This is a genomic window from Alistipes sp. DJF_B185 (assembly GCF_964250025.1).
Taxonomy (GTDB): domain Bacteria; phylum Bacteroidota; class Bacteroidia; order Bacteroidales; family Rikenellaceae; genus Alistipes; species Alistipes finegoldii.
Genome location: NZ_CAXUDY010000007.1, coordinates 114,083 through 171,372, shown reverse-complemented (window position 1 = coordinate 171,372; position 57,290 = coordinate 114,083). Strand labels below are relative to the sequence as shown.

The window sequence follows — 57,290 nt, the reverse complement described above, 5'->3', positions numbered from 1 at the left end:
TCTCCTTATCTTTGCCCTGACCGAATACAAACGTATCAGCAAACCAAACGTACAGCAAAGATGAAAAAAGTCGAAAAAACAGCCGGCGGCGCGAATTTCGCTGCCGTGACAGTAGGAAAGATGGACGAGTTGAACCAGCACACGCTGATCTTGGCTCCGGGCGTCGAGATCCCCGGAAAAGTATTTGCGGGCAGCGCCCTCGGCGCCACGGGCGCGGAGTTGTCGTTCCAGCGCATCGAGCCGGGCGCAGGCGTCGGGTTCCTCCACACCCACAAGACGCACGAGGAGCTCTACATCATCATCCGGGGCGACGGAGAGTTTCAGGTGGACGGCAAAATCTTCGCCGTCGGCGAGGGCAGCGTAATCCGGGTCTCCCCCGACGGCCGACGCGCGCTGCGCAACACCGGCGCGGAGCCGATGATTATGATCTGCGTCCAGTACAAAGCCGATTCGTTCGCATCGTCCGACGCCGACGACGGGGTGATTCTCGACGTCGGGGTCGTGTGGTAGCCGCCCGCGAAAACGAAGAGGGCCGGAGTTGAATGACTCCGGCCCTCTTGTTTACTGAATGATCCGCTACTCCTGAACCTCTTCGGGATCGGTCACGAGAATACGTCCGCAGTACTCGCAGATAATGATCTTCTTGCCCTGACGGATTTCCACCTGACGCTGCGGGGGAATGCGGTTGAAGCAGCCGCCGCAGGCGTCGCGCTTGACGGTCACCACGGCCAGTCCGTTGCGGACGTTCTGGCGGATACGGCTGTAGGCCGCCAGCAGGCGCTCGTCGATCTTGGCTTTGGCGCGGTCGGCCTGCACTTCGAACTCGGCGACCAGCGGTGCGGTCTCGGCCTCGATGCCCTCCAGCTCGCTCTTCTTGGCGGCAAGGTCTGCGGCGCGTCCGTCGGCTACGGCTTCGGCCTCCTCCAGCTGGAGCTTCTTGGCCTTCACGCCGGCGCTGTACTCCTTGAGACGCTTCTCGGCCAGCTCGATCTCCAGCTCCTGATACTCGATCTCCTTGGTGATGGCGTCGAACTCGCGGTTGTTGCGCACGTTGTTCTGTTGTTCCTTGTAGTTTCCGATAAGAATCTTGGCCTGATCCACCTCGCGCTTGCGCTGTTTGGTGAGCGTATTCAGCTCCTCGATTTCGGCATTGATGTTGTCGATACGGGTTCTCAGGCCGGTCATCTCATCTTCGAGGTCCTGTACCTCAAGAGGCAGTTCACCTTTTACCTTGTTGATTTCATCGATTTTGCTGTCGATCTTCTGCAGCTCGTAAAGCGCCATGATCTTCTCCTGCATCGAATAATCAACTTCGGCAGTTTTCTTTTGTGTTGCCATATAATGTCTTCTATAGTTTAGACTTAAACCAAATAGTTCACCGGATTGCGCGAGTCCTCACTCTTGCGAACCGCAAAGGTAATCAAATTTTTCGATAAAATATCAAATAAAATCTGAATTGCGCAATATTCGCTTTCAAAATGGCCTATATCTGCTACGGTGAGGGCTTTATCGGGCGTCATGAAGTCGTTGTACTTCATGTCCGCCGTGATGTAGATGTCGGCCCCTGCGCGGCGGGCTTCGCCGATCATCGAAGCCCCGGCCCCCGTGCAGACCGCCACGCGGCGCACCTCCGGCGAAGCGATGTCGCTATGACGCACGACGCGCACGCCGAGCGTTCGCTGGATATGGCGCATGAACTCCACGGTCGCCACGGCTCCCGGCAGTTCGCCCACCACGCCGAACCCGACCTTCGCGTCGGCCGCGGAGGGCTGCAGCACACGCAGGTCCGCCACGCCCAGCATCTCGGCCAGCCGCCAGCTCATCCCCTCCGGCGCGCTGTCGAGATTGGTGTGACAGGCATAGAGCGCAATGCCGCTGCGGATGGCCCGCTCGACGCAGCGCTGCACCTGATCGGCCGAATTGAACCGCTTGAGGGCATGGAAAACGATCGGATGGTGCGTGATGATCAGATCGCACCCCTCGCGCTCGGCTTCGGCCATCACCTCGTCGGTGACGTCCACGGCCAACAGCGCCTTGCGCACCTCGTCGTCGGGCCGGCCCACGATCAGCCCGGCGTTGTCGTACGACTCCTGCCACGCCAGCGGCGCAAAACGCTCGATGACGTCGGTTATTTCCCGGATAAGCATAATTTATATCGTTAACTGTATTAATAGAGGCCCCGCCTAAAACAGCGACTGCTCGTAAAAGGCGAACAGCTCCTTGTTTTCGACCTCCTCCTTCTTGCGGCGGGGTTTGCGGATACGCTTCGCCACCGAGTGTCCCGCATCGGCGGCTTCCTCACCTTCCGCAGCGATCTTCACCACGGGTTTGCCCCTGCGGCGGGGTGCGGCGGCTTCGGCGTCCGGCGCATCCGGCACGGCACCGGCGTCAGTATCGGCGTCGGCGTCAGCGTCGGCAAGGATTTCCCCCTCGCCGGCCTTCAGGTCCTCACGCACCTCGACCAGCAGCGCGCGGATACGCTGCAGACGCTCCATCAGCTCCGCATCGCGTTCCATTCCGCCCTCGGCAGGCTGCTGCCGGAGTGCTTTCTTCGCCCCTTCGAGGGTCATTCCCCGCTCCTTGACCAGATGATAGATCAGTTTGAGATTCTCGACATCCCGCGGCGAGAAGAGACGGTTTCCTTTCTTGTTGCGCTTGGGGCGGATGACGCTGAACTGCGACTCCCAGTGACGGATCAGCGACGCATTGACATCGAACATCTCGGCCACTTCGCCCATCGAATAAAAAAGTTTCTCGGCCATATCTATTGTTTAATAATTCGCAATGAATTGGGGTACATGTTGTTTACCCGGTTTCCTATGCGCTTCGCGAATCCGAGCGCACGGCCCCGCGCGCACACCAGATTGATCCCTTCGGCAAAAGGTCCGGCCCCGATCTCCTGCCTGCGCAGGAAGCGGAGCGTCTGCTCTTCGTCCAGCTCCGCGGCGGGAACCGCATCCCGGTTCAGTCCGCAGAAGAACGCCAGCGCGGGATCGGGACGCAGACGCCCCTTGAAGAGCTGCCCCATCGCCACGCCCGAATATATCACCGGAAGCGCTTCGGCCAAAACCTTCACGGCTTCCGCCTGCGCGACGTAATAGCCGTAACAGGTGTCGGCGACCGTCGCGAAGCACATCCGTTCGGGGCTGTTCACCCAGCGGCGCAACTCGGCTGCCGCAGCTCTGTCCACCGAAGCGAAGACCGTGCGCCGCGCCTTGGGCGTGCGGCAGCGGCCGCCCGCATCGAAAGCCTTGCGGACCACGGCGGCAAAAAATCCCTCGCCGCGCGCCCGGTGGGGATAAAACCGGAAGGTCCGGAACGCGCCCACGCGTCCGCAGACAATCCCCCACGACGCATCGACGGCGACCTCCCCGGCCTGCGCCGCTTCGTCCTCCGCCCAGCCGAGCATCCGTTCGAGCGCGCCTTCGTCCTCGTCGCGGTTAAACGTACAGGTGCTGTATATCAGCACTCCGCCGGGTTTGAGCGCACGCCACGCTTCACGCAACAACTCGTCCTGCCTTGCGGCACAAAGCTTTACATTGCCTTCGCTCCATTCGCCGCGGGCGTCGCGGTCCTTGCGGAACATCCCCTCGCCGGAGCAGGGAGCATCCACCGCCACCACGTCGAACCACGCTTCGAAACCGCCCAATTGCCGGGCTTCGCACGTCGTCACCGCAACGTTGCCCGTGCCCCACTTGCGGACGTTGTCCGCCAGCACCTGAGCGCGGCGGCGGTCGATCTCGTTGGCGACGACCAGCCCGTCAGGCCCCGCGAGCGACGCATAGAGCGTCGTCTTGCCGCCCGGAGCGGCGCAAAGGTCGAGAATCCGCCTGCCGGCGACTTCGACACCCTGCAACAAATGTCCCACGAACTGCGACGCGGCCTCCTGCACATAGTAGGCCCCCGCATGAAAATCGCTGTCGAAGGTGAACTGCGGCCGCGCCGCGAGGTAATATCCGTCGCCGCACCACGGCACCCGGCCGTCGGCGTCGGCCAGCACGGCAGGCTGCACTCCGTCCGAACGGCCGGCCGCCTTGTCCGCGTCCTCCTCCCGCCCGGCTCCGCCGTTCTCCGGACCGCCGCACTTGGCCGGGTTCAGGCGCACCGACACGGGCGGCTCGGTGTCGAGCGCCGCGCAGAGCGCCGCGCCCTCGCTATCGCCCAGATCGCGCAAAACGCGCTCGGCAAACTTCGCAGGCAGCGTCATGCGTTACTTCCGGGTATTAAGCGCATCCAGCCGCGCGCAGATTTTATCCAGCACGGCAGGGTCCGAAATGAAATCCTCATGGTCCTTGTCCACCACGAGCACGTCGCCTTCGTATATGTTGTCTATCCAGTTGTTGTACTTGTCGTTCAGCCGCTTGAGGTACAGCTCGTCGATATTCATCTCGTACTCGCGGCCGCGCTTGCGGATCTGCGAAATCAGCGTCGGAACGCTCGCCTTGAGATAAATCAGCAGGTCGGGCTTGGGAATCAGCTCGGTCACCAGCCTGAAAATCTTCATGTAGGTTTCGATGTCGCGCGTAGGCATCAGCCCCATTTCATGGAGGTTGCCGGCAAAGATATGCGCATCCTCGTAAACCGTGCGGTCCTGAAAAATCACGCCCGAACCGCCGTCGGAAAGCATGTCCATCGTCTGCTGGATGCGGCTTCCCAGAAAGTACATCTGCAGATTGAACGACCAGCGGTTCATATCTTCATAGAAGTCGCCGATATAGGGGTTGTTGCACTCTTCGAGATACGACTTGGCATTGTAGCGCTTGGTCAGAATCTGGGTCAGCGTCGTCTTTCCGCTTCCGATGTTGCCTGCAATTGCTATATACATATTATACGATATTTGTTTTACATTTTTGTCCTGCCGGAGCATTCCGGCGCCCTGTCATCATGGCGTCGCGCCGCAAAAACGTCCGCCGTCACTTCTTCTCCCCGCCGAACGCCAGTATCTCCTCGGCCACATGGCGGTCGTTGACCAGCCGCGGCACCTTGTTCTTGCCGCGGGCGCGCAGCCATGCGAGGAAAAGCCCGCGGTCCACGACCGTCAGCCGCTGCCGTTCGAGCGTGGTCCGGCGCTTGGCGTCGTAATCCGAATTCACGGCCCGCAGCTCCCGGTCGAGCGCCTCGGCGAAATGCTCGCGGCTGTCGGGCTCACGCTCGAACTCCACGATCCACTCGTGGGCGCCCCGCTCCCGGAGCGACATGTAGCACGGCGCCACGGTATACTCCCCGACGACGGCCCCGGTCTCGTTGCTGGCGGCGATCAGGGCACGGTCGGCGTTATCGACGATCAGCTCCTCGCCGAAGACGTTGATATACTGCCGCGTGCGGCCCGCGAACCGGATCCGGTAGGGATTCGTCGAGGTGAACTCCACCGTATCGCCGATTTCGTAACGCCACAAACCGTTGTTCGAGGTGATCAGCATGGCGTACACACGGCCGCACTCCACGCCCTCCAGCGGGACGATCGTCCCGCCGCTGCGGAACTCGAAGAAGTTGCCGTAATCGAGCATCAGCAGCATGTCGTCGCGCGACGGATCGTCGGCCAGCGCGAAGAAGCCCTCCGAAGCGTTGTAGGTCTCCATGTACTGCATCCGCTCCGAGGGTATCAGCGCCTCGAACGAGCGGCGGTAAGGGCCGAATTCCACGCCCCCGTGGGCGAACATGCAGAGGTTGGGCCACACTTCGAGCAGGTTCTGCCGCCCCGTATATTCCAGCACGCGACGCATCATCGCCAAATTCCACGACGGCACGCCCGCAAAGGCCGTGATGTTTTCGCCGACGCACTCGCGGCAGATCGCCTCGACCTTGCGGTCGAAGTCGGGAATGAGCGCCGTGGCCATACGCGGCGCACGGAACCAGCCGCTCCAGAACGTCGTCTCGTGTATCAGTATGGCCGACAGGTCGCCCACCAGATTGCGCCCTTCGCGGCTGCACGACCCGCCCAGCGTCAGCGTCTTGCCTTCGAAAACCCCGGTCTTCGGATTGTTGCCCGAAAAGACCGTCGCCACGTCGCGCATGCCCAGCGTATGGTTCCACCAGAGCGACTCCTCCGTGACCGGGATGTATTTGCTCCGGTCCGACGTGGTGCCCGACGAACGGGCGAAGAGCTTCACGCGGCCCGGCGAGGCGACGTTTTTCTCGCCGGCCAGCATCTTCTCGATGTAGGGCTTGAACGTCTCGTAATCGAACGTTTCGACCATCGTCTGGAACTGTTCGACCGTGCGGACATGCCCCAAGTCGTAACGCCAGCCGAATTCGGTCCGCCGTCCGCGGCGCAGCAGCTGCCTGAAGACGCGTTCCTGCGTCTCGGCCGGCCGGCGCCGGAAACGGTCGATGGCCCGCTCGCGCTGCGAAAACCATGCTTTGAGTAATATGCTTCTGAATGACACGTGTCTGTTCGGTTTCGTTGCCGGCAGCGCGGCACGCGCCGTCAGTTAAAAAAGTATCCTACTTTGCCCACGGACGCAGGCATGGCGAAGACCACCACGCGGTCGTAGGGGTTGATTTCCATATTGTCCACGGCGATGAACACCTTGTCGCCGCGCACGATGCCGCCGATGATCGTATCTTCGGGAAGTCCCATGTCCTTGATCCGGGTCTTGACGGCCGGAGCGTTGGGCTTGACGATGAACTCCAGCACCTCGGCGTCGCTGCCCGTCAGGCACTTGATGGCCTGCACGTCGGTGGACATCGTGAAGCGGAATATGTTCGACGCCGTCACCAGTTTCTTGTTGATGATCGTGTCGATGCCGATCGACTCGGCGAGGTTGATGTAATTGAGGTTCTCGACCTCGGCGATCACCTTCTTGACCCCCATGCGCTTGGCGAGCATCGCCGCGAGGATGTTGGTCTCGCTGCGGCCCGTCACGGCCACGAAGGCGTCCATATTGGAAAGCCCCTCCTCCATCATGGCCTCGGTGTTGCGGCCGTCCTCGTTGATTATCAGCGTCTTATCCAGCAACTCCGCCAGCCGATAGGCCTTCTCTGCGTTGTAATCGACCAGCTTGATATTCACCTCCTCCTGCAATTCGGTGGCGATGCGGATGCCGATGCGCGAACCGCCGAGGATCATCATGTTCTTGATCTCGATATTGGACTGCCCGGAGAACTCCATGACCTGCTTCACGGCGTCCTGACGCGCGATGACGTAGATCACGTCGCCCTCGGTGAAGATCTCGCCCTGCCGGGGGATGATCGTCTCGCCGCCCCGCGTGATGGCCACCGTGCGGTAGCTCAGCGGCGTCTCGTCGTCGTCGAAGCCCTCGATCTGCCGTCCCACCAGCGGCGAGGCCGGTTCCAGACGGAACACCACCAGCGAGAGTTTGCCGCTCGAAAAATCGACATACTCCGTAGTCGAGGTGTGCCCCAGCAGGTTGATGACCTCGCGGGCCGCCACCTTTTCGGGATAGAACAGGTAGTCGATGCCCATGTCGATGAACATCTCCTTGTTGTTGGGTTCGAGGTACTCGTTGTTGTCGATGCGGGCGATGGACTTCCGGGCGCCCAGCTTCTTAGCCAGCATCGCCGCCACGACGTTGTCGTTCTCCTCGTGGTTCACGGCGATGAAAAGGTCGCACTTGCGCACCGAAGCCTTGCGGAGCACGGCGAAGGTCGTCGAATCCCCCTCGACGGTAATCACGTCGGCCAGACTCCCCACGTCGGAAAGCAGTTTCTGGTCGCTGTCGATAATGGTGATGTCGTGGCCGTTGCCGCTCAGCATCTTCGCCAGATGGCTCCCCATCTCTCCCGCTCCCGCTATTACGATTTTCATAGTATTGCGTCGTTGTCTTTTTGCATCCGCCGCCGAAGAGAGGGCAGCGTTTTTGCAATTTATCTTACAAATGTATACATTTGTGACCGAAAGCCAAAATTTCGGGACGTAAAAATACCTTATTGATATGCCGACATGGTTAATCGTTTTTCTGTTCGCGCTGGGGGCCGTGGCCCTTTTCGTCGTGGGCATGTCGCTGACGCTGATGATCAAGGGACATAACATCGACTCCGAGATCTCGACCAACAAGAACATGCAGCGGCTGGGCATCAAGTGCGCCGTACACGAAACGCGCGAAGCGGACGGCAGCGCCGGCTGCTCCGACACGCATACGGCCGCGGGGTGTTCGGGCAACTGCTCGGCCTGCGACATCGAAGAGGCCGGGCACAAGAAATAGTCCCGGAGCGAACGGACTGAAACCCCTGCAAACCCGCCGAACATGATCCGACAACCCGAATCCCCGAAGACATTCGTCTGGCGCATATGCTCGGCGCATGTGATCGCCTACTTCACCGCCGGCGTTTTCGCCCTGCTCTTCCTCGATTACAGAACCCACTTCTCGTCCGAGTCGCTGGCTCTGCTGATGCGGCCCGTAAGCTCACCGTGGGTCGCGCTCGGCCCCGGACTGCAGATTTTCCGCGGAGTGCTGATCGCGCTGGCGCTGCTGCCCGTACGCGGATTCCTGTACGGCAAAAACGGATTCCTCAAGCTGGCGTGGCTGGTTCTGGGCCTGAGTTTCATCTCGACCATAGGTCCCACGCCCGGCTCGTTCGACGGCTACATCTACACGATCCTGCCCGTGCAGTATCATCTGGGCGGAATCCCCGAAGCCGTTTTATACACCGCGCTCTTCGCGGGCATCCTCGCCTTCTGGCACAAATCCGGAAAAAGATACGTCACAACGCTCTCCATCGTACTGGTGGCCGTAATCGTGCTGTTCAGCGTCATGGGATTCCTCGGCGCGGCGCAGGTGGAGTAATTCGGTCGCAACAGGCAGGCTAGCAGGTTGACGCCCGGCCGGGATCGGCTGATGCCGACCGGAGCTGGCCGGAGGATGCCGACCGGAGCTGGCCGGAGGATGCCGAGCTGGCGAGGGCAGGCCGAAATTGGGCGGTGCAGGCTGGTGCAGGCCGAGACTGACCGAGACTGACCGGAATTGGCCGGGGTCGGACCGAGACTAACCGGGGCTGACCGAGACTAATCGGGGCGGCCCGCAACTGACTGACCAATAAAAAAGTCGTCCGTGCATCGGACGACTTTCTCTTCGTATATCTCGGAAACGGTTCGGAACCGCTTCCGTCAAATCTTGCAGTGTTTCGACCGGCAGACGAACCACGGATTGCGCAGGTCCTCCTCGTTGTAGAGCAGTTCCCGGTCATCGGGCAGCGTGCGGGTGCGGCCGCCCGCTTCGGCGAGGATCAGCTCGCCCGCGGCAGTGTCCCACTCGTACGTATGCGTCGTGCGGACATAATAATCGACCTTTCCCTCGGCCAGCAGGCAGAATTTGTAGGAACTCCCCTGCTCGATGATCTCCAGATCGGGATGCGCTTCGCGCAGGCGGGCGATATGCTCCGCCGTTTCGGGCGTCTGGTGCGACCGCGACACGGCCACCCGCAGGCGGGGGTGCTCCGCCCCCTCTTCGAGCGGCAGCTGCCGCCAGCCCGTGACGATCTGGTCGTAGGTGTATTCGGCGGCGGCATCCGGCGCAATATGCTCCTTGACGTAGGAACCCGAATCCCGCCCGGCGACGTACATCTTTTCGAAATAGGGGACATAAATGACCGCCCCCATGCAGACGTTGTTCTCCATCAGGGCGATATTCACGGTAAATTCGTTGTTTCCCTTGATGAACTCGACCGTTCCGTCGAGCGGATCGACCAGCCAGTACAACTCCCAGTTGCGGCGTTCGTCGTAGCGCATCTCGCGGCCCTCCTCACTCAGGATCGGGATGCGCGTGCGGCCCAGATATTCGCGGATGGTTTTGTGTGCTAGGCGGTCGGCGAGGGTGATCGGCGTCTTGTCGTCTTTGAGGCTTATATCGTAATCGTCTAAATTCTTGTAAATATTCATTATCGAGGCTCCGGCCCTGACTGCCGCATTGAACAGCGGCGGCAGCAGATACATCCTCACCTTGTCGTTTATCATCGTAGCTCGTTTTTTGAGTTCGGTAATTTCGATTGCCATGGTAAAGGTAACAAGAATTTATGATATGGTAAAATTTTTCACTCCTATTTTACAGCGGCGCAGCAGCCCCTTCTCGTCGCCGCCCGTACGCCCGCAGGCAATATCGCTAAGGGCCAACGAAACACATCCGGCGACGCACCACACGAGGGCTGCGGTGAGCAGCACGGCAGCCGCCGGCCACCGGCCCGTCCATACGGCGGCGACGATCGCAGCGGCCAGCGCCGCAGCCGGCACGACACGCAGAACTGCCTGCAAACCAATACGCTGCCTGCGCGCAGACTGGGGCGTATAGAAAACCGGCTCCCAAAGGCTCCGCCGCCGGCGCCACGGAACGGCTTTGCCCGGACGGCGCGCAAAACCGCCGGCCGCAACGACGGCTTCGCGGCTCAGCAACACGGCCGGCTCTCCGATCCGCGCACGCACGCAATCGCACCCTCCGACGCCCCGCGCCCCCACTTCAGCCACCAGCCGCACGACAGCGTCCGGCAGCAGAAACTGTCCCTCCCGCACCGGCAGCACGTAATCGTAGGCCGCCACTTCGGCCGCCGCATCGAAATCGCCGGCGGGAGTATCCTGCGCACGGTCCACCAGCACCAGCCTGCGGAAACGGCGTTTGCGCGAACGTCCCAGCGCACGCACGCCCGTCACGGGCAGCTCCTCCGACAGCGCGTATTCGACGCGGATCATGCGGTAGCGGGCCGTAAAGGCCGCAAACTCGACGGGATAACGCAGGGAATCGAGCACCACGATCACCTCATAGTGTGCATATTCGGCCGAAAGCAGGTTTTCGACCTGCTCCTGCGCATGGACGCCGCTGCACAACACCGATATCCCGATGCCGCCGGGCGTGTCGCTCGCCACGGCGTGCGAACCTGCCAGCAGCAGCCGTTTGTTATGTCCCCGCACGACCAGCCAGAGCAGCGCGAGGGCCGCAGCGGCGACAGCGGCAAGCAGCAGTAACAGCACGATCAGCATACCAGACTCCGTTTATAGGAATGTATAAGCGATTCGTAGTAGGGACGCTCCCGGTCGCCGAACAACCGCCGCAGCACGGCAGGCGCATAGCCCTCCCGCGCCATGTAGCGCATCAGCGCCTTGCGTTCGGCGCGGCTCATCGAGGCGATGCGGCCCGCCACCTCGCGTCGCCTGAGCGAACAGCGCATCGAGCAGAGCGTGTAGAGCGCTTCGCGGCCCAGCTCCGGCACCCTTTCGCGGGCCACCATCGCCAGCAGAAGCCTCTCCGCCTCCTCGATGCCGAACTGCCGCACGATGCCCAGCCCCACCATCCGCAGGTTGCGGTTCGGGGAGCCGACGAGCGGTTCGTAGGCGATCGGCAGCAGACCGCGGCGCAGCATGGCCATGATCTCCGACACTTCGCAGGCCGAAAAGGGATAGTCGTACTCCGCCATCCGGCGCAGCGAGGTCGCAGGTTCGGCCGCCAGCTGCGTCATCAGGGCGTAGAAGCGCACGTAACGGTTGCGGCTGCGCATATAGCGGGCGGCTTCGACGCCGACTCCGTCCCCGGCGGGCAGCCGGGAGAGCAGCATCAGGTAGCGCGCACGGCGGTACCCCTGCGCGAAGCGTATCCGGCGCAGCAGCCATCCGTCCAGCCCGTATTGCACGACGATGCGGCGCAGCGGCGCCGGGTCGAGCCCGTAGGTCGCCGCCACCAGCCTGCCGACGGTTTCGATCAGCAGACGGCGGGCGCCCGCACGGCGCAGGAGCGGAAAGCGCGGCACCTCTTCGCCGCCAGAAAACAGGGCGAGCATGACGATATGCAGGTATTTGCGCTGCAGCACGGCATCACGGCCGCGCCTGCGTCTGCGGCGCAGCCGCCCGACCGCCATCCCGCCGAGCAGCCAGAGCGTCACGGCGGCGGCCGCCGCGGAATATATCATGAAAAGCGTTTCGGTCATAAAAGCCGGTTCAAATCGTTGGACACCTTGCCCCGCAGCCGCTGCAGGCTCAGCGGAAAAGCCATATACTGGTCCACGCCGCACTCCAGCAGGCTCAGGACGGCCTGTTCGGACTGGAGCCACGAAACCACGTAAAACAGCGGCCGTCTCAGTCCCGCGGGACGCACGCTGCGCACAACGTCGCGGCCGCACAAGAAAGGGGCCACATGCAGCACGATCACCAGATCGAACAATACGCGGCGGCAAAGCCCTTCCATCTCGTCCGCATCGGCCGCACAACGCACCTCGGTGTGCATGTCGATCAGCGACAGACGCACCATGTCGCGCAGAAAAATATCGTCCGAAACAATCAGTATCCTGTTCATAAAACCCCGTCCGGCGTGTGCCGGTGCCCTGCCCCGGCCCAAAACCATGCCAGAGCCGCACGGGGCCAAAAAAATTTGCCGGATATGTTGTTTATAAGATAAATATGCGTATATTTGCACTCCGAATTATGTTCAAATACATAACCATCGAATAAATGTACGTTATAGTAGAGATTGCAGGTCAGCAATTTAAAGCTGAAAAAGGTCGGAAACTTTATGTTCACCGTCTTCAGGGCGAAGAAAATTCGTCCGTAAGTTTCGACAAAGTCCTGCTCACAGACAACGACGGTCAGGTCAAAGTAGGTGCACCTGTAGTAAAAGGCGCCTCGGTGAAGTGCAAGATCCTGAAACACCTCAAGGACGACAAGGTTCTGGTGTTCAAGAAAAAGCGCCGCACAGGATATCAGAAATGCAACGGCCACCGTCAGTATCTGACACAGGTCCTTGTAGAGGAAATTGTTGCATAACCCTTTAAAACGGAAGAGAAATGGCACACAAGAAAGGTGTAGGTAGTTCGAAGAACGGACGTGAGTCGGAAAGCAAGCGACTCGGCGTCAAACTGTTCGGTGGCCAGTTCGCAAAGGCGGGCAACATTATCGTTCGTCAGCGCGGCACGGTTCACAACCCCGGTGAAAACGTGGGTATCGGTAAAGATCACACGCTCTTCGCCCTTGTAGACGGCACCGTCGAATTCTGCAAGAAAGGCGCAGGCAAATCGTACGTGAGCGTAACTCCCCTGAGCGAGTAAGCGTTCCATAGGCAACACAAGACAAGCGGCTTCCCCGACGGGAGGCCGCTTATTTTGTGAACCCCGGAAGCGCAAGACACACGGTCCGAAGATCATAGGGCACACACACCAAAGATCATACGGCGACCACACGCCCCAAAGCCGTTTTTCGGCAATCGACTCCGCGGCCCGGCCCCAATACAGACAGTTAGTTGAAGATTGCGGAAAATTGATTACCTTTGTTATGCGGTACAGCGTATTGCATGCGTTCTTGACATATCGAGTATATAAACGATTGTATTTGTCTGCTCTGAATCTGGTAAATTTTTTGAAGACACCCTATACAACCGCCCCCGGAAGGGTGTGCGTTGTTTTTCGGTGTCGCAGGTTTACCAGAACCCAGAGCAGTCGGGATTCGGCGCAGCCCTTTCTTCTTTGGCACAAAGGGTGCGCGCTGTTTTGTTGGATTTACGGGTTTACCAGAACCTCAGGAGTTACAGATTCAGCGGCACTCTTCTTCTTTGGCACAAATGAGTCCATTTGTCCGCACTCCTGCCGATGCAATCGAATCATATGCGGCGGCAGGATACTTTCCGATAATCGGATTCTTCATACAAAAGAGAGTTGCGTCACTTTTTTCCTGCCGCCGTTCTTTTTTACTTTCTCCGTCCGCAACATATTCCGCACATCCGGCCGACCGAGCAGCTCCGCCGCATGACACAAAAAAAACGGTAGCCCCTCAGAGAAAGACTGCCGCAAATATTCCGCGTCGGCGAAACTACTTCTTCGCAGGCTCTTTTTCAACGGCCTTGAATACGGCCAGCGACTTGTCGTCGTCGAAGAAGGTCAGCTCCGACCCCTTGATTTCGAAACGGTCCACGTCGTCGAGCATCTTGACGAACGCATCTTCGTACTGCATGTCGGGGCAGGCCATCCGGGTCATGCCCATATTCTCGAATTCGAGTTTCTTGCCCTTCAGCTCATAGCGGCCGAAGAAACGGTTGCAGTTGGTGCGTCCGGCGACCATCGTGTCGGCAGCATTGAACTCCAGCGTGAAGAAATCCGCCTCCTGATTGATCGCCGTCGCCGGAATCGACCCCATTTGGGCGAGTTTCCAAGTCGTACCTTCGAGCGTCTTGTCCTGCGCGGCGCTTCCGCACGCAGCCATCGTAACGAGCAGCGCTGCGGCTGCAAAATACTTTTTCATCATAAATACATATAAGTTAATAACAGAACGCCGCGTGCAAAAACCGCACAAAACCTGACGGCGTCGACTCTTACGCGCCCCAAAGTTAGCAATTCCCGGCCGGATACGCAACCCCGGCGACAAAAAACACAGGCAGGTTCTCACATAGGCAGTTTTTGGGCAGCCCCCGCAAAAAAAGCCATCCGGAACAAATCGCTCCGGATGGCCGCAAATCGGGCAAAGCCCCGAATTACATTTTTCAGGAATTACATTTTTTTCAGATAAACCGCGATCTGCAGTTCCGTCGTTGCGTTGAACAGATCGTCGAGAATGACAGCGGGATCGAGTCCCATCATCTGCGACGGATCGAGTCCCAGCCCGCCGAGCACGTCCTTGAGCAGCTTGACATAGGGCAGCATCATGGCGCGGTCCACATACAGGCGGAACACACCGCCCTCAAAGGTGTACTTGAACGGAATGGCGTAATGGCTGTCGGTCGAAACGACACTCAGCCCCTTATAAGCGCCGAGCATCTTGTCGATCTCGGAAAGAATCTCCATCCCCTCCTGCTTCTCGATCGCCCGGATGAAATCCTTGCTGACGGCAGCGAAGAACAGGTTCGACTCCGTATAGAAACTCAGCGCGCCTTCGGGCAGGACAGCGGAGGTCTCGGCACTCGGAAATACCGATACGGCCTCGGCGAACGTCGGCGAGAAGATCGTCGTCATGATGTCGGCCCCCTCCTCGACCACCACGTCATGGTATTTGGCGGCAAACAAACCGTCGCTATGCAGATCGAGCTGAACCAGACCGCTCGACACGAATTGCGAACCGATGGCCGACACCAAATCCAAGATGGTATTGAACGGCATTACGAACGAACCGGCAGGCATCCCCCTGCTCTCCGAGAGATCGATACCGGGAATATTATCCGGATCCGTCCATGCAGCGGCTACTTCCAGATAAAGCCTCGAAGGCTCACCGCCCCACTCGTCGGGCACTTCTTTAAAGTAGTGCGGCGTATAGCTGCCGACCAATTCGGACGATACCTGCGGTTTCTTCACCTTTCCGTCGTCATCGTTACAAGCCGTAAAGGCGACCAAGGCAGCGCACACGACAAACACGGACGCAATTTTGTGCAAGAGATTTTTCATAAGCGAGATTAGATAGTGTTAATTCAAATGTGCGGCAAAGTTATCTCCGGGGGCTATTATGAACAAATAAATTCATTCGGGGGGGGGATTTTTCAAACGGACAGCAAATTTTTCATCACGAACCGAATCGCCGGAACACAAAAAAGGCCGCGGCACTGATGCCGCGGCCGAAGCCGTTTCGCCGCCCGGACGGATCTCGAACGACTCCCCGAACGGTTTTCGAACGAATCTCCGAACGGATTTCGAACGAACCTCCTGACAGCCCGCCGACCGAACGGTTTTCGAACCATCCGCTCGGACAGATTCCGGACTGTCGTCCGAACCTATTTCGGGCGCCTTCCCGAAGGAGTTTCAGACTGCCATTCGGAGGGGATTCCGCCCCACCGTCCGGACAAATCCCGGACCGCTTCCCGGAGGAATTTCAGGTCGTCATCCCGGACAGATTTCAGGTCGCCGGACGGATTCCGAACCGCCATCCGTACGAACCACAACTCGGACGCACCGCCGCCCCGGAAATCGCACCGAAAAGCGGGCGGCATTCCCGGCGGCGCAACGTGCGGCCGCAACCGCCTTATCCGAACAAGCGGTTCAGCAGCGCCGCCAACCTGTATCCGGCTTTCAGCACCTGCGCCTCGGCGAACTCGTACGAGAAAATGATGAAGTCGCGCGACTCCTCGTACGAAAGCGTCTGACCGGCCTTGGTCCAGTCGTAGATCACGCGGCACTCGCGGGCGCTGTCGGCCAGCCAGTCGCGGGGCGTGCCTTCGGCGATATCGCGTTTTTCCCGCTTCGAACAGCGGTCGAGCTGGTGCCCGTATTCCAGATAATGCCACTTGTTGCTCAGCGTAAGCGCCCACTCGTCCCAATAATTATGCAGGCCGTACTCCTTGCCGCTGAGCGTGAATTTGAAACTCTTGTACCACGGATATTTCACGTGCCCCGGACAGTGCATGTCGCCGACGAGATGTACGATAAAGCGGATCGAGACCGTCACCGTCGAATCGTTTTGATTGCGGTAATCTTCCACTTTCGCAATGCAGTCGTCCAGAAAAGTCATCGCGTCGCCTTCGGGATCGGGCACGTAGTTTCCCCCGGCATCGACCTTGTTGGTGTGCCACGTATTGGTGTGCCTGTAGGCCGGCGTGTGGCGGACCTGATCCATCCACGAGGCATAATAGACGATCGAACGGCTGCCGAGATACTTTTCGATGTTTTTCTTGGCTTTGGGCGTCAGGTTGCATTCGGCGATGTAGGCGATCGCATCGTGGCCGATTTTCCCCCAGCCGAACGCCGTCGCGCACCAACAGCTGAGCACGGCCGTCAGCAGACATACGGATAGTTTTTTCATTTCGAATTAGTTTTAAGGTGATTTCGAAACAAATATAAAGAATAGATGTTAAATAAGCAATAAAAAGCAATTACAATCATTTCTTTTCATGCTTTATCCTATCCATGCAAGCGATACGACGCCGGACGCGATCCGGCCCGACAATAAAAAAAGCCGCGGCACAATGCCGCGGCCTTTCACATAGCTGTCATACAGATCAGTACTCCATCTTGGCAAGACGCTGGTAGCTGTTGTAACGCCACTTGGCGTTCTCCTCAGCGGCAGCGAACAGCTCCTCGGCCTCGGCCGGGAACGACTTCTTGAGCGAAGTGTAACGCACCTCCTTCATCAGGAAGTCGCGGAACTTCGACCAGTCGGGTTCCTTCGAGTCCATCACGAACGGATTCTTGCCCTGCTCTTCGAGCTGCGGATTATAGTGCCACAGGTGCCAGTAGCCGCAGGCCACGGCCTCCTTGCCCACGGTCTGCGTGCGCGTCATGCCGCCCTTGATGCCGTGGTTGATACACGGCGCGTAAGCGATCACGAGCGACGGTCCGGGATAAGCCTCGGCCTCCTTCAGCACGTTGAAGAGCTGCATCTGCGACGCGCCGATCGAAACCTGCGCCACGTATACGTAACCGTAGGTCATGGCAATAGCGCCGAGGTCCTTCTTGCGGATACGCTTACCGGCCGACGCGAACTTGGCGACGGCGCCCACGGGCGTCGATTTCGACGACTGACCGCCGGTATTCGAGTAAACCTCGGTATCCACGACCAGAATATTCACATCCAGCCCCGAAGCCAGCACGTGGTCCACGCCGCCGAAGCCGATGTCGTAACCCCAGCCGTCGCCGCCGATGATCCACTGCGACTTCTTCACCAGCCAGTCCTTCATTTCGAGAATGTCCTTGCAGTAGTCGCAGCCGCAGGCCTCCATCATCGGGATCAGGCGGGCCGAAACCTCGGCCGACTTGGCCGACGAACCGCGCGCGGCGATCCACTCCTGCATGACGCCCTTCAGCTCGTCCGAGCACTTCGTACAGCCTGCGATCGCCTGCTCCATCGACTCCTGAATACGGTCGCGGAGTTTCTCGACGCCCACGTGCATACCCAGACCGAACTCGGCGTTGTCCTCGAAGAGCGAATTGGCCCATGCGGGGCCCTGCCCCTTGTCGTTGGTGCAGTACGGCGTCGAAGGAGCCGAACCCGAATAAATCGAGGTACAGCCCGTGGCGTTGGCCACCATCATCTTCTCGCCGAACAGCTGCGAAATAGCCTTGATATAGGGAGTCTCGCCGCAGCCTGCGCAGGCGCCTGAGAACTCGAAGAGCGGTTGTGCGAACTGCAGGTTCTTGACGCTCTTGGTCTTGTCCACGACCTGCTTGTAGCCGATATTCTTTACGATATAATCCCAATTCTTCTGCTGGGGCAGCTGCGATTCGAGCGGTTTCATCACCAGCGCCTTCTCCTTGGCGGGGCAGACGTCCACGCAGTTGCTGCAGCCCGTACAGTCGAGCGGCGAAATCTGGATGCGGAACTTGTAGTCCTTCGTCTCGCCCAGCCCCTGCTTCCACTCTACGCCCGAAGCGGCTGCTTCGGTCTCCGTTGCGAGGAACGGACGGATCACGGCGTGCGGGCAGACATAGGCGCACTGGTTGCACTGGATACAGTTCTCGATCTTCCATTCGGGCACGTTCACGGCGATGCCGCGCTTCTCGTAGGCGGCCGTACCGTTCTCCCACGTACCGTCCTCACGGCCCGTAAAGGCCGATACGGGCAGGTCGTCGCCCTTCAGGCCGTTGATCGGCTCGACGATCTTGCGCACGAATTCGGGACACGAAGCGTCCGAAACATGCACGAAGCCCTTGTCCTCGATCGAAGCCCACTCGGCAGGAATCTCGACCTTAACGACGGCATCGCCGCCGGCGTCCACGGCCGCATAGTTCATGTTGACGATATCCTCGCCCTTCTTGCCGTAGGACTTCTGGATCGCCTTCTTCATCTGCTCGACGGCCTTGTCGAACGGAATGACGTTGGCGATCTTGAAGAACGCCGACTGCATGATCGTGTTGGTGCGCGAACCCAGTCCCAGCTCGGCGGCGATCTTCGTGGCGTTGATGATATAGAAGTTGATCTTGTTCTTGGCGAGGTAAGCCTTCATGTGCGCGGGCAGCGTCTCGCAGGTCGTAGCGGCGTCGTGCACCGAGTTGAGCAGGAACGAGCCGCCGGCCTTCAGGCCCTTGAGCACGTCGTACTTGTCCACATACGAAGGCACGTGGCAGGCCACGAAGTCGGGCGTGGTGACCAGATAGGGCGAAGTGATCGGCAGGTCGCCGAAACGCAGGTGCGACGAGGTGTAGCCGCCCGATTTCTTCGAGTCGTAGGAGAAGTATGCCTGACAGTATTTGTTCGTCGTGCCGCCGATGATCTTGATCGAGTTCTTGTTGGCGCCCACCGTACCGTCGGCGCCCAGACCGAAGAAGAGCGCTTCGAACGTGCCGGGCTTGGCCAGCGAGATCTCCTCGCCCACGGGCAGCGAACGGAACGTCACGTCGTCCACGATACCCACCGTGAACTGGTTCTTGGGTTCGTTGGCCGCGAGGTTCGTGAACACGGCCAGCATCTGCGCCGGCGTGGTGTCCTTCGACGAAAGACCGTAACGGCCGCCGATGATGAGCGGCTTGTTCTTGCACGGGCAGGTGGCGAAAGCCTCCACCACGTCGAGGTAGAGCGGATCGCCGTTGGCTCCCGGCTCCTTGGTGCGGTCCAGCACGCAGATGCGCTTCACGCTTTCGGGCAGCACCTCCATCATGTATTTCACCGAGAAGGGACGGTAGAGGTGAACGGTCACGACACCCACCTTCCCGCCTTTGGCGTTCAGGTAATCGACCGTCTCCTTGAGGGTCTCGGTCACCGAACCCATCGCGATCACGATGTTCTCGGCGTCTGCGGCTCCGTAGTATACGAAGGGCTTGTACTCGCGGCCGGTGATCTTCGAAATCTCGCGCATCGCGTCTGCGACCATGTCGGGCACGGCGTCGTAGAAGGTGTTGGCGGCTTCGCGGGTCTGGAAATAGATGTCGGGGTTCTGGGCCGTACCGCGCGTCACGGGGTGTTCGGGGTTGAGCGCACGCTGGCGGAAGGCCTTCAGCGCGTCGCGGTCGAGCATCGCCGTCAGGGCGGCTTCGTCGATCAGCTCGATCTTCTGGATCTCATGCGAGGTACGGAAACCGTCGAAGAAGTGCAGGAACGGCACGCGCGACTTGAGCGCCACGATGTGCGCCACGCCCGCGAGGTCCATCACCTCCTGTACGGACGAGGTGGCGATCATCGCGAATCCGGTCTGGCGGGTCGCCATGACGTCCTGATGGTCGCCGAAAATAGACAGCGACTGCGCGGCCAGCGCGCGGGCCGACACGTGGAACACGCCGGGAAGCAGCTCGCCGGAGATCTTGTACATATTCGGAATCATCAGCAGCAGGCCCTGCGACGCGGTAAACGTCGAAGTGAGGGCGCCGCTCTGGAGCGAACCGTGCACGGCGCCTGCGGCGCCCGCCTCGGACTGCATCTCCACGACTTTCACCGTTTCGCCGAAAATATTTTTACGACCTTGTGCGGCCCACTCGTCCACGAGCTCGGCCATGGTCGAGGAGGGCGTGATGGGGTAAATCGCCGCAACTTCCGAGAACATGTATGCAACATGCGCCGCAGCGTAATTACCGTCACACGTGATAAATTTCTTTTCTGCCATTTTGTTAAAATTTTAGATGATATTGTGTGTGTTTTCTGAATTCAGGACAGAATGCGTTGCAAAGATAGCAAATCCGGCGGAAAAAACAGTCCGATTTCAGAACAAAAAATCAGGAATTTTTACCATTCGGGGTGTTAGCGGAATAACACTCAAGGTTGTTAATTTTTTAACACAAACCTGCGGAAATCACGGAGTTGCAAAACCGGTTTACCCATAGCGCGTTACCACGGCGGCACACTTTCCGGCGCTCCGCCGCGCCTCCTCCGGGGAGCGTCTCCCGGCTCCAGAACAGACGCACATTCCATGCCGTGCCAAAATAACGCAAAACAGCCTGCATTGAGCAAATTCGGGTTTAACGGATGGGTTGTTCGGGCAGTGCAATTGCAGATCGGGAAAATTTTTCTACTTTTGTTCCCCGAATTCGTTCTTTACATATCGTCATATGTCAACGATGTATTGGGACCCTAAAATCTGGTAAATTTTTTGCAATCCCGCAATATCCGTCGTACCCCGAAGGGTGCGTGCTGTAATTTGTGGGATTGAAGGCTTACCAGAGCCGTAGGGTCCACAGATTCGGCAGCACTCTTCCCGTTTTCCTGCCGCAGCACACCGGGCCATATGCGGCGGCAGGATTTATGGATTCACAATCCCCAAACTTCATAGTCACAGAATCCATCAAACAAATGAGGCGTCACTACTATTCCTGCCGCCGCTTTTTTACTATCTTTGCAGCCATATGATCGAATACAAAAAGAAAATACTGGCGAACGGACTCACGGTCGTCGTCAACCGCGACCCGGTCTCGAAGCTCGCCGCGGTAAACATCCTCTATAAAGTAGGCGCACGCAACGAAAATCCCGAACGCACGGGGTTCGCGCATCTGTTCGAACACCTCATGTTCCGCGGCACGCGCCGCATACCCAACTTCGACCTGCCGGTGCAGATGGCCTGCGGCGACAACAACGCCTTCACCAACAACGACTATACCGATTTCTACATCACCCTGCCGAAAGACAACGTCGAGACGGCCCTGTGGCTCGAAAGCGACCGCATGGAGGGGCTTGACATCACGCCCGAAAAACTCGAAACCGAGAAGCGCGTGGTGATCGAGGAGTTCCGCCAGCGCTACCTCAACCAGCCCTACGGCGACCAACCGATGCTGCTGCGGGCGCTGGCCTACAAGGTCCACCCCTACCGCTGGGCCACCATCGGGCTGACGCCCGAACATATCGCCCAAGCGACGCTCGACGAGGTGCAGGCCTTCTACCGCGCCCACTACCGCCCTTCGAACGCCATTCTTTCGATCTCGGCCGACATCGACGAAGAGAAGATGCTCGATCTGGCCGAAAAGTGGTTCGAGCCGCTCGCCAACCGGCCTGCGGCCCCGGACCACATCCGTCAGGAACCGGTCCAGACCGCACCGCGCCGCGAGGTCGCCGAGCGCGACGTCCCCGCCACGACGGTTTCGCTGGCCTTCCACATGGGCGGACGCACCTCGCCCGACTTCTACATCGCCGACCTCGTGTCGGACCTGCTGGCCGGCGGCGACTCGGCGCGGCTCTACACGCATCTGGTCAAGGAGCAGCGGCTGTTCTCGTCGGTGAACGCCTACATTTCGGGCGACGTCGATCCCGGACTCTTCGTCTTCACGGGCCAGCTTCTGCCGGAGACGACACCCGAACAGGCCGAAGCGGCCTTCCGCGCCGAAATCGAAGCGCTCCGGACCCGCCCTGCGACGGATTACGAGGTCGAGAAGGTCAAAAACAAGTTCGAAGCCAACACGCTCTTCGGCGAACTGAACGTAATGAACAAGGCGATGAACCTCGGCTTCTACGAGATGCTGGGCGACCTGCCGCTCGTCAACCGCGAGGTTGCGGCCTACCGGGCCGTCACTACCGACGACATCATCGACTTCAGCCGCCGCACGTTCCGGCCCGAAAACTGTTCCACCCTCATTTACAAAGCAAGCAAATGACACAACCGCCTCTCGTAATACCCGCGACCGTCGAGGTCCCGCAGGCCGAAAAGACGACGCTCTCCAACGGCGCCACGCTCTACACACTCGCCTCGGACGACTTCGAAGTGCTGCGCATCACCTTCGTGTTCCGCGCCGGATCGGCCGTGCAGCGGGTTCCCTTCTCGGCATCGGCCGCGGCGAACATGCTCGCAGAAGGCACGCGCGACATGACGGCGCAGCAGATCGCCGAACAGCTCGACTATTACGGCTCCTATTTCGACGTCAACATCGACCGGGACTACGCCTATATCAGCTTCTGCACGCTCTCCAAATTCTTCGGACAGACGCTGGCCGTGGCCGAGCAGGTGCTCCTGCATCCGACATTTCCGGAGGAGGAGCTGCGCACCTACTGCGCCAAGCGCAAACAGCGGCTGGCCATCGAGCGCACGAAAGTGGACGTCGAAGCCCGCGAAGCGTTCGCCCGGACGATGTTCGGTCCCGAACACCCCTACGGCATTTCGGCCGACGAAAACGATTACGACCGCCTGACGCGGGCCGACGTCGCGGAATTCTACGCCCGCCATTACACGGCCGCCAACGGCTTCGTAGTGTGCAGCGGACGCATCGGCGAGCAGGAACGGGAAGCCGTGGCCGCCCTCGCGGAACGGCTGCCGCGGTCGGAGTCCGAAACCGGGACGCCGTTTCCGGCGCCCGTAACCCGGCACGAAGCCTTCGTCGAACACCCCGGCGCCGTGCAGTCTTCGGTCCGCATCGGACGCATGCTCTTTCCGCGCCAGCATCCCGACTTCTTGGGCATGCAGGTCGTGGCATCGGCGCTGGGCGGCTACTTCGGATCGCGCCTGATGCAGAACCTGCGCGAAGAGCGCGGCTACACCTACGGCGTGGTGGCCGCCATGGTCAATTTCGAACAGGCGGGCTACTTCGCCGTCGCAACGCAGGTCGGCACCGACGTCACGCGCGACGCCCTGCGGGAGATCTACGCCGAAATCGAACGGCTGCGCACGGAGCCGATGCCCGACGAGGAACTTTCGCTGGTCAAGAACATCATGATCGGCGAAATGATGCGCATTCTCGACGGTCCGTTCGGCATCGCCGACGTCACGATCGAAAACATCCTCTGCGGCCGGGACCACACCGTCATCGGCGAGAACATCCGCCGCATACAGGCCATGACGCCCGCCGACATACAGCGTCTGGCGCAGAAATACCTCGCGCGCGAGGATCTGGTGACCGTCATCGCAGGCGACCCCATCCCGGAGGAGCGGCAGGCCCCGGAAGAAAAGGCGGATCGCCAGTGACGCGCAGCCGAATTTCACCCCGGCGGCCGCAGCAGCGCACAGACAGAACAGTAAGCGGAAGCCCCGACCATACGGAACCGGCAACAAAAAAGCATCCCTCAACGGGATGCTTTTTATTTCAATGCAGGCATATGACGCATGGCCGCAGGCTTATGATCGCACAACGTATGACCGCAGACGCATCATGCACGGCGCATAATGCACGGCGCATGATGCACGGCGCACGGACTCCGAACGGCTACGTTCTGTTCGCCGCAACCCAGTCGGTCAGCTCCACGAAGTCGGCGACCGAAAGCTGCTCGGCGCGCTGCGTGAAGAAAGGATGCTCCGCGCCGCCGAAATTGCCGAATACCGACCGCAGCGAGTTGCGGATCATCTTGCGCCGCTGTCCGAAGGAGGCTTTCACGACTTTCACGAACAACGTTTCGTCGCAGGCGAGCCGCTCGACGCCGTTGCGGCGCAGGCGGATCACCGCGCTCTTGACCTTGGGCGGCGGATTGAAAACCGTCTCATTGACCGTAAAAAGATACTCGATGTCGTACCACGCCTGCAAAAGCACCGAAAGGATGCCGTACTCCTTCGAGCCGGGAGGTTCGGCCAGCCGCACGGCGACCTCCTTCTGGATCATGCCGACGCATTCAGGCACCAGATCGCGGTTCTCCAGCACCTTGAAGAATATCTGCGAAGAGATATTGTAGGGAAAATTGCCGATGATCTTCAGCCCTCCGGGAAACAGTTCGCGCAGGTTCATCTTCAGGAAGTCGCCTTCCATCAGACGCGGCGTGAATTCGGGATAATGCGCATGCAGGTATTCGACGCTTTCCGGGTCGATCTCGGCCCCGTAGGTGACGATGTCGTCGCGCCTGAGCAGAAACTGCGTCAGCACGCCCATGCCACACCCCACTTCCAGCACGTCGCACCGCCCGGCGGCTTTCGCCCCCTGCCCGGCATCCGGCGTAACATCCGGCTCTATACCCGACACACCCTCCGGCCCTGCCTCCTGCGCAACATCCCGCCCGGCATCCGGTTCCGTCCTCTGAACAACATCCCGCCCGGCACCCGCAGCGACATCCAGCCCGGCTGCAATTTCCGCTGTCCGTCCATCGCCTGCGACCTCCCCGGTTCCGGCCGCTGCGCACCTCTCGGCAGCGTTTCCGGTCCCTCTTTTCGCTGCGACGATTACGACCGTCTCCGGCTCCTCCGGTCCTCTCCCAGCCGCAGCCTGCCCGTCCGCTCCGGGAAGAGCGGCAACAGCAGGAGCTGTCCGCAGCCGGATCTCTCCGCCCGAAAGCGAGTCGCAGATTTTGCGCGCGATATTCAGATCGACCAGAAAATGCTGGCCCAGCGCTTTTTTAGCCCTTACTTCACTCATTCTATTTCAGCAATTCATAATAACAGCCGTCCACGAACGCTCCGTTCCCGACAAAAGCGCAGTGCATCGTCCCCACGAAACGGAATCCGGCTTTGTCCAGCACCCGCTGCGAAGCGGGATTCGAGACGTATGCGGCGGCAAAGATACGAATTATCGGGGTATTTGCGAAAACCCGCTCCGCGGCCCGCGCCACGGCGGCGGTCATAACACCCCGTCCCCGGTACGAGACCCCGGTACGAAGCCCCGATCCGACAGCCGATTCCGGCGTTGAACCGCCCGACATCCGTCCCCGGCGCCAACCCGATGCCGCCCACGGCTTTGCCGCCGATCACTACGGCGAAATCCTCCGGCGGGGGGGGGCTGCGTAATGAAGGCGTGCGCATCGCCCGGCGAATAGGGACCCTGCAGCTTCCGAAAATTCCCGGCCAAGACAACCGCATCGATCTTCCGGAAAATTTTCCGAAGTTCCCGGCCCTCCGCCTCAGCCCTCTCCAAAAAAATCCGCCGGGCGCAATGTCCGGCGGATAACTCTCAGCGCTTCTGTCTGCGCGATTTCTTCTTCTCCTGCCGCTCCTTGGCCCGGCGTTCGAGCCGCACGCGGCGCTGCGTCAGGCGGAACGTGTAGAGCAGGCCCACGAAACCCACACCCAGCAGCGTAATCCAGAACCAGACGGCAATGCCCCGTTCCATATACTCCAGCGCGTAAATCACGCCCGCGACCGCCGCGATCATCATCACGAGACGGACGATCTGCATAACATTCGTTTTCCTCATATCACTCCTTATTTTACACGTTTCCGACTCCGGGCGCCGGCCGCCGCAACCGCCGCGCCGCACGGACCGGCACGCAAAACCGCTGCACAAACCGCTGCACAAACCGCTGCACGGACCCGCGCGTACCGATCGTCCTCTTCCCCGCGCGCCATACGCCACAAAACAGCTGCGGCGCCCTGCCGGAAGAAACACGGCATCGACACTCCGAAACCGCTGCAAAGCCCCCTTCCGTCAGGGAATCTGGTGCCGGTTCACCTCGTCGAGGTGCCTGCACTTGCGCTTATGGCATTCGTTGTACACCATACCCGCGCCGGCCAGTGCGAACAGCACCGCCACGATCAGGTCGAAAATACAGTTTTTGTTCGACAAAGCCCAGAATATATTGACACCGAGCCACACGAGCGTCACAATCAGGAAAATCACGGCAACAGTAAAAGTCTTTTTGTTCATAGGCGTATTTGTTAAGTTAGTCCATTCCTCGGAACAGTGACGCAACAGCCGCGGGACAGCAGGTCGGTACAGGGCGTCAGTTACCCTGCTCACACATGAATTTGATACGCACCAGACGTATCTCCTCCTCGGTATAGTCGGCCCCCAGTTCGTCGATGGCCGCATCGAGCGAGTCGCTCTCGGCGTCCTCCTTGAAATAGAGGTATATGTCCTCGATCTTGTCCTCGTCCATAAACTCCCGGAGGTAATAGGAGATGTCGAGCTTCGTGCCCGAATTGACGATTCCCTCGATCTCGGTCAGCAGTTCGTCGAAGTCGAGATCCTTGGCGCGGGCGATGTCCTCGAAATCCATCTTCCGGTCGATCGACTGGATGATGAAGATCTTGTTGCCCGACTTGTTGCCGACCGACTTGACGATCATGTCCTGCGGGCGGATGATCTCCTTCTCCTCGACATAGGCCTTGATCAGCTTGATGAACTCCTCGCCGAACTTGCGGGCCTTGCCCACGCCGACGCCGGTAATGTTCTGCATCTCTTCGAGGGTGATGGGGTACTGCACGGCCATATCTTCGAGCGACGGGTCCTGAAAGATGACGAACGGCGGCAGTCCGTGCTGCTTGGCGACCTTCTTGCGCAGGTCCTTGAGCATCGAGAACAGCTCCTCGTCCGCAGCGCCGCCCTTGCCCATCGGAGCCACGGCCTCGGCCTCCCGCTCCTCCTCGTCGTAATTGTGGTCGAGCGTCACCGTCACGGGGAACGGCATGGCGATGAAATTCTCGCCCTTGCGGTTCACCGAGATCAGTCCGTAATTCTCGATATTCTTGTCCACCAGTCCGAGGATGAGCGCCTGACGCAGTACGGCACCCCAGAAGGTGGCGTCGTGCTCGGCGCCTGCGCCGAACCACTTGCTCTTGTTGTGACCGTAACTCTTTATCAGCGCCGTGGTCTTGCCCGTCAGCACATTCACCAGATAGTCGCCCTTGAACTTGTCGCCGATGTCGCGCAAAGCCTCCAGCAGCATCTTCAGCGCGGCCTTGGCGTCGATCTTTGGACGCGGATTGCGGCAGTTGTCGCAGTTGCCGCAGTTCTCCTCCGTATACTCCTCGCCGAAGTAGTGCAGCAGCGTCTTGCGGCGGCACATCGAACTCTCGGCGTAGGACACCGTCTCCTGCAGCAGCAGTTTGCCGATCTCCTGTTCGGCGATGGGCTTGCCCTGCATGAACTTTTCGAGTTTCTGAATGTCCTTGTAACTGTAGAAAGTCAGGCAGTAGCCTTCGCCGCCGTCACGGCCGGCGCGGCCCGTCTCCTGATAATAGCCTTCGAGCGACTTGGGTATGTCGTAATGGATCACATAACGCACGTCGGGCTTGTCGATGCCCATGCCGAATGCGATCGTGGCGACGATCACGTCGGCGCGCTCCATCAGGAAATGGTCCTGATTGGCGGCGCGCGTCGCGGCGTCCATGCCGGCGTGGTAGGCCAGCGCCTTGATGCCGTTGGCCACGAGCAGTTCGGTCAGCTCCTCGACCTTCTTGCGGCTCAGGCAGTAGATGATGCCGCTCTTGCCCTCGTTCTGCTTGATGAAGCGGATGATGTCGCGGTCCACGTTGTGCTTGGGCCGGATTTCGTAATAGAGGTTCGGGCGATTGAACGACGACTTGAAGACCGAAGCGTCGGACATGCCTAGATTCTTCTGAATGTCCAGCTGCACCTTGGGCGTGGCAGTAGCCGTCAGGGCGATCAGCGGCGCAGGACCGATTTCGTTGATGATCGGGCGTATGCGGCGGTACTCAGGCCGGAAGTCGTGCCCCCACTCCGAGATGCAGTGCGCCTCGTCGATGGCGTAGAACGACACCTTTATTTTATGCAGGAAGGCCACGTTGTCCTCCTTGGTCAGCGACTCAGGGGCGAAATAGAGCAGCTTGGTCTTTCCCGACAGCACATCGGCGCGCACCTGCGCCACGGCGGTCTTGTTGAGCGACGAGTTGAGGAAATGGGCGATCCCCGAATCGGCCGAGAAGGTGCGCATGGCGTCCACCTGATTCTTCATCAGCGCGATAAGCGGTGAAATGACGATCGCCACGCCGTCCATGATCAGGGCGGGCAGTTGGTAGCACAGGGACTTTCCGCCGCCCGTCGGCATAAGCACGAACGTATCGTTTCCCTCCAGCACATTGCGGATCACAGCCTCCTGATTCCCTTTGAACGACGAAAAGCCGAAGTACTCCTTCAGCTTGTCGTGCAGCAGGGACGATTCATTTTGTTTCATTTCGCCGATTCTACTCTTTATTCACAAATTCTTAGGTAAAGTTAGCAAAAAATTCGGAATTCCGCACCATCTTCCGATAAAAATTCAGCGTCCCGGCGATTGGAGCAAGTCCGGTCGCGCCCGGCTCAACGAAATGGTTTCGTTTCTTTCCGATACGGACACATGAACGGGCGGCCCGGAAAAATGGCATATTCTATGCAAAAGAGTCCTCCGATTCCCTGCAAACAGTTTACCGTCCGACACTTATTAACCGACATAACCAGTCAGCCATGAAAAAACGCTTACTATCCGCACTGCTGTTCACCGCCGCACTGAGCCTCCCCGCCACCGCGCAGACGCTCCCCGCACGACCCGCCCCGGAAGGCTCCGACACACGACCGGCACCCCGAACAAGCGCCGCCGAGATCGACGACGCCAACAACGCCGCTTCGCCGGAAGAAGTCTCGAAGAAGATCACCCGGTTCGAGAAGATTCTCGCCGCGCTGCCCAAATTTTCGGGCTATGCACAGATCGGCTACACCTCCCAGACCAACGTCGGGGGAACGGACGGCAAAAATTCGTCGTCGTTCAACGTCAAGCGCATGCGTCTGATCCTCACGGGCGACATCTCCCGCACGTTCGACTACAAGATGCAGTTCGAGGGCTTCTCCAGCTCGGCCGACCAGCAAGGCAAGGCGCTCATCACCGTGCAGGACATGTACCTGCGGGCCAAAATCCGCCCCCAGATACACATCTGGGCCGGTCAGTTCCCCGTTCCGCTGACCATCGAGAATTACGACATCTCGCCCGGCACGCTCGAAGTCCCCAACTTCTCGCACGCCATTCTCAAAATGGTCTGCCGCAACGCCGTGTCGGGCTACAACACCTACGGCCGCGACTGCGGCCTGCAAGCCACGGGCGCGTTCCTGCACCGCGACGGCTGGGACATGTTCACCTACAACCTCGCCCTCTTCAACGGCTCGCAGATGAACCGCCCGGACGACAACAAGTCGAAAGACATCGTGGCGCGCCTCACGTTCTTCCCTCTCAGGGAGCTGCGCATTTCAGGCTCGGTGAACTGGGGCGAATACACCAACAACACGGTTTCGAAGGACTATATCCCCATGACGCGCTACGCCGCCGGCTTCTGGTACGACAGCGAACACATCCTCGTCCGGGCCGAATACGCGCACACCGGCTCCTCCGCGGCCTACACAGACAAGACGACGGGGGAAAAGACACGCGGCAAGGTAGACGAACAGATGTACTACCTCATCGCAGGCTACAAATTCAAGGGCAAATACATGCCCGTAATCCGCTACGACGTCTTCAACGGCAAACGCAACACCTACCTGCCCGGCTCGGTCGGCAAGCAGCAGGACTTTCTGGTGGGCTTCCTCTACATGCCCATTCCGCGGCTGAAGGCGCAGGCCGCATGGACGCTTTCGAAATACTCGGCGGCGGGAGCCAAGAACGGCAACGGCTTCGAAGTGGCGCTGATCGGATTCTTCTGACGCCCGGCCCGATTGTCCCCGCAGTTGCCGGGACAACATCGCCGCACGCTCCGGCCCGCACGCCCGGCCGCCGGGGAACATTTCCGCGGCCGTTCGGAACCTTTTTGCCGCCGCTGCGGACAATTTCAGGACTTCGTCCCCTTTCCGGAGAGAATTATGGCCCCGCGGTTTGGAGTTTTTACCTACTTTATATACCTTTGTTGCGACGGCCCCGGCCCGCAGCCTTCCCGTTCCGGCTCATCCGCCCGAATACGGAACCGCTTCGGGATGAAGGGGCTGCAAACCTAACCATGCAGCAACATGCGCCTATACACAAGCGAACTTGTCAAGAAATATAAAGCCCGCACGGTCGTCGATCACGTCTCGATCGACGTCAATCAGGGCGAGATCGTCGGACTGCTCGGCCCCAACGGAGCGGGCAAGACCACGACCTTCTATATGATCGTGGGACTCATCAAGCCCAACGAAGGACGCATTTTTCTGGAAAACGACGAGGGACAGGTCGCCGAGCTGACCAACGAACCGGTCTACAAGCGCGCGCAGATGGGCGTGGGTTATCTGGCGCAGGAAGCGTCGGTTTTCCGCCGCCTGTCGGTAGAGGACAACCTCCGCGCCGTGCTCGAAATGACCGAATATTCGAAGGAGTATCAGGCCGAGCGCGTCGAATCGCTGATCGAGGAGTTCCGCCTGCAGAAGGTCCGCAAGAGCCTCGGCATCCAGCTTTCGGGCGGTGAACGCCGCCGCACGGAGATCGCGCGCGCCGTGGCCATCAACCCGGCGTTCATCCTGCTCGACGAACCCTTCGCGGGCGTGGACCCGATCGCCGTCGAGGACATCCAGTCGATCGTGGCGACGCTCAAGCACAAGAACATCGGTGTGATCATCACCGACCACAACGTCGACGAGACGCTGGCCATCACCGACCGCACCTACCTGCTCTACGAAGGCAAGATCCTCAAAACCGGCACCGCCGAGGAGCTGGCCGCCGACCCGATGGTCCGCAAGGTCTATCTGGGCCAGCACTTCGAGCTGAAAAAGAGCCACCAACTGACGCAGGAGATGAAAAACCGCAAAACTCCGCAGGAATAACGGCCGAAACACGAAATCAGGGATGCGGGGCTTTTGCACCGGCATCCCCGCTCAATCATATATCACCCATAATGGATAAGACGGTTCCATCGGGCCGCGTCAAAGGCACGCTGACGCCGCCCTGCTCGAAAAGCTACGCACAGCGCGCCTTGGCGGCATCGCTTCTCTGCGAAGAGACCTCCGTGCTGCGCAACATCGAGTTCTGCAGCGACACGCGCTCGGCGTTGCAGTGCATCGAGACGCTCGGCGCCCGCGTGACCCGGATCGGCGAAGAGACGCTTTCGATCGAAGGCGGGCTGCGCCCGCAGGGGCACACGCTCCGCGTCGGCGAGTCGGGTCTTTCGACACGCCTTTTCACCCCCATCGCTTCGCTCTGCGGCACGCCGATCACCATCGAAGGCGAGGGCACGCTGCTCCGCCGCCCGATGGAGATGATGATAGGACCGCTGCGCACGCTGGGCGTCCGGGTGCGCGACAACGGCGGATTCCTGCCCTTCGAAGTCCGCGGACCGATCCGCGGCGGCGAGGTCGACGTGGACGGCTCGGTTTCGTCGCAGTTCATCACGGGACTCATGCTGGCGCTGCCGCTGGCCCGACACGACACCACGATCCATGTGCGGAGCGCGGTTTCGACCCCTTATCTGGACATGACCATAGACACCGCGGCCCGTTTCGGCGTGGAAATCTGCCATAACGATTACGAAGAGTTCTACATCGAAGGCGGCCAGCGTTACAGCCCGGCCTGCCTGAGCATCGAGGGCGACTGGAGCGCGGCGGCCATGCTGCTGGTGGCCGGCGCCGTCGCCGGAGAGGTTACGGTACGGAATATCTCGATGCTCTCGAAGCAGGCCGACACGGCCGTCTGCACGGCGCTGGTCCGGGCCGGCGCCGCCGTCATCAACGAAGCCGATTCGGTGACGACGATCAGCCGCCCGCTACACGGCTTCGAATTCGACGCCACCAACTGCCCCGACCTCTTCCCCGCCCTTGCGGCCCTCGCCGCGGCGGCCGACGGCGTCAGCACGATCCGCGGCACTTCGCGGCTGCTGCACAAGGAGAGCAACCGCGCCGAGGCGATCCGCGAAGAATACGCCAAAGTAGGTATCGAAGTGGACATCTCGGAAGAGGACGTCATGCGCATCCGCGGCGGCAAAATCCGCCCGGCGCGCGTTTCGAGCCACGACGACCACCGCATGGCCATGTCGATGGCGGTCTCGGCGCTGCGCTGCGACGGGCAGATAACGATCGAAAACGCCGAGTGCGTAGCCAAGAGCTACCCCGGCTTCTTCGAAGACCTTGAAAAAATCAGAGTTTAAAGCCATGAACATTTTCGGTCATAACTTCAGGCTCGCCATCTGGGGCGAGTCGCACGGCCAGCAGATCGGCATCTCGATCGACGGCATTCCGGCAGGCGTTCCGCTTTCGGCGGAGGATTTCGAAACCGACCTCGCACGCCGGCGCAGCGGCGCGCGCGGCACCACGCCGCGCCGCGAACCCGACATCCCGCAGATCGTGTCGGGACTCTACAACGGCATGACCACGGGCGCCCCGCTGACCATCGAGTTCGCCAACCGCGACACCCACTCGCAGGACTACGCCAACGTGATGCGCCACTACCGGCCCTCGCACGCCGACATGGTGGCCTACCACAAATTCAACGGCTTCAACGACCCGCGCGGCGGCGGCCACTTCTCGGCCCGCCTGACCGTGGCGCTCACGGCCGCAGGCGTGGTCGCCAAGAAGATACTGCCGCCGGGCGTGACCTTCGACACCCGCGTCGCGGAGATCGGAGGCTGCACCGACCCGGAGGGTTTCGACGAGGTGCTGCGCGCCGCGGCCGCCGAGCAGGACTCCGTAGGCGGCATCATCGAATGCCGCGTACAGGGCGTCCCGCTGGGGCTGGGACAACCCTTCTTCGACTCGGCCGAAAGCATGATCGCCCACCTGCTCTTCTCGGTTCCCGCCGTCAAGGGCGTGGAATTCGGCAGCGGCTTCGCCGGGGCGCGCATGCGCGGCTCCGAGAACAACGACCCGTTCCTCGACGTCGAAGGCACGACAGCGACCAACAACGCGGGCGGCATCAACGGCGGACTGACCAACGGCAACGAACTCGTCGTCCGCGCCGCCGTCAAGCCCACGCCGAGCATCGGCCGCGAACAGATGACCTACAATCTGGCCACGAACAAGGTCGAGCCGCTGATGATCCGCGGCCGCCACGACATCTGCGTCGCCCTGCGGGGCGCGGTGGTCGTCGAAGCCGCCGTGGCAATCGCGCTGGCCAACTTCATCCGCTGATGACCACGCGCCGCGACATACTCGGCCGCATTTCGGCACGTCTCGCGCCCCTCTACGGGGCGCGTGAAGCACGGAGCATCGCCCTCGTCGCCGTCTCGGAGCTGTCTGGGCTGAGCGCGTCGGCCCTGCTGACCGATCCCGGCGCGCCGCTCGAAATCGCGGAACTGGACGACATCCTCGGCCAGCTGGCCGCAGGCCGTCCGGTGCAGTATGTCGTGGGGCGCACGGAGTTCTGCGGCCGCACGTTCGCCGTGCGCGAAGGGGTGCTGATTCCCCGGCCCGAAACCGAAGAGCTGGCGGCATGGATCGCGCAGGCCGAAACCGAAGCCGCCGCGCTGCTCGACGTGGGCACCGGAAGCGGCTGCATCGCGGCCACCCTCGCGCTGGTGCTGCCCGGCGCGCAGGTATATGCGGCGGACATCTCCGACACGGCGCTGGAAACCGCTGCCCGCAATTGCCGGGCGCTCGGCGCCGGGGTCATCCTGCGCAAGGCCGACGCCCTGAGCGATCTGGCCGATGTCTTTCCGGGACCGTTCGACGTCATCGTCTCCAACCCGCCCTACGTGCCGCAGAGCGACCTGCCTGCGATGCACGTCAATGTGCGGGAATACGAGCCGCACGAAGCGCTGCTGGTCCCCGACGACGACCCGCTGCGCTTCTACCGCGCCATCGCCCGCGCCGGACGGCGGACGCTCCGCCCCGGCGGCAGGCTCTACTTCGAAATTTACGAACGCTTCGCCGAGGCCATGCGCCGCATGCTCGGCGAAGAGGGATATACGGACACCGAGGTCCGCGAAGACCTCAACGGCAAACCCCGCATGACATGCAGCCGCCTGAAGTAAAAAAGACCGGGAAACGCGCCAAAACGCCCGAACAGGCCCTCGCCGCACTCATGCGGCTCTGCGCACGCGCCGAGAAGTCGCAGGACGACGCCCGGCGGCTGATGCGCGGCTGGGGGCTTGCTGAGCGCGAGGGCGAGCAGGTGCTGGCGCGGCTCGTCCGCGACCGCTTCATCGACGACGGCCGTTACGCCGAAGCTTTCGTGCGCGACAAACTGCGGCTGAGCGGCTGGGGCGAATACAAGATCCGCACGGCCCTGCAGCGCAAGCGTATCGACAGGGAGCTGATCGACGCGGCGCTGGCGCAGGCCGACCGTCAGGATATGGCCGGCCGGCTGCGGCAGCAGCTGGAACGCAAGATGCGGACGACCAGACATACGACACAATACGAACTCAAAACCAAACTGATACGTTACGGGCTTTCGCTGGGATACGACTACGAGACGGTGCTCGACAGCGCCGCCGCGCTCGTGACGGACACGGAGACATGCGACGAATTCTGACATTACTGCTTTTCACGACGATCTGCTCCGGGGCGCAGGGCCAGCGGCTCAACCCCGGAGATTACATATATCCGATCCGCGGCGTCGCGGGGCTTTACTCGGCCAACTTCGGCGAAATGCGTCCCGGACACTTCCACGGCGGCATAGACATCAAGACCGACGGCGGCGAGGGCAAACCCCTCGTGGCCGTGGCCGACGGTTACGTCTCGCGCGTGAGCGTCAGCCCGTCGGGCTACGGACGGGCGATATACCTCACGCTCGGCAACGGCACGACGGCCGTATACGGCCACCTGCAACGGTTCCGCGGCGACATCGAAAAACACGTCCGCGACGAACGCTTCCGCCGCCGCGCGAACAGCGTCGATCTCTGGTTCGGCCCCGGCGCATGGCCCGTCGCACAGGGCGACACGATCGGATTTTCGGGCAACAGCGGTTCGTCGCTGGGTCCCCATCTGCATTTCGAACTGCGCGACACCCCGACCCAGCGGCTCTACAACGTCGTGCGCGAAGGCGTCGTCCGCCCCGACGACGACCTGCCGCCCCGCATCATGCGCATCCACTACATCGAGGTGGACAGCGTGCAGGGCGTTCCCGTCCACGGCAGTCCGGAGAGCTACGCCGTCGTCCGCGAAGCGGAAGGCCGCTACCGGCTGACGCGCGAAGAGCCTGTCGGCACGGGACGCAAAGGCTATTTCGTCCTCGAAGCCAGCGACCGCCGCAACGGGGTGCACAACACCTTCGGACTATGGAGGGCGAGCATGTCCGTGGACGGCGATCCCCGGTTCGAATACCGCATGAACGGCTTCACGCACGACCTTTCGCGCTGCTGCGACGCCGTGAGCCACTACCCCATGCAGCTCACCTCGCGCAACGAGGTGATCCGGCTGGCGCAGCTGGCCGAATCGCCCGACTGCTTCTATCCCGTCATGCGGGAGCGCGGCCTCGTCCGCACCGCCGAGGGCGAGAAACGGCGCATCCGCATCGAAGCCGAAGACGACTGCGGCAACCGCTCGCAGCTCGAATTCGACATTCTCGGCCGCACGGAAACGCTCCGCGCCGAAGCCGACAGCACGGCCGTCGTCCTGCGGCCCGAAAAGGCGGCTTTGGTCCGTGCGGGCCGCGATCTGACGGCCCGCATCCCCGCAGGAGCGGTCTACGAACCCATTTTCTGCCGCCCGGAACAGCGTCAAGCCCCCGCATCCGACTCCACGGCGGCGATCCTCTCGCCCGCCTACCGCATCCTCGGCGCCGAAACGCCCCTGCGCCGCCCGATGACGGTCTCCGTACACGCCTTCGTGCCCGACGACATGCAGTCCCGTACGGTTCTCGCGACCCGTACGGCCAAAGGACGCATCGCCTGCATCGGAGGCAGATACGCCGACGGCGCCGTGACGGCGACGACCCGCACCACGGGCGACATCTTCGTCGCCGCCGACACCATACCGCCGCGCATCCGGCCGCTCTTCAGCGAAGGGGCCGACCTCGGCGGCGCCCGCAGCATCCGTTTCCGCGTGAGCGACAATTTCTCAGGCATCGCCTCCTGCACGCTGCTCATCGACGGCCGCTGGGGGCCCTGCGACCGTTTCCCGATGCAGGGTACGCTCGTACATGCGTTCGACCTACCCGCCGCAAAAAGACGCCGCAGCGTGCAGCTCACGGTGACGGACAGATGCGGCAATACAGCCCGCTGGGAGGGAACATTTTGGCGGTAAACTCTTAAATTCAGGAATTATTTTCTATATTTGCACACATCCCAACAACAAACACAATGACAGACAACAATCCCGACGTACGGAAACCCTTGATTCTGATAGCGGAAGATGTCGAGAGCAACTACAAGCTTCTGGAAATAATACTCAAAAAAGAGTACGATCTGCTATGGGCCAAGAATGGCAGGGAGGCTGTCGATTTTGCCATGGAGCACAAGCCCGACGCAATACTGATGGACATCAAAATGCCCGTCATGGACGGCATCGAGGCGCTGAAGGAGATTCGCCGCTACACGGCCGAACTGCCCGTGATCATGCAAACGGCCTATGCCTTCGACACCGACCGCCGCACTGCCGAGGAAGCCGGATGCAACGGATTCATCACCAAACCCGTCATGCCGCGCGAACTGAAAATGTATCTGGACAAATACCTGAACAAATAAGCAGAGAAGGTCCGGGAACAGCCGTCGCAAATCCGCCTCACACCCACACCGTCTCCAGCGGGCCGGCGCCCGAAAACCGGCGCTCCGCACAAGACTCAAAACAAGCCGGACAGACCGTCCGGCTTGTTTTTACAAGGCTCAGCGGCGCTTCCGCAGACGCCCGGTCCGGAATAAAACGCCGGCCGTCCGATGCAGATAAAACAAGAAAACACGAAATAAATTTGTAGATACTTCGGAATTTCGTACTTTTGCACCCGAAAATCGACATGGTCTCGTAGCTCAGTTGGATAGAGCAACAGCCTTCTAAGCTGTCGGTCGTGGGTTCGAATCCCGCCGGGATCACTCGACGCCGGGCCGCAAATGCGGCCCGGCATTTTTTCATCCGTATCGAAAACGCCATAAAACAGCCTTCCGCGCGCATTTTTCCGCAATTTATTTTGCCGGGCGGAATATTTTGCCTACATTTGCAGGCTTAAAAGCCCAAAGTGGGTGAGCGTTTTTTATTAATTACAACAAAATTTTATAGCAAAATGGCTGTTAAAATTCGTCTGGCACGTCATGGTAAGAAGGGTTACGCCTTCTATCACATCGTTGCCGCAGATAGCAGGGCGCCACGTGATGGTAGATTTATCGAGAAGCTGGGTACCTACAACCCCAACACGAATCCTGCTACGATCGACCTGGACTTCGAGAAAGCACTGGGCTGGTTGCAGAAAGGCGCACAACCTACGGATACCTGTCGGGCAATTCTCTCGTACAAGGGCGTATTATACAAGAAGCACCTGCTGGGCGGTATCGCCAAGGGCGCATTCTCGGAGACCGAAGCCGAAGCTCGTTTCAACAAATGGATGACCGAGAAGGCCGGTAAGATCGAGGCTAAGGGCAACAAGCTCGAAGCGGATGCCAAGTCGGCCGAAAAGGCCCGTCTGGCCGCCGAAGCCAAAGTCAAGGAGGAGCGCGCAAAGGCCATCGCCGAGAAGAAGGCCGCAGCCGAAGCTGCCGCCAAGGAGGCCGAGCAGGCCGCTGCCGCAGAGGGCGCAGAAGCACCCGCTGAAGGCGAAGCCGAAGCTCCCGCCGCAGAATAAGCGCAGAACGCTTCTTTCCGGAATCCCGGTAAATTTCCCAACGCGGGAGATTTACCGGTTTTTTTCATTACTTTTGTAAACTCTTTCCGGCCGGGCGGCACGCCCCGCAGCGCCACGCCACGCATGGAAAGTCCCCCTGCCGCACCGCCGGACGAGCGAGAATCGCACGCTCCACGCGATGCGGAGGATAAAACACCGTAAACCGAACCGACATGAGCGTTTCCATACCCGCAGGCAGAATCAACAAGCTTTTCGGCACCGACGGCGGAGTGATGCTGTCGCTTTACGCCGATTTCCCCGCGGATTTCGACACCGACATCCCGCTGCTGGTCACCATCGACGCCCTCGAAGTGCCGCTCTGGTGCGAACGTTTCGAACGCCGCGGAGCCTCAGGCGCCGTCGCCGCATTCGCCGACTTCGACACCGAACGCCGGGCGCAGGAGCTGCTCGGCCTCGAATTCCGCATCCGGTTCGACGAGGAGGATGACGACGAATTCTACATGGAGGACCTGATCGGATTCGCCGTTACGGGCTTCGAGATACGGCACGGCGGCACGGAAAACGGCGGAAACGGCGGAAATGACGATGGCAACAACGCAAACAACGACACCTGCAACGACGACGGCAGCAGAGGCGGCAGCAACGATAATGCCAACGCCAACAGCGCCGGCACCGCCGCCGGCGACGGCACGCCCCCTGCCGGACAATTCGCAGGCAGGGTCGCGGACTATTATGACAGCGAAGCCAACCCGCTCTTCGAGCTGGAAATCGGCGGCCGCCGGGTGCTGGTCCCCGCCGCCGAGGAGTTCATCGCCCATATCGACTTCGAGGGGCGCACGATGAAGATGATCCTGCCCGAAGGGCTGATCGACCTATAAGATTTTCAAGACAATATGGCACATGTAGTAATCGGATTATCGGGCGGCGTGGATTCGTCCGTCGCGGCGTATCTCCTCAAACGGCAGGGGCACGACGTCACGGGGCTTTTCATGATCAACTGGCACGACACCACGGGCACGCTCGAAGGCGACTGCCCGTGGCACGACGACCGGATTTTCGCCGAGCTGGTCGCCAAACGGCTCGACATTCCGCTGCGCATCGTGGACCTCTCGGCCGACTACCGCACGCGCGTGGTCGATTACATGTTCGCCGAGTACGAAAAGGGCCGCACGCCCAACCCCGACGTGCTGTGCAACCGCGAAATCAAGTTCGACGTCTTTCTGCGCGAAGCCCTCAAGCTGGGCGCGGACTTCGTCGCCACGGGCCACTACTGCCGCAAGGCCGAAGAGCTCCTTCCCGACGGACGGACGGTCTTCAAGCTGCTCGCTGGCGCCGACCCCAACAAGGATCAGAGCTATTTTCTCTGCCAGCTTTCGCAGGAGCAGCTGCGCTACGCCCTGTTCCCGATCGGCGATCTGCTGAAACCCGAAGTACGGCGCATCGCCGCTAAGCAGGGACTCGCCACCGCCAAGCGCAAAGATTCGCAGGGCATCTGCTTCGTGGGCAAGGTGGACCTGCCTGCTTTCCTCCAGCAGAAACTGGCTTCGAAAAAGGGCAACGTCCACGAGATCCTCCCTTCGTGGCCGAAATACGACCGGGCTTTGGCCGCAGCCCCGGCCAAAGCCGAAAACGCCGCTGGCCCCGGTACGTCAGACGCCCGGACGAACAGCACGCTTTCGACCGAAAACCGCGCTATACCTGCTGCAGCGGATGCCGAAGTCGCCCGAACCGACGGCGAACCTTCGACCGAACGCCTTACCGTCCTCGCCGCCCCGTGGCGCTACACCGTACGCGACGGCAAGAAGATCGGCGAGCACAACGGTGCGCATTTCTACACCATCGGCCAGCGCAAGGGGCTGGGCATCGGCGGCCGCCGGGAGTCGCTCTTCATCCTTGCGACCGACACCGCGCAGAACGTCATCTACGTCGGCGAGGGCGACGCCCATCCCGGTTTGTGGCGTCCGGCGCTGCACATCGCTCCCGGCGAAATCCACTGGGTCAATCCCGCACGCGCCCTCTCGCCCGGACAGAGCGCCCGCTTCAGCGTCCGCATCCGCTACCGCCAGCCCCTTCAAGACGCAACGCTCTTCATGCGCGACCAAGGCGCCTACATCCTCTTCGACCAACCCCAGCGGGGCATCACGCCCGGACAGTTCGCCGCATGGTACGACGGCGACGAGCTGGCGGGTTCGGGCGTAATCTCCGAATGACCGCGTCCCCGCAGCTGCCAAACGCCGCTGCGTGCCGCACACCGGAAAAACATCGGGATAATTCCGACTCCAATCAAACGTTCAGCCTATGAATATCGAAGATTTCAGGACCTACTACCTTTCGTTCAAGGGGGCATACGCAAAGACGAAGTTCGAAAAAGCGGCTTTGCAGACCCCGTAATCGGCATCGGGGAACGGCATCAGGGAGATATACGGCAACGGAGGTTTTTTCCTCCGTCTTTTTTATGCCCCGGCGAGAGCCGGAAGGTCACTTAGACATAGATAAGTATTGCTTAGGTATAAGCGGTCATTCACAATGGCACGTTTTTTAGTTTTACATCCGAAAAACGTACATTGTGAAAACAGCGATCGACCTATACGTAATCGACGCCATTCGACGCGAACGAAGGGCTCAGAAAGTATCTCAGGCCATGTTGTCCTTTGGGATCGGCGTTTCGCGCGGTTTTGTCGGTCAGGTCGAAAGTCCGAAGTATAACACAAAATACAACATAATCCACATCAACGAGATCGCCAAATTTCTGGGTTGTTCGCCGCGCAAGTTTCTGCCCGAAGAACCGATCTGACCTTCGGCCCATGTTCCCGCACCGCACGGCATCAGCCACCAAGCACCGTCCCCGGACCGGACCGAAATACCGATCCGGGAAACGTCCGCTCCTGCCGTTCCGCACGCTTCTTCTCGCAGCGCTCCTCCTCTCCGGCATCCGCTGCGCCCTCGCCCAGCCCCGCATCGGCATCGCCTACTGCGACCTCGACCACCTCTACGACACCATACCGGCGCTCTTTTACGACGACAGCGACTACACGCCCGGCGGCCGTCTCGCGTGGGACACGGAACGCTACCGCCGCAAGATAGCCCGCACGGCCGCCGTCATCGACTCGATGCGCATGCCGCTCGTCGCGCTGTGGAGCGTCGAAAACGAAGCGGTCGTGCGCGACATCGCGGCGGCCTGCCGGGGCGACTACAGCTACCTGCACTGCACGCTTAACTCGCTCGACGGCATGGATTTCGCACTGCTCTACTACGGCGACCTCTTCGATCCCCACTACGAGGAGCCGGGACGCCGCTATCTCTACATCGAAGGCACCCTGCGCTTCCCCGCCCCGCGCACCCGCCGCACAACCGGCCGCCCGGTCCGCCCGTCGCGCACCGACACCGTGGGACTGGTGTTGTGCAGCGACACGCGCATGGCCGAATGGGTCGTCCGCGACCTGCGCGAAGAACGCCCCGGCGTGAAGCTGATCGTTCTGGGGCGCACCGCGTCGCTCGACGCGGCGGCATACGGACTGCGCGACGCCCTCGAACGGCCGGCCCGGCTGGGCCGGGGCAACGTCCGCCGCCGCGGAGGCTGGCTCATGCGCGACCGCATTCTGGCCGACACCGCGCTGAGGTGTCCGGGCGGCGACGTTTTCGCCCGTCGCTATCTGCTTGATCCCAAGACGGGTAACCCGCTGCCGACCTACGAGAGACGGCGTTACCGGGGCGGCTTCGGCTACGCCCTGCCGGTATTCGTTTACTTGGAGTAGAATTTTTTGGAATTTCAGAAAAGTTTTCCTATATTCGCATTCCCAACGGCAAATAGGATTCTTCGACGAGGCGGTAACAGCGATGTCACCGCAATTTTCGTCTGTAGGGGAAGAGATTAGCTAAAAATTTTTATAAATTTACATATCATTAAATTAACCAAGAAAAAAAATTATGGCAGACGTAAAACGAGTCTATACCTTCGGCAACAAGGAAGCCGAAGGCAACGGCAAAATGCGTGAACTGCTCGGCGGCAAAGGTGCCAACCTTGCGGAGATGAACCTCATCGGCATTCCCGTTCCTCCGGGATTCACCATCACCACCGAAGTATGTGCGGAATATTATGCCCACGGCAAGGAGGCGGTCATCAAGATGCTCCGTCCCGAAGTCGAGCGGGCGATGCAGAATATCGAGAAACTGACCGGCATGAAGTTCGGCGACAAGGAGATGCCGCTGCTGGTTTCGGTCCGTTCGGGCGCACGCGCCTCGATGCCCGGCATGATGGACACGATCCTCAATCTGGGTATGAACGATCAGGCCGTGGAGGCTGTCGCCAAGCGCACGGGCAACCCCCGCTTCGCATGGGACTCGTACCGCCGTTTCGTACAGATGTACGGCGACGTGGTGCTGGGCATGAAGCCCGAATCGAAAGAGGACCACGACCCGTTCGAGGTCATCATCGAGGAGCAGAAGGAGAAGCGCGGCGTCAAGAACGACACCGACCTGACGACCGACGACCTGAAGGAGCTGGTGCAGAACTTCAAGGCCGCCGTCAAGAAGCAGACCGGCGAGGATTTCCCGGCATGCCCTTGGGATCAGCTCTGGGGAGCCGTATGCGCCGTGTTCGGCTCGTGGATGAACGAGCGCGCCATCCTCTACCGCAAGCTCAACAACATCCCCGCAGAGTGGGGAACGGCCGTTACCGTGCAGGCCATGGTATTCGGCAACATGGGCGCCAACTCGGCGACGGGCGTAGCCTTCTCGCGCGACGCCGCGACGGGTGAAAACCTCTTCAACGGCGAGTACCTGATCAACGCGCAGGGCGAGGACGTCGTGGCCGGCATCCGCACCCCGCAGCAGATCACCATCGAAGGCTCGAAGCGCTGGGCCGTGGCCCAGAACGTCTCCGAGGAGGAGCGCCGCACGAAATACCCTTCGCTCGAAGAGGTCATGCCGACGGTTTACAAGGAGCTGGACGAGATTCAGCGCCACTTGGAGCAGTACTTCAAGGACATGCAGGACATCGAGTTCACGATTCAGGACGGCAAGTTGTGGATGCTCCAGTGCCGCAACGGCAAGCGCACCGGCGCCGCCATGGTCAAGATCGCGATGGACATGCTCCGCGAAGGTCTGATCGACGAACGCACCGCCGTGCTGCGCTGCGAGCCGGCCAAACTCGACGAGCTGCTGCACCCCGTATTCGACAAGAAGGCCATCGCCAATGCGCAGGTCATCACCAAGGGTCTGCCCGCATCGCCGGGAGCCGCTACGGGTCCGGTGGTGTTCTTCGCCGAGGACGCCGAGAAGATCCTCGCAGAGTCGGGCCAGAAAGCGATCCTCGTCCGCATCGAGACTTCGCCTGAGGACCTCAAGGGCATGCTTGACGCGGCAGGTATCCTGACCGCACGCGGCGGCATGACGTCGCACGCGGCCGTCGTCGCACGCGGCATGGGCAAATGCTGCGTATCGGGCGCCGGCGAGCTGGAGATCGACTATAAAACCCGCACGATCCGCGTGAACGGCTTCACCGTGAAGGAGGGCGACTGGATTTCGCTCAACGGCTCGACGGGAGAGGTTTATCTGGGTCAGGTAGCCACGATGGCCGCCGACCTGAGCGGCGATTTCGGCCAGCTGATGGAGCTTGCGGGCAAATACGCCGTGCTGAAGGTTCGCGCCAACGCCGACACCCCCAAGGACGCCCTGCAGGCATTCGCATTCGGCGCCGAGGGTATCGGCCTCTGCCGCACGGAGCACATGTTCTTCGAAGGCGACCGCATCAAGGCCATCCGCGAGATGATTCTGGCCGACGACGAAGCCGGACGCCGCGTGGCGCTGGCCAAGCTGCTGCCGATCCAGCGCGGCGACTTCGAGGGTCTGTTCAAGGCCATGAACGGCTTCCCCGTGACCGTACGTCTTCTCGACCCGCCCCTGCACGAGTTCGTGCCGCACGACGAGAAGGGACAGCAGGAGATGGCCAAGGAGATGAACGTACCCCTCCAGAAAATCGTCGCCAAAGTCGAGTCGCTGGCCGAGTTCAACCCGATGCTGGGACACCGCGGCTGTCGTCTGGGCAACACCTACCCCGAAATCACCGAGATGCAGGCGCGCGCCATCATCGAGGCCGCCATGAACGTCAAGGCGCAGGGCATTCCGGTACACGTCGAGATCATGGTTCCGCTCGTGGGCAACCACAAGGAGCTGCGCTACCAGAAAGGCATCATCGACGCGACGGCCGAGCAGGTGTTCTCCGAGCGTAACGACAAGATCGACTACATGGTCGGCACGATGATCGAGGTTCCGCGCGCCGCCGTGACGGCCAACCAGATCGCCGAGGTTGCCGAGTTCTTCTCGTTCGGCACCAACGACCTGACGCAGATGACGCTGGGCTTCTCGCGCGACGACATCGGCAAGTTCCTGCCCGTTTACCTCGAAAAGGGCATCCTCAAGAACGACCCGTTCCAGATCCTCGACCGCAACGGCGTGGGCCAGCTGATCCGCGAAGCCGTTTTCAAGGGCCGTTCGACCCGCGAAAAACTCAAGTGCGGCATCTGCGGCGAACACGGCGGCGAACCTTCGTCGGTCGAGTTCTGCCACTACGCAGGGCTGAACTACGTGAGCTGCTCGCCGTTCCGCGTGCCCATCGCACGTCTGGCGGCCGCACACGCCGCGCTCAACGAGAAGTAGCATTCCTCCGGTTACGGCCGGAATATCCGAAAACGAAAGCCTGCGGCATGAAAGCCGCAGGCTTTCGTTTTCAGCGGAAAAAAAGTCCGGTTCGTTGAATATGTTTGGCGAAAGCGGATAAGTTTTGTATATTTGCTATCGGCAAACAGTATAACACGCAACTTTTTTGTTGAATTAAAATAACAGAACATGAAGAAGATGTTTTTTGCGGCAATCGTCGCATTATTCGCAGTGACAACCGTATCAGCACAAACTCCGGGCAATTGGGCAGTGGGACCCAAAATCGGCGTATATACCAATACAGGCGCCGACGGCGCCATCTTCGGCATCGGAGCCAGCGGACGCTACAGCTTCACCGACAACTGGCGCATGGAATCGGGCATCATGGCCATCTGCAAGAAATTCTGCTCGGTGGACATCAGCGCCGACGTGCAGTACCTCTTCAATATCGCCCCGGACTGGCATATCTACCCGCAGGCGGGTCTGAGCGCCAACGATATCGGCGGATGGTCGTGCGGCATCAATCTGGGCGGCGGCGCCGACTTCTCGGTAGCCCGCAACTGGGACCTCTCGGCAGGCTTCAAGTGGATGATCCAGACCGCTGAGTACCACAAGAATCCGATTCTCATCAATATCGGCGCAACCTACAAGTTCTAATCCGGCGCAACCCGGAAAACGTATCCCGGAGACCTCGACGAGGTCTCCGGGATTTTTCATGTCCCGCCGCGAACGCCGCAACCTGCTGCCGCCCGCCACGAAAGCCAACGTACAACAATGCGGCGAGCGACGGTGACTGCTGCAACGGCGGTGACGACGGCAGCGGAGACGGCAGCGGAGACGACGAGCTGCAGCGGCGGAGAGCCGTACATTTTTCAACACCCGGCCAAAAGCCCCCGCAAGCAAAACAGAACGCACGGCCCGTCCGCCGTAAAATACAGCAAATCGGCCGGATTCCGCGACCTGAAAACCCTTCCGGAGAGCTTCGCAGCCCTCCGGTGCGGGACGGTTTTTCACCTCCGGTCGCGCACAAATTCCGGCGGCAACCGATCGCGGCACGAGTGTTGCACGCCGTTAAGGCAATGGAAGAAAGGCGGTTCGGGAAGCTTTCCGAATCCGGAGATATGAATTAAATGACTGACAACCACTTATTAATACATAAAATTTAACTGAAAATTATGAAAAAAATTCTTCTCATCTCGGTTGCGGCATTGTTTGCTTGGGCAGCGTCCGCTCAGGACAACACCTACCGCAACACTCAGACCAACAACTACCGCAATGCGGCTCAGACAAACAACTACCGCAACGCGGCTCAGACCTACAACAACAATGCGGCTCAGGCCGGCAATTACCGCGGCACGCCCTCCGATTACCGCAGTGCGGTGGGTCCGCGTGTCAATTTCTACACCAACACGGACGACGCCTCGGTCGGTATCGGCGCCTACTACCGCTACAGCTTCAATTCGCACTGGCGCATCGAGCCGTCGATCTATGTACTGACGGAAAAAGACAGCTCCGTAGACATCAACTTCGACGCACACTACGTATTCCAGATCGCCGACTGGTGGGGCGTATTCCCGCAGGTAGGTATCGTGGCCAATGACATCAAGGACTGGGCGGTCGGCATGAGTGTCGGCGCAGGTTTCGACTTCAACGTCGCCCACCGCTGGAACATCTCCGCAGGTCTCAAGTACGAGCCTATGTTTGACAGCGACCGTTCGAACCCGTTGGTGGTATACGTCGGCGCCGCGTACAGATTCTGACAAACGCACCTGCATAACACATGCAAAAAGCGGATCCCGATGTCGGGATCCGCTTTTTCATGCGGTACGGCACAATGCCGGAATCATCTGGTCTTATAGGCCGCACGGTACTTTCCCTTGGCAAGGTTCAGCAACTTGCCTTTCAGCAGATTGCGACGCAGCGGCGAGATGCGGTCCGTGAAGACCACGCCTTCGATATGGTCGTATTCGTGCTGAATGACCCACGCCTTCAGTCCGTGGAACTCCTCGTCGTGCTCGACGAAGTTTTCGTCGAGATAACGCATCCTGATGGCCAGCGAACGAGGCACATCGGCATGGATGCCCGGAAAGGAAAGACACCCTTCGTTATAGGTCTTCTTCTCCTCCGAAAAAGCGTAGATTTCGGGATTGATAAAGGCACGCTTGTAGTCGGCGCATTCGGGATCGTCCTCGCCCCACGGCGTGCAATCGACGATGAACAGACGAATGGCCTTGCCGATCTGCGGCGCGGCCAGTCCGACGCCTTCGGCTTCGCCGAGCGTCTGGAACATGTCCTCGACAAGTTTTTTCACTTCGGGATAGTCGGGCGCAATCTCCTCGCACTGTTTGCGAAGCACCTCGTTCCCGTATATGACAATCGGATAAATCATTTGTTAAACTCCATATAACTTTGTAAAATAATCGTGGCGGAAATCTTGTCCACCAACGCCTTGTTGCGCCGGGCCATCCTGCCGATACCGCTTTCGAGCATCGTGCGGTGCGCCAGCACCGAGGTAAAACGCTCGTCGTAAAAGACCACCTCCTTATCGGGATAGGCCCTGCGCAGCCGGGCTGCCAGCGGCTCGACGAAACGCCACGTTTCGGAAGGCGTGCCGTCCATCTGCGTCGGCTTGCCCACTACTATCGTAGTAACGTCTTCCGCGGCGAAATATTTTGCCAGCCACGCTTCGAGTCCCTTCGTTTCGACGGTTTCTAGCCCCCCGGCGATCAGCCGCAGGGGATCGCTCACGGCGATTCCCGTACGCTTCGTCCCGTAATCTATGGCGAGGATGCGGCCCACGGATCAGCGATTACAGATTCAGCTTCCGGAAAAGCTTGCGGTAGGAGCACTCCTCCTCGACCAGCGCGGGCAGCTTGTCGATCGCAACACGCTCCTGCTGCATGGTGTCGCGGTGACGCACCGTCACGGTGTTGTCTTCGAGCGTCTGACCGTCCACGGTCACGCAGAACGGCGTGCCGACGGCGTCCTGACGGCGGTAACGCTTGCCGACGGAATCCTTCTCGTCGTAAACGACGTTGTAATCGTATTTCAAGAGGTCCACGATCTTCTGCGCCACTTCGGGCATGCCGTCCTTCTTCACCAGCGGCAGAACGGCGACCTTCACGGGGGCCAGCGCCGCAGGCAGACGCAGCACGACGCGCGAGTCGCCGCCTTCGAGCTGCTCCTCGGTATAGGCTGCAGACATTACCTGCAGGAACATGCGGTCCACGCCGATCGACGTCTCGACCACGTAGGGTACATAGCTCTCGCCCGTTTCGGGATCGAAGTACTGGATCTTGCGGCCTGAGAACTTCTGGTGGTTGCCCAAGTCGAAGTCCGTGCGGGAGTGAATGCCTTCGACCTCCTTGAAGCCGAACGGGAAGTTGTACTCGATATCGGTCGCGGCATTGGCATAGTGCGCCAGCTTCTCATGGTCGTGGAAACGGTAGCGGTCGTCGCCGAAGCCCAGCGCGCGGTGCCATGCCATACGGGTCTCCTTCCATGCCTGCCACCACTTCATCTCCTCGCCGGGGCGCACGAAGAACTGCATCTCCATCTGCTCGAACTCGCGCATGCGGAAGATGAACTGACGGGCGACGATCTCGTTGCGGAACGCCTTGCCGATCTGCGCGATACCGAACGGCAGTTTCATGCGTCCGGTTTTCTGCACGTTCAGGAAATTCACGAAGATGCCCTGCGCCGTTTCGGGACGGAGGTAGATCGTATTGGCGCCCTCGGCCGTGGAGCCCATCTGGGTCGAGAACATCAGGTTGAACTGACGCACCTCGGTCCAGTTGCGCGTACCTGAAATCGGGCAGACGATTTCACAGTCCACGATGATCTGGCGCAGCTCGCCCAGATCGCCGCTGTTCTGCGCCTCGACGAAACGCTTGTGCATCTCGTCGCGCCGGGCGGCCGTCTCGGCAACACGGGGCGAAGTTTCGCGGTACTTGGCTTCGTCGAAAGTCTCTCCGAAACGCTTGCGGGCTTTCTCCACCTCCTTCTCGATCTTCTCGTCCTGCTTGGCGAGCCAGTCTTCGATCAGCACGTCGGCACGGTAACGCTTCTTCGAGTCCTTGTTGTCGATCAGCGGGTCGTTGAACGCGCCGACATGTCCCGAAGCCTCCCACGTACGGGGGTGCATGAAGATCGCGGCGTCGATGCCCACGATATTCTCATGCAGCTTGACCATCGAATCCCACCAGTAGCGCTTGATGTTGTTTTTCAACTCCACGCCGTTCTGTCCGTAGTCGTACACCGCAGCCAGACCGTCGTAGATTTCGCTCGACGGGAATACGAATCCGTATTCCTTGCAGTGGGCGATCAGCTTTTTGAAGAGTTCTTCCTGTGTCATCGTATTTGGTTTTTAAATTATTTTCCGAATTACAAAAGTACAAAATAAATGGAAATTAAGCCGTTCTGTTGCGATTTTATTTCTATATTTGTCACGGCGGCCTGCGAGGGCGGCCGACATACGAGACATAAAAAGCGCATCGGCTTTTTTCTTGCAGGTGAAAATTGGACACTTTCGCGTAAGGTAAGGAACAAAGGTTGATGCTCTCGCTGTTTTTCAGCGCGGGCATATTCCATCATTCTACCTTACGGGTCGTCCAATACCCCACTTGCGGATGTGGAAACAGGTCCGCGCTTTTGTGTCCGGCAACAGGTGAAAAGACCCAAATCAACCAATGACGGGAATCGTAAAACTTCTGATTGCGCTCATTGCCGTCGCCATAATAGCGCTGTGCGGCAGTATCGGAAGAGACAAATAATGCGTCACGAAATCAGCCCCTCGCGCAGGAACGAGAAATCTCCTTCGCGGGCGATGATGATATGATCCAGCAGCCGGATGTCGAACAACGCGGCCGCCTGCGCGATCCGTTCGGTCAGCACCTTGTCCTGCGGACTGGCTTCGGCGGCGCCGGAAGGGTGGTTGTGAATCAGGATAAGCTGTGTGGCAAGCAGTTCCAAAGCCCGTTTGATAATCAGCCGGTGATCGACGACCGTGCCCTGCACGCCGCCCTGACTTACCCGCTGGCGTTCGATGATCCGGTTCGAAGAGGTGAGGTAAACGGCCCAGCACTCTTCATGCGAGAGCGTTTCGAGTTGCGAGCGGAAGAGCCGCACCACGTCATCGCTCGACGAGATGACGTCGGTTTCGGCGGCGCGCGCAGCGGTGATGCGGCGGCCGAGTTCGGCCGCGGCGAGCAGCATGCGGGCGCGCCGGAGTCCCAGCCCGCCGATCATCCTCAGACGGGCGGCCTCCTCCGAGCCGATACGCGCAAGCGATCCGCCGTAAGCGGCAAGCAGCGCTTCGGCGCTCTGTTCATCCTCGGTAAGCAGGGAGAGCAATTCCCGGTCGGTCAGCGCATCGACGCCACGCACCGCCATCTTATCGGCTATCGTCTTCATTCAGAAATGTTATAGGGAAGTTATCCCGCCATGCGTCCGGCGGCCTCCGGCAGAGACCGCACGCAATACAGCCGCACGGGAAATAACCAAAAGTTATTGTGTCAGCCTGTCCACCCGGTCCAGCAGCGTGGCGCACTGCTCGTCGCTCATGTACTGCGCCACCGAAAAAGCCGCATGCTGCTCGGCCTCCTTCTTCGAATCGCCGGACCCGTGGCCGACCTCCATGCCGTCGACCAGCACCGTGGAGTAGAAAACCGGATGGTTCGCCGAATACTCCTTGTCGTAACCGGTGCGGAAAGCGATCTTATGGCGGTTTTTCTGGCACCACTCGATCAGCCGGCTCTTGAAGTCGGTCTCCGATTCGGTCAGCTCGTCGAGACTCAGGTGTCTGAAATAAATCCGGTTGATGAGCAGCCGGTTCACGAATTCATAGCCCTGATCGAGGTAGACCGCGCCGATCATGGCCTCGAAAGCGTCGCCGTAGATATGTTTCTGCGTGACGCTGGTGCTGCCGTTCGAAATGACGTGACGATCCAGCCCGATATTCACGGCCAGCACGTTGAGCGACTGGCGGGAGACGATTTTCGACCGCAGCTGCGTAAGGAAACCCTCGTCCCGGTCGGGATACTCGATAAAAAGGTAGTCGGAGGTGACCGCCTCGATGACGGCGTCGCCCAGAAATTCGAGCCGCTCGTTGTTGATAGCGCGGCCGTCCTCCAAAACCAAAGAAGCTGACTTGTGAATCAAAGCCAGCTTGTAAAGCTCGATGTTGTTCGGGATGAACCCGAACATGTCATCGATAATTCTGTAATACGCCTTATCCCGCCCGAAGTTCCTTCTAAGGGGGCGCAGTATGAAATCAAACACGGCCCGGACGGTTTAGAACGTTAGAGTTTACGGAAAATGATCGAGGAGTTGTGACCGCCGAAACCGAACGTATTGCTCAACGCGCATTTCACGTCGCGCTTCTGCGCCTTGTTCAGCGTCAGGTTCAGGTTCGGGTCGATCTCCGGATCGAGATTCTCGCAGTTGATGGTCGGGGGAACCACGCCGTGCGTAATGGCGAAGATGCAGGCCAGCGCCTCGGCGGCTCCGGCGGCACCCAGCAGGTGTCCCGTCATCGACTTGGTGGAAGAGATATTGATGTTGTAGACGTGATCGCCCAGCACGCCGGCGACTGCCTTCAGTTCGGGGATGTCGCCCGCGGGAGTCGAAGTGCCGTGAACGTTCACGTAGTCAATATCTTCGGGTTTGATGCCGGCGTCCTTGATGGCGTCGCGCATCGACTTCATGGCGCCCTTTCCTTCGGGATGGGGAGCCGTGAAGTGGTAGGCGTCGGCCGAACAGCCGCTGCCGACGACTTCGCAGTAAATCCTCGCACCGCGCGCCTTGGCATGCTCGTACTCCTCGAAAATCAGGGCGCCGGCGCCTTCGCCGATCACGAATCCGTCGCGGTCCTTGTCGAAAGGACGCGAAGCGTGCGTGGGATCGTCGTTGCGCGTGGAAAGCGCCTGCATGGAGTTGAAACCGCCGACACTCGGCTCGTTGACCGCAGCTTCCGAACCGCCCGTCACCATCACGTCGGCCTTGCCGTAACGGATGGCGTTCATGGCGTCCATCATGCCGTGGTTCGAAGATGCGCAGGCCGACACCGTGCAGTAGTTCGGCCCCATGAAGCCGTACTTCATGGAGATGAAACCGGCCGCGATGTCGGAGATCATGCGAGGAATAAAGAACGGGCTAAACCGCGGGGTTCCATCCCCTGCGGCCCAGCCCAGACACTCATCGAAGAAAGATTTGATTCCTCCGATGCCCGAACTCCATATTACGCCCACCTGCTCCTTGTCCACGGTCTCCAGATCGAGACCCGAATCCTCGACGGCCTGCGTGGCCGCGATCAGAGCGTACTGTGTAAAAAGGTCGTACTTGCGTACTTCCTTACGGTCGAAATAGAGGCTCGAATCGTAATTCTTTACTTCACAAGCAAACTTCGTCTTAAACTTTTCAGCATCGAAATGAGTAATCGGTGCGGCACCGCTGACTCCCTTCTCCAAATTCGAAAAATACTCTTCAATATTATTACCGAGCGGGTTGATCGTACCGATGCCCGTAACAACTACTCTTCTTTCTGTCATAAATTTAAGGCTATAAGAGGCTGTGAAAACCTTTGGTAAAATTATTTCTTGTGCTCCTCGATATAGTTGATCGCGTCACCTACGGTAGCGATCTTCTCAGCGTCCTCGTCCGGAATCTGGATATCGAAAGCCTTCTCGAATTCCATGATCAGCTCCACGGTGTCGAGCGAGTCTGCGCCCAAGTGGTTGGTAAAGCTTGCTTCGGGCACTACCTCCGACTCCTTAACACCCAGTTTGTCGACAATGATTTCGACAACTTTTGATTGAACTTCTGACATAATTTTAATTTTTTAGTTAAACAATTATTTGGAAATAGTTCTTTCTTATTTCCGGGGTAATTTTGCGCAAAAGTAACACTTTTTTTATTACTTTTGACAAAACGAACCTTTTTTTTATTCACAACTTTTTCGACATTTAGCACATTTTCACAATTAACCGATTCAAAACCATATTCTTATGAAACTGCTTCTGATCTCTAATTCGACCAATGCCGGGGAGGAATATCTCCGTTATCCGCTGCCGGAAATAGGCCGGTTTCTTCAGGGCGTGCGCGAAATAGTCTTCGTTCCCTACGCCGCCGTGACTTTCTCGTACGCCGAGTACGAAAAGAAGGTGCAGGCGCGCTTCTCGGAGCTGGGCATCCGCGTGCGTTCGGTCCACCGCGCCAAGGATCCGGCGCGCATGATCCGCGAGGCCGAAGCCGTGTGCGTGGGCGGGGGCAACACCTTCGCACTGGCAAAAAAGATGCAGGAGCAGGGGCTTATGAGGGCCATTCTGCGTAAAATCAAAGCCGGAACGCCCTATGTAGGGTGGTCCGCAGGCAGCAACGTCGCCTGTCCGACCATCTGCACAACAAACGACATGCCCATCGTGGAACCCGAATCGTTCAGGGCCATCGGCGCCGTGAAATTCCAGATCAACCCCCACTACCTCGACGCCAATCCCGAAGGACATGCGGGCGAGACGCGCGAACAGCGCATACTCGAATACATCGAAGCCAACCCGCGCCGCTGGGTGGCCGGACTGCGCGAAGGCTGCATGCTCCGCTACGAGGAGGGCAAACTGGAACTGATCGGAAAACGCCCGATGCGCATGTTCCGCAAAGGCACGGAAACTTTCGAAATCGAACCGGGCGGCGACCTGTCGTTCCTGCTCTGATTTCCCCGCCCGGAGTGCGCTGCGGGCGGTAAATGAATATATTATATATAGGTATGAAAATTCTGATCGCGGGTCTGGGACTCATCGGAGGCTCCTTTGCCCTCGCATTGCGCGACCGCGGAATAGCGGACGAAATATTAGGCGTCGAGAAGTCGGACGAAAACGCCGCCGAAGCCCTGCGTCTCGGTCTGGCCGACCGCATCGTGACGCTCGAAGAGGGTGTTCCGCAGGCTGATCTCGTGGTGCTGGCGACCCCCGTCGACACGATTCCGCTGATGGCCGTAAAAGCGCTCAACCATGTGACTGACAGGCAGGTGGTGATGGACATGGGGTCGATCAAGGCCGAGCTGTGCGAGGTGATCTCGATGCACGCGCGGCGCGGCCGTTTCGTGGCGGCGCATCCGATGTGGGGCACCGAGTACAGCGGGCCTCGGGCCGCGCAGCACGGGGCCTTCACGGGCCGCAACGCCGTACTGTGCGAAGCGGAGCGCAGCGACGCCGACGCACTGGCGGCCGTCGAGCGCATCTTCCGCGCGCTGGACGTCCCCGTAGTCTACATGGGAGCCGAGGAACACGACCTGCATGCGGCTTACGTGTCGCACATCTCCCACGTGACCTCGTTCGCGCTGGCGCTCACGGTGCTCGAAAAAGAGCGCGAGGAGCGGCACATCTTCGACCTTGCGGGAGGCGGTTTCGAGAGCACCGTGCGGCTGGCCAAGAGCGCCGCCGCGACATGGGTGCCGATCCTGCTGCGCAACAAATACAACGTGCTGGACGTCCTGCGCGAGCATATCCACCAATTGCAGATCATGCGCAGGATGATCGAACGCGACGACGCCGAGGGGCTGACCAGCGCTTTCGGCAAGGCCAATTCGATCCAGCGCATCATCCACTGACCGCAATGGGCACGACGGCCGAGACGGGGCGCATGGGCGAACGCGCGGCGGCGGAGTTTCTCCGGCGCGCGGGGTACGAAATTTGCGCGCTCAACTGGCGGAGCGGCCGTTACGAGCTGGACATCGTAGCCCGCAAAGGGGATTTCGTGCACTTCGTGGAGGTCAAGACCCGACGTGCGGACGGACTCACGCCGCCCGAAGCGGCCGTAACGCCGCAGAAATTCCGGGCGCTGACACGGGCCGCACTGCGTTACATGGCCTGCACGGGCGAGGAGCGCGAAGCGCAGTTCGACCTGATCGCCGTGGAGGTAATGCCCGGCGGAGAGACGGAGGTGCGCCTGATTCCGCAGGCCATGGAATACAATTGGTAATTTTGCATTTCCGACAAATTATACTACCTTTGTCGGACTGAAAAACCAATGTTCCGGACCAAAGCCCGAAACGAAGCCGGTTTGTCCGGCAACAGATAAACCGTAAAATACTTCAACACCGCAAACCGTAAATACCGATGTGGTTATATAATTTCGGCCTGACATGCTACGTCTGGATCATCCGGTTAGTCGCCCCAAGGCATCCGAAGGCCCGGCTATGGATCAACGGCCGCAAGGACCTCTATAAACGGATGGCCGAAACCATCGACCCCGCGGCCCGTATCGTCTGGATACACGTGGCTTCGCTCGGCGAATTCGAACAGGGACGGCCCATCATCGAACGCATCCGCAAGGAGCATCCCGAATACAAAATCCTGCTCACGTTCTTCTCGCCTTCGGGTTACGAGATCCGCAAGAACTATCAGGGCGTGGATTACATCTTCTACCTGCCGATCGACACGCCGCGCAACGCGCGCCGGTTCCTCGACGCGGCGCATCCCGAAATCGCCGTCTTCGTGAAATACGAATTCTGGCTCAACCTGCTCTACGAACTGCGCCGCCGCAAGGTGCGCACCTATATCGTCTCGGCCATCTTCCGCCGCAACTCGATCTTCTTCCGCCCCTACGGCGGCATGTGGCGGCAGGCGCTGGAGTCGTTCGACGTGATGTTCGTACAGAACGAGGAGTCGAAGAGACTGCTGGCGGGGCTGGGCTTCGACAACGTGATCGTAGCGGGCGACACGCGCTTCGACCGTGTCGCCGAGATCGCCAAAGCCGCCAAGCACATCGACGTGATCGAGCGGTTCAAGGGCGACAAGCGGGTCTTCGTGGCCGGCTCGACGTGGGGTCCTGACGAGGAGCTGCTGATCCGCCTGATAAACGACAATCCCGACATCAAATTCATCGTCGCGCCGCACGAAATGGACGAAAGCCGCATGGCACGTCTTGCGGCCGAGACCAAAGGCGGCACGCTGCGCTATACCCAGTGCACCCCGCACACGAACTACGGTCCGAAACAGCTGCTGATCCTCGACACGGTCGGCATTCTGTCGTCGGTATACAGCTATGCGACGTGGAGCTACATCGGCGGCGGATTCGGCGTGGGCATCCACAACACGCTGGAGGCCGCGACGTTTGGACTTCCGGTGGCGTTCGGTCCCAATTACCAGAAATTCAAGGAGGCGCGCGATCTGGTGACGCTCGGCGCGGCCCGGTCGATCAATGATTACGACGAACTGCGGGCGTGGTTCGTTCCGCTGCGCGACAACGAGGAGTTCCTCCAGAAAACCAGCCGCATCGCCAAGGACTACACCACACGGCATCAGGGCGCGACGGGTATCATCGTCAGAACGATTTTCAATTAAGCGGAACGGTCCCGGCCCGGAAAAGTCCGAAAAAAGTCTCCCGGAAAGTCTCCGAGGGGGGGCAGAAAGTCTCCCGGAAAAAATCCCCACCCGGATAAATTCCCCCGAAAAAGAAATCGGGTAACCGAAACGACAAGGACAAAGCCCTGCCGCCATACGCGAAAGCCGGAGCGGCAGGGAACACCTGCGGACAGAACCAAGAAAAACGGGTTAGGCCGTGAAAAGTCAGCCCCCAAGCAGGTGAACAACAAAATAAAATGCGCGGACTCTTGCAAAGTCCGCGCATTTTCGTTGACGCCGCTCCGGCCGGCGGCAAGCCGGGCGTTATTCGTACAGCGATTTGCAGTAATCCCGGAAGGTTTCCCAGCGGTAATAGGGACCGCCGCCGAGGGGCAGTCCGGCATCGCGCTCGTTGTGCAGGATGCGCACCAGAACGTCGCCCGCAGGGTTGCGGAAGAAGACGAACTGCACGTTGGCCGCCATGGGCGAAACGCGGTGCACCTGCCACACTTCGGCGGCCTCTTCGGGCGTCGAAACGCGGGCCGAAGCGCCCTCGACGCCCAACAGCGCCAACAGCGGGATGACGTTCACGTCGTGACCGAAGCGCAGCGACGCAGCCAGCTCCTTTCCGCCGCCGATCACCTCTTCGGCGGTCTCGACGATGTTGCGCAGCAGGGGTTTGGCATCGGCGATGATCGGATCGCCGAAACGCTTCGAAGGACCGAACATCACATAACGGCGGAAGTTCTCGTCCTCCCATGCGGCATATATCTCCTCCCCGGTGAAAAGGTCGTACAGCGAAATGCCCAGATAATCGACGTCCTGCATGATCGCGGCCTGCAAAAGCAGCTGCTCCATCAGTTTGCGGGGCTTTTTGACCTCGCGTTTGACGAATTCGGGATCGGAGAAAAGCGACTTCATCAGCCGGTCGGGAATCAGGCGCGCGGCGCGCACGCTGTCGGCCGTTTTCAGGGTCCGGTCGCGCTGGGCGTCGAGTCCCTTGTTGTTGCCCATATAGGGCATGTAGCGCGCGCTCGACTCACGCGTGGTCCGGATCGCGGGATTCAGCTCCTTGAGCCGCTCGTTGAAAGCCGCCATGCTCAGAATGCAGCGCGGCACGAGGGTCGAGCGGCTCTCGATACGGCATTCGCGGCCGTCGGCCGTAGAGAAAACTTCAGGATAAGCCTTGTACATGCGCTCGGCGATGCCCCGGTGTTCGGCGACCCCGCGCGGCGAAAGGTCGCCGTAACGTTTGTCGGCGTCGGCCGCGATGATCTCGACGCGGCCCAGCACATCACGACCCAGCGGCGTCAGCGCACCGG

55 protein-coding genes and 1 tRNA gene (1 of these 56 cut by a window edge) are annotated in these 57,290 nt (G+C 60.0%); 28 read left to right on the top strand and 28 right to left on the bottom strand.

Annotation, left to right across the window (positions count from 1 at the left end):
- The first annotated feature begins 60 nt into the window (after positions 1-60).
- Complete coding sequence (locus tag ACESTR_RS11040) at positions 61-510, top strand: cupin domain-containing protein (RefSeq protein ID WP_014774368.1); 450 nt, start codon at positions 61-63, stop codon at positions 508-510.
- Between the two features lie 66 nt (positions 511-576).
- On the opposite strand, the gene ACESTR_RS11035 is transcribed toward ACESTR_RS11040, so the two are convergent.
- The 7 genes from ACESTR_RS11035 to trkA form a co-directional block, all read right to left on the bottom strand.
- A complete protein-coding gene (locus ACESTR_RS11035; protein WP_009598809.1) occupies positions 577-1,338 on the bottom strand; it encodes a zinc ribbon domain-containing protein in 762 nt (253 codons plus the stop codon).
- 23 nt (positions 1,339-1,361) lie between these two features.
- Entirely contained in the window at positions 1,362-2,147 is a 786-nt protein-coding gene (locus ACESTR_RS11030) for a Nif3-like dinuclear metal center hexameric protein (RefSeq protein WP_009598822.1), read from the bottom strand.
- Between the two features lie 36 nt (positions 2,148-2,183).
- Positions 2,184-2,762 carry a MerR family transcriptional regulator gene (locus ACESTR_RS11025; RefSeq protein ID WP_130063470.1) on the bottom strand — a complete coding sequence of 193 codons (579 nt, stop codon included), beginning with the start codon at positions 2,760-2,762 and terminating at the stop codon, positions 2,184-2,186.
- Positions 2,763-2,764: 2 nt separating this feature from the next.
- The gene (locus ACESTR_RS11020; RefSeq protein ID WP_130063468.1) at positions 2,765-4,207 is read right to left on the bottom strand and encodes a methyltransferase RsmF C-terminal domain-like protein; all 1,443 of its coding nucleotides are present in this window, start codon (positions 4,205-4,207) and stop codon (positions 2,765-2,767) included.
- Between the two features lie 3 nt (positions 4,208-4,210).
- Positions 4,211-4,825 (bottom strand): deoxynucleoside kinase, encoded by a 615-nt coding sequence (locus ACESTR_RS11015; protein ID WP_014774372.1) that lies wholly within the window; start codon positions 4,823-4,825, stop codon positions 4,211-4,213.
- Between the two features lie 88 nt (positions 4,826-4,913).
- Entirely contained in the window at positions 4,914-6,386 is a 1,473-nt protein-coding gene (locus ACESTR_RS11010) for a GH3 auxin-responsive promoter family protein (protein ID WP_014774373.1), read from the bottom strand.
- A 41-nt stretch (positions 6,387-6,427) separates the two neighbouring features.
- Complete coding sequence (gene trkA / locus ACESTR_RS11005) at positions 6,428-7,768, bottom strand: Trk system potassium transporter TrkA (protein WP_130063366.1); 1,341 nt, start codon at positions 7,766-7,768, stop codon at positions 6,428-6,430.
- A 127-nt stretch (positions 7,769-7,895) separates the two neighbouring features.
- Here trkA and ACESTR_RS11000 point away from each other — a divergent pair, with 127 nt between their 5' ends.
- Positions 7,896-8,165: a hypothetical protein gene (locus ACESTR_RS11000; RefSeq protein ID WP_009598904.1), complete on the top strand. Its 270-nt coding sequence runs from the start codon at positions 7,896-7,898 to the stop codon at positions 8,163-8,165.
- Positions 8,166-8,207: 42 nt separating this feature from the next.
- Positions 8,208-8,747 carry a hypothetical protein gene (locus ACESTR_RS10995; protein ID WP_279063966.1) on the top strand — a complete coding sequence of 180 codons (540 nt, stop codon included), beginning with the start codon at positions 8,208-8,210 and terminating at the stop codon, positions 8,745-8,747.
- A gap of 320 nt (positions 8,748-9,067) precedes the next feature.
- Here ACESTR_RS10995 and ACESTR_RS10990 read toward each other — a convergent pair whose 3' ends face one another.
- The 4 genes from ACESTR_RS10990 to ACESTR_RS10975 are packed head-to-tail and all read right to left on the bottom strand — an operon-like array spanning position 9,068 to position 12,233.
- Positions 9,068-9,913, bottom strand: coding sequence for a 3'(2'),5'-bisphosphate nucleotidase CysQ (locus ACESTR_RS10990; RefSeq protein WP_278974353.1), 846 nt, complete (start codon positions 9,911-9,913; stop codon positions 9,068-9,070).
- Between the two features lie 57 nt (positions 9,914-9,970).
- Positions 9,971-10,927: a hypothetical protein gene (locus tag ACESTR_RS10985; protein ID WP_244076441.1), complete on the bottom strand. Its 957-nt coding sequence runs from the start codon at positions 10,925-10,927 to the stop codon at positions 9,971-9,973.
- On the bottom strand, positions 10,921-11,868 hold the full coding sequence (locus ACESTR_RS10980; RefSeq protein ID WP_302576271.1) for a hypothetical protein: 948 nt from the start codon (positions 11,866-11,868) through the stop codon (positions 10,921-10,923). The genes ACESTR_RS10985 and ACESTR_RS10980 overlap by 7 nt, the downstream gene beginning before the upstream one ends.
- A complete protein-coding gene (locus ACESTR_RS10975; protein WP_244076439.1) occupies positions 11,865-12,233 on the bottom strand; it encodes a DNA-binding response regulator in 369 nt (122 codons plus the stop codon). The genes ACESTR_RS10980 and ACESTR_RS10975 overlap by 4 nt, the downstream gene beginning before the upstream one ends.
- Positions 12,234-12,388: 155 nt before the next feature.
- Between ACESTR_RS10975 and rplU the strand changes: the two genes are divergently transcribed.
- Together rplU and rpmA are read left to right on the top strand one after the other, a co-directional pair.
- A complete protein-coding gene (gene rplU / locus ACESTR_RS10970; protein ID WP_009598864.1) occupies positions 12,389-12,700 on the top strand; it encodes a 50S ribosomal protein L21 in 312 nt (103 codons plus the stop codon).
- 20 nt (positions 12,701-12,720) lie between these two features.
- Positions 12,721-12,981, top strand: a complete 261-nt coding sequence (gene rpmA, locus ACESTR_RS10965) for a 50S ribosomal protein L27 (RefSeq protein WP_009598768.1) — start codon at positions 12,721-12,723, stop codon at positions 12,979-12,981.
- Between the two features lie 757 nt (positions 12,982-13,738).
- On the opposite strand, the gene ACESTR_RS10960 is transcribed toward rpmA, so the two are convergent.
- The 4 genes from ACESTR_RS10960 to nifJ all read right to left on the bottom strand — a co-directional run bounded on the left by ACESTR_RS10960 (position 13,739) and on the right by nifJ (position 20,378).
- A complete protein-coding gene (locus ACESTR_RS10960) occupies positions 13,739-14,170 on the bottom strand; it encodes an META domain-containing protein (protein WP_130063362.1) in 432 nt (143 codons plus the stop codon).
- A 242-nt stretch (positions 14,171-14,412) separates the two neighbouring features.
- Positions 14,413-15,270, bottom strand: a complete 858-nt coding sequence (locus ACESTR_RS10955; protein WP_302576266.1) for a hypothetical protein — start codon at positions 15,268-15,270, stop codon at positions 14,413-14,415.
- Between the two features lie 601 nt (positions 15,271-15,871).
- Entirely contained in the window at positions 15,872-16,648 is a 777-nt protein-coding gene (locus ACESTR_RS10950) for a S1/P1 nuclease (RefSeq protein WP_227042503.1), read from the bottom strand.
- Between the two features lie 196 nt (positions 16,649-16,844).
- Entirely contained in the window at positions 16,845-20,378 is a 3,534-nt protein-coding gene (nifJ, locus tag ACESTR_RS10945) for a pyruvate:ferredoxin (flavodoxin) oxidoreductase (protein WP_149880963.1), read from the bottom strand.
- Positions 20,379-21,114: 736 nt separating this feature from the next.
- Between nifJ and ACESTR_RS10940 the strand changes: the two genes are divergently transcribed.
- Both ACESTR_RS10940 and ACESTR_RS10935 read left to right on the top strand, forming a co-directional pair.
- Positions 21,115-22,353 (top strand): M16 family metallopeptidase, encoded by a 1,239-nt coding sequence (locus tag ACESTR_RS10940; protein WP_195291599.1) that lies wholly within the window; start codon positions 21,115-21,117, stop codon positions 22,351-22,353.
- On the top strand, positions 22,350-23,654 hold the full coding sequence (locus tag ACESTR_RS10935; RefSeq protein ID WP_279183444.1) for a M16 family metallopeptidase: 1,305 nt from the start codon (positions 22,350-22,352) through the stop codon (positions 23,652-23,654). Before ACESTR_RS10940 ends, ACESTR_RS10935 begins: the two co-directional genes overlap by 4 nt.
- A 238-nt stretch (positions 23,655-23,892) precedes the next feature.
- Here ACESTR_RS10935 and rsmA read toward each other — a convergent pair whose 3' ends face one another.
- The 5 genes from rsmA to recQ all read right to left on the bottom strand — a co-directional run bounded on the left by rsmA (position 23,893) and on the right by recQ (position 28,519).
- Entirely contained in the window at positions 23,893-24,627 is a 735-nt protein-coding gene (gene rsmA, locus ACESTR_RS10930; protein WP_240049048.1) for a 16S rRNA (adenine(1518)-N(6)/adenine(1519)-N(6))-dimethyltransferase RsmA, read from the bottom strand.
- Positions 24,628-25,027: 400 nt separating this feature from the next.
- Positions 25,028-25,309, bottom strand: coding sequence for a GNAT family N-acetyltransferase (locus ACESTR_RS10925; protein ID WP_130063350.1), 282 nt, complete (start codon positions 25,307-25,309; stop codon positions 25,028-25,030).
- A gap of 248 nt (positions 25,310-25,557) precedes the next feature.
- Positions 25,558-25,800 carry a hypothetical protein gene (locus ACESTR_RS10920; RefSeq protein WP_042493052.1) on the bottom strand — a complete coding sequence of 81 codons (243 nt, stop codon included), beginning with the start codon at positions 25,798-25,800 and terminating at the stop codon, positions 25,558-25,560.
- 231 nt (positions 25,801-26,031) lie between these two features.
- A complete protein-coding gene (locus ACESTR_RS10915) occupies positions 26,032-26,250 on the bottom strand; it encodes a hypothetical protein (RefSeq protein WP_009598909.1) in 219 nt (72 codons plus the stop codon).
- Between the two features lie 76 nt (positions 26,251-26,326).
- Positions 26,327-28,519 (bottom strand): DNA helicase RecQ, encoded by a 2,193-nt coding sequence (gene recQ / locus ACESTR_RS10910; protein ID WP_217729531.1) that lies wholly within the window; start codon positions 28,517-28,519, stop codon positions 26,327-26,329.
- Between the two features lie 269 nt (positions 28,520-28,788).
- Here recQ and ACESTR_RS10905 point away from each other — a divergent pair, with 269 nt between their 5' ends.
- The 17 genes from ACESTR_RS10905 (at position 28,789) to ACESTR_RS10825 (ending at position 46,392) form a co-directional block, all read left to right on the top strand.
- A complete protein-coding gene (locus tag ACESTR_RS10905) occupies positions 28,789-30,012 on the top strand; it encodes a porin (RefSeq protein ID WP_278713838.1) in 1,224 nt (407 codons plus the stop codon).
- Between the two features lie 300 nt (positions 30,013-30,312).
- Positions 30,313-31,101 (top strand): LPS export ABC transporter ATP-binding protein, encoded by a 789-nt coding sequence (gene lptB / locus ACESTR_RS10900; protein ID WP_009598841.1) that lies wholly within the window; start codon positions 30,313-30,315, stop codon positions 31,099-31,101.
- A gap of 71 nt (positions 31,102-31,172) precedes the next feature.
- Entirely contained in the window at positions 31,173-32,417 is a 1,245-nt protein-coding gene (aroA, locus tag ACESTR_RS10895; RefSeq protein ID WP_009598886.1) for a 3-phosphoshikimate 1-carboxyvinyltransferase, read from the top strand.
- 4 nt (positions 32,418-32,421) lie between these two features.
- Positions 32,422-33,396: a chorismate synthase gene (locus tag ACESTR_RS10890; protein WP_276807319.1), complete on the top strand. Its 975-nt coding sequence runs from the start codon at positions 32,422-32,424 to the stop codon at positions 33,394-33,396.
- Positions 33,396-34,238: a peptide chain release factor N(5)-glutamine methyltransferase gene (gene prmC / locus ACESTR_RS10885; RefSeq protein WP_302290002.1), complete on the top strand. Its 843-nt coding sequence runs from the start codon at positions 33,396-33,398 to the stop codon at positions 34,236-34,238. The genes ACESTR_RS10890 and prmC overlap by 1 nt, the downstream gene beginning before the upstream one ends.
- Entirely contained in the window at positions 34,220-34,738 is a 519-nt protein-coding gene (locus ACESTR_RS10880) for a regulatory protein RecX (protein ID WP_009598797.1), read from the top strand. The genes prmC and ACESTR_RS10880 overlap by 19 nt, the downstream gene beginning before the upstream one ends.
- Complete coding sequence (locus tag ACESTR_RS10875) at positions 34,723-36,450, top strand: M23 family metallopeptidase (protein WP_373179299.1); 1,728 nt, start codon at positions 34,723-34,725, stop codon at positions 36,448-36,450. The genes ACESTR_RS10880 and ACESTR_RS10875 overlap by 16 nt, the downstream gene beginning before the upstream one ends.
- Positions 36,451-36,506: 56 nt before the next feature.
- On the top strand, positions 36,507-36,890 hold the full coding sequence (locus tag ACESTR_RS10870) for a response regulator (RefSeq protein ID WP_195291613.1): 384 nt from the start codon (positions 36,507-36,509) through the stop codon (positions 36,888-36,890).
- Between the two features lie 268 nt (positions 36,891-37,158).
- Positions 37,159-37,232: transfer RNA gene (locus ACESTR_RS10865), tRNA-Arg, on the top strand.
- Between the two features lie 188 nt (positions 37,233-37,420).
- On the top strand, positions 37,421-37,975 hold the full coding sequence (locus ACESTR_RS10860) for a 30S ribosomal protein S16 (protein WP_014774449.1): 555 nt from the start codon (positions 37,421-37,423) through the stop codon (positions 37,973-37,975).
- 212 nt (positions 37,976-38,187) lie between these two features.
- Complete coding sequence (locus ACESTR_RS10855) at positions 38,188-38,853, top strand: ribosome maturation factor RimM (protein WP_373179298.1); 666 nt, start codon at positions 38,188-38,190, stop codon at positions 38,851-38,853.
- A gap of 15 nt (positions 38,854-38,868) precedes the next feature.
- Positions 38,869-40,185, top strand: coding sequence for a tRNA 2-thiouridine(34) synthase MnmA (gene mnmA, locus ACESTR_RS10850; RefSeq protein WP_373179297.1), 1,317 nt, complete (start codon positions 38,869-38,871; stop codon positions 40,183-40,185).
- Between the two features lie 356 nt (positions 40,186-40,541).
- A complete protein-coding gene (locus tag ACESTR_RS10845) occupies positions 40,542-40,769 on the top strand; it encodes a helix-turn-helix domain-containing protein (protein ID WP_014774453.1) in 228 nt (75 codons plus the stop codon).
- Positions 40,770-40,779: 10 nt separating this feature from the next.
- On the top strand, positions 40,780-41,730 hold the full coding sequence (locus tag ACESTR_RS10840; protein ID WP_373179295.1) for a hypothetical protein: 951 nt from the start codon (positions 40,780-40,782) through the stop codon (positions 41,728-41,730).
- A gap of 172 nt (positions 41,731-41,902) precedes the next feature.
- A complete protein-coding gene (gene ppdK, locus ACESTR_RS10835) occupies positions 41,903-44,632 on the top strand; it encodes a pyruvate, phosphate dikinase (protein WP_009598846.1) in 2,730 nt (909 codons plus the stop codon).
- Positions 44,633-44,821: 189 nt separating this feature from the next.
- Positions 44,822-45,289 carry an outer membrane beta-barrel protein gene (locus ACESTR_RS10830; RefSeq protein WP_009598827.1) on the top strand — a complete coding sequence of 156 codons (468 nt, stop codon included), beginning with the start codon at positions 44,822-44,824 and terminating at the stop codon, positions 45,287-45,289.
- Between the two features lie 518 nt (positions 45,290-45,807).
- The gene (locus ACESTR_RS10825; RefSeq protein ID WP_009598916.1) at positions 45,808-46,392 is read left to right on the top strand and encodes an outer membrane beta-barrel protein; all 585 of its coding nucleotides are present in this window, start codon (positions 45,808-45,810) and stop codon (positions 46,390-46,392) included.
- 83 nt (positions 46,393-46,475) lie between these two features.
- Here ACESTR_RS10825 and def read toward each other — a convergent pair whose 3' ends face one another.
- From def to ACESTR_RS10790, 7 genes are all read right to left on the bottom strand, one after another.
- Complete coding sequence (gene def, locus ACESTR_RS10820) at positions 46,476-47,021, bottom strand: peptide deformylase (RefSeq protein WP_009598912.1); 546 nt, start codon at positions 47,019-47,021, stop codon at positions 46,476-46,478.
- On the bottom strand, positions 47,018-47,431 hold the full coding sequence (ruvX, locus tag ACESTR_RS10815) for a Holliday junction resolvase RuvX (protein WP_009598783.1): 414 nt from the start codon (positions 47,429-47,431) through the stop codon (positions 47,018-47,020). The genes def and ruvX overlap by 4 nt, the downstream gene beginning before the upstream one ends.
- Positions 47,432-47,441: 10 nt before the next feature.
- Positions 47,442-48,986, bottom strand: a complete 1,545-nt coding sequence (locus ACESTR_RS10810) for a glycine--tRNA ligase (RefSeq protein WP_009598779.1) — start codon at positions 48,984-48,986, stop codon at positions 47,442-47,444.
- A 422-nt stretch (positions 48,987-49,408) separates the two neighbouring features.
- Positions 49,409-50,044 carry a RadC family protein gene (locus ACESTR_RS10805; RefSeq protein WP_278713843.1) on the bottom strand — a complete coding sequence of 212 codons (636 nt, stop codon included), beginning with the start codon at positions 50,042-50,044 and terminating at the stop codon, positions 49,409-49,411.
- A 93-nt stretch (positions 50,045-50,137) separates the two neighbouring features.
- Positions 50,138-50,836: a ribonuclease III gene (gene rnc, locus ACESTR_RS10800; RefSeq protein WP_009598778.1), complete on the bottom strand. Its 699-nt coding sequence runs from the start codon at positions 50,834-50,836 to the stop codon at positions 50,138-50,140.
- A 95-nt stretch (positions 50,837-50,931) separates the two neighbouring features.
- Positions 50,932-52,179 (bottom strand): beta-ketoacyl-ACP synthase II, encoded by a 1,248-nt coding sequence (fabF, locus tag ACESTR_RS10795; RefSeq protein ID WP_009598902.1) that lies wholly within the window; start codon positions 52,177-52,179, stop codon positions 50,932-50,934.
- A 41-nt stretch (positions 52,180-52,220) separates the two neighbouring features.
- Entirely contained in the window at positions 52,221-52,457 is a 237-nt protein-coding gene (locus ACESTR_RS10790; RefSeq protein WP_014774459.1) for an acyl carrier protein, read from the bottom strand.
- A gap of 178 nt (positions 52,458-52,635) precedes the next feature.
- On the opposite strand from ACESTR_RS10790, the gene pepE reads away from it, so the two are divergent.
- The 4 genes from pepE (at position 52,636) to ACESTR_RS10770 (ending at position 55,968) form a co-directional block, all read left to right on the top strand.
- Positions 52,636-53,337: a dipeptidase PepE gene (gene pepE / locus ACESTR_RS10785; protein ID WP_302269656.1), complete on the top strand. Its 702-nt coding sequence runs from the start codon at positions 52,636-52,638 to the stop codon at positions 53,335-53,337.
- Between the two features lie 53 nt (positions 53,338-53,390).
- The gene (locus tag ACESTR_RS10780; protein ID WP_302269654.1) at positions 53,391-54,233 is read left to right on the top strand and encodes a prephenate dehydrogenase; all 843 of its coding nucleotides are present in this window, start codon (positions 53,391-53,393) and stop codon (positions 54,231-54,233) included.
- 5 nt (positions 54,234-54,238) lie between these two features.
- The gene (locus ACESTR_RS10775; RefSeq protein WP_022044192.1) at positions 54,239-54,604 is read left to right on the top strand and encodes a YraN family protein; all 366 of its coding nucleotides are present in this window, start codon (positions 54,239-54,241) and stop codon (positions 54,602-54,604) included.
- Positions 54,605-54,741: 137 nt separating this feature from the next.
- Positions 54,742-55,968: a 3-deoxy-D-manno-octulosonic acid transferase gene (locus tag ACESTR_RS10770; protein WP_244076410.1), complete on the top strand. Its 1,227-nt coding sequence runs from the start codon at positions 54,742-54,744 to the stop codon at positions 55,966-55,968.
- Between the two features lie 324 nt (positions 55,969-56,292).
- Here ACESTR_RS10770 and ACESTR_RS10765 read toward each other — a convergent pair whose 3' ends face one another.
- On the bottom strand, positions 56,293-57,290 hold the 3' portion of the coding sequence (locus tag ACESTR_RS10765) for a histidine-type phosphatase (RefSeq protein WP_195559583.1). 280 nt of this gene lie beyond the right edge of the window; the window shows 998 of its 1,278 coding nt (coding positions 281-1,278); the start codon falls outside the window, past its right edge; its stop codon occupies positions 56,293-56,295.

Excerpts from the sequence above, each read along its gene's own strand:
- ACESTR_RS10915 (WP_009598909.1), bottom strand. The coding sequence starts at position 26,250 with ATGAACAAAAAGACTTTTACTGTTGCCGTGATTTTCCTGATTGTGACG.
- ACESTR_RS10905 (WP_278713838.1), top strand. The coding sequence starts at position 28,789 with ATGAAAAAACGCTTACTATCCGCACTGCTGTTCACCGCCGCACTGAGC.
- fabF (WP_009598902.1), bottom strand. The coding sequence starts at position 52,179 with ATGACAGAAAGAAGAGTAGTTGTTACGGGCATCGGTACGATCAACCCG.
- rplU (WP_009598864.1), top strand. The coding sequence starts at position 12,389 with ATGTACGTTATAGTAGAGATTGCAGGTCAGCAATTTAAAGCTGAAAAA.
- pepE (WP_302269656.1), top strand. The coding sequence starts at position 52,636 with ATGAAACTGCTTCTGATCTCTAATTCGACCAATGCCGGGGAGGAATAT.
- ACESTR_RS10950 (WP_227042503.1), bottom strand. The coding sequence starts at position 16,648 with ATGAAAAAACTATCCGTATGTCTGCTGACGGCCGTGCTCAGCTGTTGG.
- ACESTR_RS10830 (WP_009598827.1), top strand. The coding sequence starts at position 44,822 with ATGAAGAAGATGTTTTTTGCGGCAATCGTCGCATTATTCGCAGTGACA.
- ACESTR_RS10990 (WP_278974353.1), bottom strand. The coding sequence starts at position 9,913 with ATGATAAACGACAAGGTGAGGATGTATCTGCTGCCGCCGCTGTTCAAT.
- def (WP_009598912.1), bottom strand. The coding sequence starts at position 47,021 with ATGATTTATCCGATTGTCATATACGGGAACGAGGTGCTTCGCAAACAG.
- recQ (WP_217729531.1), bottom strand. The coding sequence starts at position 28,519 with ATGAAACAAAATGAATCGTCCCTGCTGCACGACAAGCTGAAGGAGTAC.
- ACESTR_RS10860 (WP_014774449.1), top strand. The coding sequence starts at position 37,421 with ATGGCTGTTAAAATTCGTCTGGCACGTCATGGTAAGAAGGGTTACGCC.
- aroA (WP_009598886.1), top strand. The coding sequence starts at position 31,173 with ATGGATAAGACGGTTCCATCGGGCCGCGTCAAAGGCACGCTGACGCCG.
- mnmA (WP_373179297.1), top strand. The coding sequence starts at position 38,869 with ATGGCACATGTAGTAATCGGATTATCGGGCGGCGTGGATTCGTCCGTC.
- ACESTR_RS10840 (WP_373179295.1), top strand. The coding sequence starts at position 40,780 with ATGTTCCCGCACCGCACGGCATCAGCCACCAAGCACCGTCCCCGGACC.
- lptB (WP_009598841.1), top strand. The coding sequence starts at position 30,313 with ATGCGCCTATACACAAGCGAACTTGTCAAGAAATATAAAGCCCGCACG.
- trkA (WP_130063366.1), bottom strand. The coding sequence starts at position 7,768 with ATGAAAATCGTAATAGCGGGAGCGGGAGAGATGGGGAGCCATCTGGCG.
- ACESTR_RS10890 (WP_276807319.1), top strand. The coding sequence starts at position 32,422 with ATGAACATTTTCGGTCATAACTTCAGGCTCGCCATCTGGGGCGAGTCG.
- ACESTR_RS10775 (WP_022044192.1), top strand. The coding sequence starts at position 54,239 with ATGGGCACGACGGCCGAGACGGGGCGCATGGGCGAACGCGCGGCGGCG.
- ACESTR_RS11025 (WP_130063470.1), bottom strand. The coding sequence starts at position 2,762 with ATGGCCGAGAAACTTTTTTATTCGATGGGCGAAGTGGCCGAGATGTTC.
- ACESTR_RS11035 (WP_009598809.1), bottom strand. The coding sequence starts at position 1,338 with ATGGCAACACAAAAGAAAACTGCCGAAGTTGATTATTCGATGCAGGAG.
- rpmA (WP_009598768.1), top strand. The coding sequence starts at position 12,721 with ATGGCACACAAGAAAGGTGTAGGTAGTTCGAAGAACGGACGTGAGTCG.
- ACESTR_RS11030 (WP_009598822.1), bottom strand. The coding sequence starts at position 2,147 with ATGCTTATCCGGGAAATAACCGACGTCATCGAGCGTTTTGCGCCGCTG.
- ACESTR_RS10920 (WP_042493052.1), bottom strand. The coding sequence starts at position 25,800 with ATGAGGAAAACGAATGTTATGCAGATCGTCCGTCTCGTGATGATGATC.
- nifJ (WP_149880963.1), bottom strand. The coding sequence starts at position 20,378 with ATGGCAGAAAAGAAATTTATCACGTGTGACGGTAATTACGCTGCGGCG.
- ACESTR_RS10810 (WP_009598779.1), bottom strand. The coding sequence starts at position 48,986 with ATGACACAGGAAGAACTCTTCAAAAAGCTGATCGCCCACTGCAAGGAA.
- ACESTR_RS10985 (WP_244076441.1), bottom strand. The coding sequence starts at position 10,927 with ATGCTGATCGTGCTGTTACTGCTGCTTGCCGCTGTCGCCGCTGCGGCC.
- ACESTR_RS10780 (WP_302269654.1), top strand. The coding sequence starts at position 53,391 with ATGAAAATTCTGATCGCGGGTCTGGGACTCATCGGAGGCTCCTTTGCC.
- ACESTR_RS10960 (WP_130063362.1), bottom strand. The coding sequence starts at position 14,170 with ATGATGAAAAAGTATTTTGCAGCCGCAGCGCTGCTCGTTACGATGGCT.
- ACESTR_RS10870 (WP_195291613.1), top strand. The coding sequence starts at position 36,507 with ATGACAGACAACAATCCCGACGTACGGAAACCCTTGATTCTGATAGCG.
- ACESTR_RS10855 (WP_373179298.1), top strand. The coding sequence starts at position 38,188 with ATGAGCGTTTCCATACCCGCAGGCAGAATCAACAAGCTTTTCGGCACC.
- ACESTR_RS10805 (WP_278713843.1), bottom strand. The coding sequence starts at position 50,044 with ATGAAGACGATAGCCGATAAGATGGCGGTGCGTGGCGTCGATGCGCTG.
- ACESTR_RS10875 (WP_373179299.1), top strand. The coding sequence starts at position 34,723 with ATGCGACGAATTCTGACATTACTGCTTTTCACGACGATCTGCTCCGGG.
- ppdK (WP_009598846.1), top strand. The coding sequence starts at position 41,903 with ATGGCAGACGTAAAACGAGTCTATACCTTCGGCAACAAGGAAGCCGAA.
- ACESTR_RS10975 (WP_244076439.1), bottom strand. The coding sequence starts at position 12,233 with ATGAACAGGATACTGATTGTTTCGGACGATATTTTTCTGCGCGACATG.
- ACESTR_RS10940 (WP_195291599.1), top strand. The coding sequence starts at position 21,115 with ATGATCGAATACAAAAAGAAAATACTGGCGAACGGACTCACGGTCGTC.
- rnc (WP_009598778.1), bottom strand. The coding sequence starts at position 50,836 with ATGTTCGGGTTCATCCCGAACAACATCGAGCTTTACAAGCTGGCTTTG.
- ACESTR_RS10980 (WP_302576271.1), bottom strand. The coding sequence starts at position 11,868 with ATGACCGAAACGCTTTTCATGATATATTCCGCGGCGGCCGCCGCCGTG.
- ACESTR_RS10995 (WP_279063966.1), top strand. The coding sequence starts at position 8,208 with ATGATCCGACAACCCGAATCCCCGAAGACATTCGTCTGGCGCATATGC.
- ACESTR_RS11040 (WP_014774368.1), top strand. The coding sequence starts at position 61 with ATGAAAAAAGTCGAAAAAACAGCCGGCGGCGCGAATTTCGCTGCCGTG.
- ACESTR_RS11000 (WP_009598904.1), top strand. The coding sequence starts at position 7,896 with ATGCCGACATGGTTAATCGTTTTTCTGTTCGCGCTGGGGGCCGTGGCC.
- ACESTR_RS10770 (WP_244076410.1), top strand. The coding sequence starts at position 54,742 with ATGTGGTTATATAATTTCGGCCTGACATGCTACGTCTGGATCATCCGG.
- ACESTR_RS11020 (WP_130063468.1), bottom strand. The coding sequence starts at position 4,207 with ATGACGCTGCCTGCGAAGTTTGCCGAGCGCGTTTTGCGCGATCTGGGC.
- ACESTR_RS10880 (WP_009598797.1), top strand. The coding sequence starts at position 34,220 with ATGCAGCCGCCTGAAGTAAAAAAGACCGGGAAACGCGCCAAAACGCCC.
- ACESTR_RS11015 (WP_014774372.1), bottom strand. The coding sequence starts at position 4,825 with ATGTATATAGCAATTGCAGGCAACATCGGAAGCGGAAAGACGACGCTG.
- ACESTR_RS10925 (WP_130063350.1), bottom strand. The coding sequence starts at position 25,309 with ATGTCGGGCGGTTCAACGCCGGAATCGGCTGTCGGATCGGGGCTTCGT.
- prmC (WP_302290002.1), top strand. The coding sequence starts at position 33,396 with ATGACCACGCGCCGCGACATACTCGGCCGCATTTCGGCACGTCTCGCG.
- ACESTR_RS10790 (WP_014774459.1), bottom strand. The coding sequence starts at position 52,457 with ATGTCAGAAGTTCAATCAAAAGTTGTCGAAATCATTGTCGACAAACTG.
- ACESTR_RS10825 (WP_009598916.1), top strand. The coding sequence starts at position 45,808 with ATGAAAAAAATTCTTCTCATCTCGGTTGCGGCATTGTTTGCTTGGGCA.
- ACESTR_RS10935 (WP_279183444.1), top strand. The coding sequence starts at position 22,350 with ATGACACAACCGCCTCTCGTAATACCCGCGACCGTCGAGGTCCCGCAG.